The following is a 57671-nucleotide window of genomic DNA, read 5'->3' as shown; positions in this document are numbered from 1 at the left end:
GGTGCAACTGCTCTCATTGAGAGAAATAGCGGGTAGTTAAATGGAGAGATGATGCCCACTACACCAGCAGGCTTATGGAAAACAAGGCTTTCTTTTCCTGGCATGCTTGAAGGGAGAGAGACGGGCATCTCCATGCGTTCGCTATAATTTGCGGCATCTTTAATCATTTCGATGATGCTGATGACTTCACCTGTTGCCTTCAATACAGAACTTCCTGTTTCTTTTGAAATAATCTCGGTGATTTCCTGTTTTCGTTCCCCGAATATTTCTGCTGCACGAAAAAGGATTTCTTTTTTTTCAGCAGAAGGGACCTTTGCCCAGGTTTTCTGTGCTGATCTTGCAGCTTCATAAGCTTCATTAACATCTTCTTTATTTGATAATTTAACAGAAGCAATAACCTCTTTATCAAATGGGTTGACGTTATCATATATTAATTGGCTGCGGCCATTACGCCATTCTCCGTTTATAGATTGCTTAGAATATTTATTTAACATCTATTTGACCTCCTGGGACTTATGCTTATTGGAATCTATCTCCTATTAAGTTAAAGGAGACTTCACTAGTCATTATAGAGGGTTATACCAATAGTGTATAATACATAATTCATTATATAATAATAGTATTAAGTCTATTAGAGAAGGCGGTTAAAAACAATTGGAATTATTACAGCTTAAGTACTTTCAAACCGTGGCACGGCTTGAGCATATGACACATGCAGCTGAGGAGCTGAAGATTGCCCAGCCATCTTTAAGCAAAACCATCTCGCGCCTTGAGGAAGATTTGGGTGTTCCTTTATTTGACCGTATAGGAAGGCAGATTAAACTGAATCAATACGGAAAAACCTTTTTAACAAGAGTAGACCGTATATTCATGGAGCTTGGAGAAGCCAAGAGGGAATTGGAGTATTTATCAGGACTTCATCTCGGAATGGTGCAGCTGGCTATCTCCATCCCAAGTATCTTGCCAGATTTAATCAGCTCGTTTTTAGCTCAGCATAAAAATATCTTTTTTCAGCAGCTGGTAGCAGGAAAATGAATCCATGGTCCATTTGCTGGAAAAAGGGGAAATAGATATGTGCATTTCATCTACACCAATTGAAGGCCCAGACATTGAATGGATTCCGCTGTTAACGGAGGAAATCTATTTAATGGTTCCTGAAAACCATCATTTAGCAGGAAGAGAAAGCATTGATCTTGAGGAAGTTAAAAATGAGGCATTCATCAGTTCAAATACCGGATTGGGAGTGAGAAGCATTACGGATTATTATTGCAGGGAAGCTGGCTTTGTTCCTAGAGTATCCTTTGAGGGAGATGAAACAATGGTGATAGCAAAGCTGGTTCAGCAAGGGCTTGGAGTTGCCTTTGTTCCTGCCTTGATTTGGCATATAGCACCTCATAAGTCCGTATCCTTGCTGCGTATTAAAAAACCTGTTTGCGAGCGGACCATTGGTGCCGGAAGATCCAAACGAAGGCATCCTTCTATTGCTGCTTCAAACTTCTTTGAGCATGTGATTGATTATTTTGCTGATATCTCTTCCAGAATTACAAAAAACATTTAGAGAAAGCAAGAAAGAAGACATTAAGCTGTCTTCTTTCCTGTTTCTTACTATCCTTTACCACCTGTGAGCCTTTGCATTGCTTCTTAGTATAATGTTTGTCTGCGACATTGCAGTATGTCCATTTACTTGAGAGTTCGAACGCTTAGGTCTTGTCCAATTATGGTGAAACTGCTGTGAATGCGGATCTAGATGTTCTCTATAACTCATTCTAAGATCACCTCATCATTAGGATTGGATAGCAGGAAACCTTTGATATTGCATGAATATCATTTAAGAGTATGTGATAAATGCCTGAAAAAAATACATAGCTATTCTTGTGGATTAAATCCTGTTTAGTGCAGTACCTTTAAGCTTCTCTTTTGATATTATGAAGATCCTTGAAGACAATGCCAGTCAAAATGTATTGAAGATACATACAGTCATTTAAGTTTTTTTTGCTGATATACTGCAGGTTAACAAGCAGATCGTTAAGCTGTTCTTTGCTTAAATGTGTTAATAGCAAATTAATGGCCTTTGTTTTGCTGATTTTTATATACTCTTTTCGATTAGCCTTTATAGCCATTTCTTTAAACGGGGAAATATAGAGTGTAAGCAAGTCCTTCATCTCATTTGTGGTCAGCCTGTCGAATGTCCATTTCTCCATTTGCCGTCTCCTTCTTTCAGGGCATATTTTTAAAATATTTAATTTTCTTTATATTTCCATACCCCGTATCAACAGATTCATTCAAATTTCGCCACAGAATTATTGTGAAATAAAAAAATGGTAGTAAAGACTTGCGCAGATGGTAAGTGGAAATTCATAAAAATACCACAAAAAGGATATTTTAACCATCTTATTACATGTGCCGTCAACTGTGAAAAAACCTGTAACCCGATAAACTTGAACAGATTTCCGTTTAATATTTGAAAGCTGTCTGGAGATTAAGCCGGAGATAACTGCCTTAAAATCAGGCTGGCCAGAAAGACACGGGCTGATAAAAGCTGTATTTTAAATCATTAATGAAAAACAGATAATTAAATAACGCATGATTCCCCTCGTTTCTGCTGCTTGTTCTCCTTTTTGACAAATTTCAGTCCTTATCGTCGGTTTTTGTTTATATCATCTTGGCAGCTGCGGTGTTAATATTAAGAAAAATCTAAATATTATTACGGGTTACTTTTATCGAATGGAGTCCCTCCTAATAATAGAAAGGGGGATTTAATGAAAGAGCTGATAACTGGCATGGTATTGGAGCTATCCAAAAGACCCTTGTCCGGGAGCGAAGTTGTCCATACTTTTAAACTTAATCAAGAAGATATTGTGTCTGTGTCATATGACAATAACATTTCGATATATCATTTAAATCTTATAAAGAAGCAGCAAGTGGTCTATTGTTTTGACGAACATGAAGCGGCCGATTTGATTATGCTGCAGCTTGCAAAATGCCATAAAAACTGACCATTCATGAGCCATCATAAATGTGCGGTTTTTTTTTGCTGTTTTTGTAAACTTTGCTGTTTTGAAACAATGTTTTTCTTTTCAGTGGAGCGGGTGTAGATCCCCCTCACTGCACCTGCAGAGGGAGCCTATATTCATCATCGGTTTAGAATAGGCTCCCTGTGGGCTTTGCACAGCGTCCGACTGCAGAAATGCATGCCCGGACTCTTTAGGTTAATATCCCTGTAAATGAAAAATGAGATGTTGTCATTCACCGATATAAGAGGAGCCGGCTGGGATAAGCAGCCGGCTTTGTTCTGGCTTATTAATTTTTTTAACAATGGGGAAAGTGCATATCACCCGAGCCTGCCTGTTTAATGAATAGGCAAACAGATTTGTACTTCTGTGCCTTTTCCGATTTCGCTTTGAAAGGTCATCTTACCTTTATGGGCCTCTATGATCCTGTAGCTGACAGTCAATCCAAGGCCAGTGCCTTTTTCTTTGGAAGAGTAAAAAGGCTCGCCTAAATGCCTGACCCTGTCTTCTTCAATGCCGCAGCCATCATCCTTAATGGTCATGATTACCCAGTCGGCTTTGGTGTTGAAGTCGATCCAGATATGCCGGGAAGAAGCTTCAATGGAATTTTTAATAATATTAATGAAAACCTGCTTCAAACCATTCGCTTCACAGGAAATGGGCGGGACGCTTTTTTTTGCATTTATTAATAGCTCAGAACTGTAATAGGCGGCTTCCGGCTCAAGAAGAGTATTCACATCGCGAAGCAGCTGGATAAGATTGTGTTTCTTGAAATGGGATTCCTGCGGTTTGGCGAGAACAAGCAGTTCACTGACAATCTGGTTGATTCGATCAAGCTCGCTTAACATAATTGAGTAATAGTTTTGATATTGTGTTTCGTTATCCTTCAATAGCTGAACAAAGCCTTTCAGGGAAGTTAACGGGTTCCGTACCTCATGGGCTACACTCGCAGCAAGCTCACCGACAACCGATAGCTTTTCTGTTTTCCTTAGGATGGCTTCAGTTTCCCTTATTGCTGTTACATCCTTGGCATAACCGATAATCCCGGCCATTTCACCATCAATCAGGATAGGGACGAATGTGCAGGATAAAAGGAAGACCTCGTTACTTACAGAATTGAAACGGAAGTCCCCGCTTGTAATGCCGGCTTTGCTTTCTTTTACTTGATCAATTGAGCGCTTCAGTTTAATTCTATCCTCGGTATCTGCAATAAAATCGCTGATGCAGGCTCCGGAAAGCTGATTATGGAAAGGTCCTATGATGTTTCTGAATTTGGGATTGACGTTGGTTATATTTCCATACAAATCCATCATGAAAACAGGATCAGGATTATAATCAAATAGGGATTTATACTGCTGCTGGCTGTCGGATAGTTTTTTTTCAGTGTTTACCCGCTCAGTAATATCTCTTCCAATGACCACTAGAGCCCTTCTGGAACCATCTTCATGGAAAAGGGGAACCTTAATGGTGTCGAAGGTTTTAATCTCTCCATCAGGCAGGGGGATCTTTTCTTCGCAGCGTGTTATATGGCCCTTTTTCCAGGTTTCTTCATCAGAAACCTCGCAATATAGCAATGCTTCATTATAAAAGCTAGTATAATTGGCTAACTCAGAATCCTTTTTCCCTTTATAATCAACATGCTCTAGCTCAAATAGCCTTCTGCCAAAATCATTTGCTTCTATCCATCTGCCATTTCCATCTTTGAAATTGACAAAATCCACCATTGAGTTGATTAAGGTCTGCAATCGCTGCTGGTCTTCATCAAGTCCGTCTGACTTTTTCCTGGCAGCAATAAAAAAATGCAGCATAATTCCAGAGAATGCTATGAATATAGCACTGAGGATAAATTGAATGATTGCTATCCCATTCAACTGTTGAACAAAGAAGAGGAGACAGAAGTCAAAGAGCAGGAAAACGGCAATACCCAATAAGATATAGATAAGCAAATTGTTATGTTTAATCATGATTGTTTCCCTCGATTTCCCAAACACTTGTACTAATAATAATTATTTCAAATATATATTTTAACAGAAAAAAGATGGAAAAGATATACATCGGGCCAAAGGAACGCTGCTTGATCCGCGACTTTTCCTTTGAAGGTTTAACGGGGCTTTGAAAAAGATAAGTAAAAAGCGGGCAGAATGGCTCTGCCCGCTTTGATCATGAAGAAGCTTTACTGTATTGAGGAGGGGGATCTTCTGCTAAACGATTCTGCCCATTCCACGATTGAAGCCAGTTTTTCACTGCCGCTATCATGATAACCACACCCAGTACGAGCATGATGATGGAAAGTACGGCATTGAGCACGCTGTAACCTGCTGCTTCTGTGTTTAAGTAAACATTTTTCACCATCCAGTAACCTGCATAGTTCACGGTTATATACAAATATGCCAGCGGAATCAGGCATGTCAGCATATATCTTCGCTTATCAGCCACTTTGAGGATAACGGTAGCCCCGATAATCAGGCCAATGGATGCCATCAGCTGATTGGAAACACCAAATAATGCCCAAACAGATCCGATATCTCCGGAAAATAACAGGTAGCCCCATAATAAGCATGCTAAGGCACTAGCGAATATGTTCCCCGGAAGCCAGTCTGTGTTTTTCATAGGTTTATAAAATGCCCCTGCAAAGTCCTGGATAATATAACGGGCAACCCTTGTACCGGAATCGATGGCAGTAAGGATGAATAGTGCTTCGAACATAATGACGAATTGAAAGAAGAAGGATGCAAGCTTTGAAAACCACGGAATATCCGTGAAAATATATGTCATTCCTACAGCAAGTGTTACAGCTCCGCCTGTGCGCCCTTCGAGATTTAGGCCGATTTCTTTGCTTAACGTTCCGAGGCTGACAGTGTTCATTCCGAGTGTCTTGAAAACTTCCGGTGCAGAGTTAATGGCGAAATAGTCACCTGGATGCAGCGCTGTGGCAGCAACCAGTGCCATGATTCCGACGAGGCACTCTACGAGCATCGCTCCAAAGCCGATTGGTTTAATATCGCTCCAGCGGTCAAGCATTTTTGGTGTCGTTCCTGAACCTACAAAGGCATGAAACCCCGAGATTGCCCCGCAGGCAATGGTAATGGAGATGAAAGGCCAGACAGGACCATTCATAACTGGGCCGCCGCCTTTTATGAACTCCGTGAATGCTGGCATGTGCAGACTTGGATTTACAATAAAGACACCAGCGATAAGTGCAATAAAGACACCAATTTTCATGAAGCTGCTTAAATAATCACGAGGTGCCAAAAGAAGCCAGACAGGAAGCGCAGCCGCAAAAAATGCGTAAATTGGCAGGATGATGGATAGTGAGGTAATATCCAGCGTCAGAAAATCACCAAGAGCAGAATGCTGTATGTATGGCCCGGAAAAAACAGCGGCCAAAATCAGGACAAAACCAACAATGGAAGCTCCTTTTAAGTTTCCTGTTTTCTTATGATAGATTCCGACTCCCATTGCGATAGGAATCGTGATACCGACGGAAAAAGTACCCCAAGGGTTATTTTCCAGTGCATGAAGTACGACCATGGAAAGCCCTGCCATCGTAATGGTTATGATGAAGAGCATGGCAAGTCCTGTACAGAAGCCGGCTACAGGTCCCAATTCTTTTTTTGCCACTTCGGCAAGTGATTGGCCATTCTGCCGCATCGATGCAAATAATACAACGGCATCGTGAACGGCACCGCCGATGACCGCGCCAATCAGCAGCCAAAGCAAGCCGGGGAGATAGCCGAATTGGGCGGCAAGGATGGGCCCGACTAGAGGGCCGGCGGCAGCAATAGCTGCAAAGTGATGTCCGAATGTTACCCAGCGGTTTGTCGGTACATAATCCTTTCCGTCTTCCAAGGCGTGTGCAGGTGTCTGCTTGGAATCATCCAGTTTTAATACTTTAGCAGCCATAAATGTGCCGTATAAACGATAAGCAATCATTAATATACAAATCGACCCGATAACCATAGTAATTGCATTCATTTCTATGCCTCCCGTAACGTTGTTATACGGTAACTATACCCCATGAAATAGAGTGTGACAGCGTTTTCAAAGTGACATGCCGGAAATTAAGGCTGAAATGCAGAATGATTCTGCTGAGTTACATATCCTATCTAAAATCCAAGCAGACTTTTTAATTCCTTTACATAGGTGCGGCTCACAGGAATTCTGGACTTGTCTGACATGATGAGGTTATAGGTGGAGTTGAACCATGGCTCTATTTCTTTAATATGATTCATATTCACCAGGTAACTGCGGTGAACTCTTACAAAGTATGGCTGGCTGAGTTTTTTCTCAAGAATGATCAGCGGTTCGGACACCTTATATTCCATGTTTAGAGTCTTAATGATCGTTCCATTATCAGTCCCTAAATAGATAATGGAATCGATATCTGCCATGACAATTTTTTCAGCAGTCATGATGGCAAGCTTTCCGGCCTTTTCAGCAGTTAACTTTGGCTTGTTTGTTTCGGTGAAACTGCCTATTGTCTTTATGCCCAGTATTTTATTTATCGTTTTCTTTATTCTATTTTCATCGAAAGGCTTTAACAGATAATCAGCTGCATCTAAGTCAAAAGCCTGAAGTGCATATTCATCATAAGCTGTAGCAAAAACAACAGCAGGTGCCGGATCCATCTTCTTGAGCTTTTCAGCCAGTGTGATGCCGCTTTCCCCCGAAAGCTCGATATCGATGAAAACAAGATCGGGTGTCAGTGCTTCCGCCTTTTTTAATGCTTCATCTATCGTGCCTGCCTCTCCGATTACTTCTACTTGTTTTGTCTGAAGCAGGAGGTATTTCAGTTCATCTCTTGCCAGCGGTTCGTCATCCGTGATGAGGGCTTTCAGCATAACGTTCATTTCCACCTTTCTGCAAAATCTCAAGCGGTATATTAAGTGTGACCGAGGTTCCCGTTCCTTCAAGGCTTTTTATTTCAAAGCTGGCGTCATAGTTGTACATTCCTTCCAGGCGTTCCCTTATATTAACCAGTGCTGTACCTGAACCCTGCTCGGAATGTACCTCCTTTTTTCCGAGAGCCTCAAGCTTGGCAGGGGATATTCCTTGCCCATTGTCCGTTACATCTATATGCAGCCGGTTTTCCTTTGCACAGGCAGTGATCTGGACTTCACCTGGGGCATTGGAATGCAAAAAGCCATAGCGAATTGCATTTTCAACAAGAGGCTGAAGGGTGAAGGGCGGAAGCAGGCACTTTTCCAGACCGGGTTCAATGTCAATAGCAACATGGTACTTATCCGGAAATCTGGCTTGCTCCAATGATAAATATGCCCTTACATGCTCCAGCTCCTTATCAAGCGGGATAAACATCTGTCTGGCACCCTGCAGGTTGCTTCTGAAAAACTGGCTGAGTTCCAAGAGCAGCTTTCTTGCCTTCTCCGCATCTGTTCTGCATAAAACAGAGATGGTATTAATGGCATTAAAGAGAAAATGAGGGTGTACCTGTGATTGCAAGGCCTTGATTTCTGCGTTTTTCAGCAATTTGCTCTGCCGTTCTGCTTCCGCAAGCTCCAGCTGTGCAGAAAATAATTTAGCCAGTCCTTCAGCCAGCTCATGTTCGACTTTCCCTAAGGAATTCGGGTTTTTAAAATACAGCTTGAGTGTGCCTGCTGTTTTATCATGAACTTTCAAAGGAAGGACAACTGCTGCCCTCAGAGGGCATTCATTATGAAGACAGAGAATCTCCTCACGGCTTTTGGCCGTCAAGATGTTGCCTTGCATAAGTACTTGTTTTGTCAGTTCGGTAGAAAACCCTTTTGTGGGAACATGATGATCTGAGCCTGCACCGGCATGAGCAAGCACACCGCTTGAATCTGTAATTGCAATAGCATCTGCATCTGTAAGGTCCAGCATAATTTTGGCCACTTCTTTACATGAAACAGAATTGAGGCCTTGCCGGAAATATGGAAGGGTCTTGTCAGCAATATCAAAGGCTTTATTTGTCTGAAGTGCCTTTGTACGCACTTCTTCCCGCAGGATGGATTGAATGATCAGCATGAACAGCAGTGTCCCAAAGCCATTAATGGCTACCATAGGGATTCCGATCATTTGAACAAGATCCCAGGCACGTTCAAAGGGCCTGGTCACCAAAATGATAATTGCCATTTGGACAATTTCCATTAAACAGCCTGCAGCTGCCGCATACCATGGCTGTATTGAGGAATTTTCTTTATTTTTTTTTCCAAGGTATCCTGCGGTCACACCGGCTAAAATAGCTGAGACAGCACATGCTTCCGCTGTGAATCCCCCCAGCATAAGTCTGTGGATTCCTGCAATAAGGCCAATGCCAAGCCCGACAAGCGGCCCGCCAAGCAGGGAACCAATGGCAATGCCCATAATTCTCGTATTGGCAATCGCACTATCAGGCTCCAGATTATAAAGCCAATTTCCTTTGCCAACTAAACTATGATGTATTTCTATGCCTGTATAATTACTAATGACGGCAAAAGCGCCAAATACAAGAACGAGAAATCCTTTTTCCTTTAGTCCTTGTTCATTGTGGATGATACGCCGGAATGGCTTGAATTGTGAAAGAAGGAATACTGCAATTAATATAATGCCTACTCTTTCTATCATTAGCGGGAGCAAATTGATCATGGCCTGCTCCTTTCATTTCCCGAAAATTTGAGTCCTTTGACTGATGAATATATTGAAGTGTTCATCCAGCCATCAGATAGGGGTTTCACCTTTATTTTACAATAGTAATGAAATAGTTGTCGAATATTGAAAAAATTCGGGTGGCCATTATGTAGGGATATTAGGGGCAGCCTTAGCGGTGGCATGGACCGTAGGGGACGGTCCAAATTGGAGGGTGAAGATTTTCAGCACTCTGCACTTTACCAGTTAGCAGGGATACGAAAATGAGAAAAGCCGGCATTGTAAGAACATAATCCGCAAATAACTGGCTGCTGTATCATTTATTCAATTTCCAGACGGAATAGTTTAGCCCAAGGGCGAAAGTAACCCAGGCGGCGTACGGCATCATGGCAAGCCCTGCAATTTTGTCATGCTGATAAAATTCATATACGGTCAATGTCAGAACGCTGAGAAAAAGGGCAATTTCCACAAAGGCTGTACCTCTAAGCCCCCACTTAAAGAATAAGAAAGACCATAAAAAATTAAGCCCAAGCTGAACATTATACAAGTTTTGAGCAGGCTTTCGGTCTTTTTCGGCTGTTTCATCTGCAGAAATTCTATAGTCTGCTATTCCCATGATGGTATACAATCCTGTCCACACAGCCGGAAACACCCAAGATGGAGGAGAAAAAGAGGGCTTTTTCAGATGGCGGTAAATTTCCTGGGCATTTTTTGCAGCAAGGATTCCTGCCAGTTAGCCTCCTACAACTGGAATTAAAATATGTGCTGCCAATTTCCCGGTTTTTACCCGGCCATTCACCTTGAAAATATTCATTTATATTCATCGCTCCTTTTAAAATATCTGCCTTTTGCATGAAGTAATTAGAGTTTGTGCATAATCAGCGAAATTAGTGCATCAAAAAAAGAATTCAACAAGGAAGATTGAATTCTTTTTGATGATGGAGCAGTTAGTTGTTTAGTTCATTATCCAATTCAGCAGGAGCATAATTTTGAGATTGATTGAATAAGTGTGTCAGGTATGTAGTTAATTCAAATCCCTCTGCGTTGATAAATTCAGTAAACCTCACTTCATTCTTTTCGTTCATCATGATTACCTCCTATTATTTAATGATTTATAATAAGAGTATTCCCAATCTATGAACCTTTTAAAACCTGAAAAAAATTGGAAGTTTGTTCAGAGGTCAAGAAGCCGATAGAGGCAGCGAAGCACCGCGTTTTTGGGAAAAAAACTGGCCGGGGGGCAATGAAATTGACGATTGATAGTGTTAAATCTCATTTTAGGAAAATTGGGAGGGAAGGGGATATCCTGGAGTTTGACCAGTCTAGTGCTACAGTGGAATTGGCAGCTGCAGCTCTTGTAGTGGAACCCGCAAGAATTGCGAAAACCCTATCCTTCAGGGGTGAGGGGGAAAGGGCACTTCTGATTGTGTCTGCAGGAAATACAAAAATTGATAATAAAAAGTTTAAGAAGACGTTTGGATTTAAAGCACGGTTCCTTTCTCCTGCAGAAGTGCTGGAACAAACAGGGCATGAGGTAGGCGGTGTTTGCCCGTTTGGGCTTAAAAATGATTGTGACGTTTTTATTGATATTTCCGTTAAGGAGTTTGATACCCTGTTTCCGGCATGCGGAAGCTCTCACTCAGCCATTGAGCTCACAAAGGAAGAACTTTTTCAAATATCCGGAGCAAAAGAGTGGGTGGATGTATGTAAGCTGCAGGAGCTGAATCCTGCTAACTGATATCCCGTATTCATTCACAGCAAAAAAAGGACCAGTCTGGTCCTTTCCTTTAAAAAGCATTAGCTAAAAATACTGCTGATTTTATCAACTTCCTGCGGAGTCAAGTGCACATCCAGCGTCCTAAGGTTTCTGACAACCTGCTCAGGCACTTTGGCGCCAGGTATTAAGGCGTCAATCGAATCCTGGTGAAGATACCAGGCAAGCACAACATTTGCTACTTCAGCATGCTTGGCGTCGGCGATCTTGCGGACCTCCTCGACTTTTGCCAAATTCCGTTCAAATGCTTCTCCCTGGAACATTGGGTTCTTCGCACGGCCATCGTCAAATTTGGTATCTTTAGTATATTTTCCTCCTAAAAGGCCTGCAGCAAGCGGGAAATAAGGAACAAAGGAAATGTTATTCTTTGAAGTGTAAGGCAGAATATCCTTTTCTGCACCGCGTTTAAACAGGTTATATTCTGATTGAAGAACATCTACATATCCATCTTTATTTGCCTGTTTTAACTGCTCTAAAGAAAAATTGGATACTCCGATCGCACGGATTTTTCCAGCATCCTTCAACTCCTTTAAGGCGCCTACTGCTTCATCCTTAGGAGTGTTTTCGTCTGGGAAATGAATATAAAATAAGTCGATGTAGTCAGTCTGAAGCCTTTTTAAACTGCTTTCGACAGAGTCCTTTAAGAATGCAGGAGAGTTATCTATGACGATTTTGCCATCTGCAAATTTATGAGCGCCTTTTGTTGCGATTACAGCCTCATCACGGCTTCCCCTTTCTTTAAGAACCTCGCCGATCAGTTCCTCTGAACGTTCCGGTCCGTATATAAAGGCTGTATCCAGAAAGTTGATTCCATGGTCCAATGCATTGCGGACAACTTCTTTGCCCGTTTCTTCATTTAGATTCGGATATATATTATGTCCGCCCACTGCATTTGTTCCTAATCCAATCGGATTTACATACAAGTCAGTCTTTCCAATACGTGTTTTTTGATCAGTCATGATTTACTTCATCTCCTTTTATTAGACATATAAGTATCATAACAAGTTAAGCCATAAAACAAAAACGATCGAATTCGGAAAAGTGTGTTTCTTTGTTGGGATTTTTCTATAGTGCTTATTCTATAACAATATGATATTCCTTGAGCCAGGCATTAATTTGCAGGAGATAATCCAGAAGCCCTCTTGCCGCCGTACCGGTTATGTGTTCGCTTTTTCCTTCTGCAGCGAGCCTGACTTCTGCTCTATCAATCAATGGAAGGATTGGCGACTCTGGATCATCTAACACATGAAGCATCAGGTCGGATATGCCATTTAAATAGGCCTGGTCCTTGGTGCTTGGATAAGCACTTTTTCTCCTGTTTCGCACATCATCCGGCAATATGCCCGCGAAGGCACGGCGGAGTATCCCTTTTTCAATGTTATCAATGCTTTTTACTTCATAAGGCACATTCCATAAATATTCGACGAGCCTGTAATCACAAAAGGGAACACGCACTTCAAATCCAGTCATCATGCTGGCCCGGTCCTTACGGTCAAGCATAAATGGCAGGAAGCGGGTAATGAACATATAGGACATCTGACGCTGTTTACTTTGCATGCCAGTTTCTCCTTCGAGGAATGGCACTTCATCCAGCGCCTCTCGGAAACGCTTTCTACGGTATTCTTCCGGCTGTATTTTTTGCTTCATTTCAGGTGAAAGGATATTTGTTAAATAGCCAAGATTCAAAAGCCAAGGGAAAACATCAGCATCCAGGAATTTCTCCTGATGAAACCATGGATAACCAGAAAAAACTTCATCAGCAGACTCACCCGAAAGAGCGACCGTCGCTTCTTTTTTCATCTCAGTAAATAAAAGGTAAAGGGATGTTTCGAGTTCTCCGACGCCAGGCAGGTCACGCGCACGCATGGGAACCAGCAAATTCTCTATTAATTTATCTGCGCCAAAAACAATGGAATGATGATCGGTTCCGACATATTCAGCAACCTTTTTTACCCAAGGCTCATCCAGGTCGCGCCTCAGGAAGTCTTCTTCAAAGTCTTTATCATTATTTACGAAATCAATAGAGTAGGTATGGAGCGTTTTTCCTTCTTTTTTATATTCCGTACCAGCAAGAGCTGTTAATCCCGATGAATCCAGTCCGCCGGATAGCATGGAAACAAGAGGGACATCTGAAACAAGCTGCTTATGAACAGTATCTTTCAGAAGGCTCCTTATTTTTTCTTCTGTTTGTTTTACATCATCATCATGAAGCTTGCTTTCAAGCTGCCAGTAGCGCTGATTTTTGGAACCGGCCGAGTTAAAAGTAATGTAGTGTCCGGCACGAACCTCTTTAATGTTTTTGAAGACCCCGTTGCCTGGGGTGCGCATTGGGCCGAGTGCGAAAATCTCTGCAAGCCCTTCAGCATTCACTTTCGTCTCTACTTGAGGATGAGAAAGAAGGACCTTTATTTCAGACCCAAAAATGATAGAGTCGCCAACTTGTGTATAAAACAGCGGTTTCACACCCAGATGATCACGTCCAAGCAGCAGCAGGTCCTTTTCTTCATCCCAAATCCCAAAGGCAAAGATTCCATTCAGGCGGCTTAGGCAGTCTTCCTGCCATTCAAGATAAGAGTGAAGCAGTACTTCTGTATCGGATGCCGTGCTGAATATATGTCCTTTCTCTTCAAGCTCTTTCCGCAGTTCCTGATAATTATAGAGTTCTCCATTATATGTCAAGGCAATCGTATAACTGCTTTTCTGATATAACATAGGCTGCTGCCCGCCATCTGGATCAATGACTATCAGCCTGCGGTGTCCCAAAGCAGCCTTTTCTGACATGAAATATCCGTCTGCATCTGGACCTCTGTGAATGATTGAATCTGTCATCTTTTTAAGGATTTTTTGCTGTTCTGAAAGATCTTCCCGCCAATTTACCCATCCTGCTATTCCGCACATGCTTATTCCCTCTTTCTGTGAGTGTGATAAGTAAAATATAACATTTACGTTAACGTTACATTTTGATGATGCAAACTTGAAGTGATTTTATCCTCACGGCGTATCAGCCATTATGGAAAAACCAGATTCATGTTTTATCGTATGGGTATTATTGGGGGAATTCAAACTTTTCAGCTTTATATTCGAAAAAATCCTAAGATAGTCCCATTCACTTAATGAGGAAAGAGAGTTCACTCTGATCGGCAGCTTGGATTAGTTTGTATATTGATCTGAGAACTAAAAAAGAAGAGCAGCCCCTTTACTATGTTTCCGATGTATATGGAATAATAAATCATCCCGAAGAAACCCCGGGGAAAGCTGAATCTGAAAGTTTCGGGTGACTTATCCATGGCCTTCAGTATTCTTTTGTTCACCAAATAGGATCAGTGCTTCTTTCGCCCGGTCTCTTAATGTGATCAGTTCTTCCTCGACTGCCAGCATGTTTTTCTTCTTTTGTTCAATCAGCTCCAGTTTTTCTTCAACGGTCTGCAGTACCATTCTCAATTTTTCTGTTTGTTCAGCAGTGCCCTTCACTTGCCGGTAATTTAATTTTTGAAGCTCAAGTGTATCGCTTAGTGCGATGAATTGCTGCAGCTCTTGAAGGGAAAAGCCCATAACTTCTTTTGCATTCGTGATTTTTTCCAGGAAGTCAATATGATCCTGAGTATATAACCGTGTACCGCCTTCTGTTCTTGGAGGGGAGGGAAGAAGCCCTATTTGCTCGTAATACCGGATTGTCCGCTTGGTCAGGCCGCTTCTTTTTGCCACATCGTCAATCTTCATTCCATCCATAAGTGTACGCTCCTATATACATCCTCTGTGCAGGATGTTAATTATTCATCTCCTTTCATCATACCATAAACAGATAATCACTTAAATGTAACGTTGACGTTAAGGTTAAAGAGGAATATAATTGGATTATTATTGGATTTTACATTTTTTGTTTGTGCACTTTTAAAAAACTGAATAAGGGAGTCAGATAAACGATATGAGCAAACAGGAAGAATTACTCACTGCCCAAAATCAGCAGGTTAAACAGCCGCTTGTTGTTTGGGTAATTTTTGCAGCTACGATTATTTCTTTTATGGGACTTGGCCTGGTCGATCCTATTTTGCCGGCGATTGCTGAGAAGCTTCATGCATCACCAAGCCAGGTGTCATTATTGTTCTCCAGCTATAACTTGATTACCGGTGTAGCCATGCTGATTACCGGTGTGGTCTCAAGCAGAATCGGAATCAAATGGACCTTGCTGACAGGCATTTTGTTTACAATTTGCTTTTCTGCTTTAGCGGGGTCATCACATGGTATTTGGCAGATTGTAGGGTTCCGCGGAGGCTGGGGCCTGGGAAATTCCTTATTTATTGCTACCGCACTATCAGCCATAGTAGGTCTTACACTGGGCGGAACCGCTAAGGCAATCATTCTGTACGAAGCTGCCATTGGTCTTGGCATATCAGTAGGACCGTTATTAGGAGGGGAACTTGGCTCAATATCATGGAGGGGTCCTTTCTATGGAGTCAGCGTTTTAATGGTGGTTGCCTTTTTGGCCTTGCTGCTGAAAATGCCTCAGGTTGAGAAGCCAAAGGTTAAAGGCTCCATCCTGGATCCTATTAAAGCTTTAAAATATCCTGGACTATTAAGACTTGGTTTAACCGCTTTTCTTTATAATATCGGATTTTTCACTTTGATGGCATTCGCTCCATTTGTCATGCATTTAGATGAACATGGCTTAGGTTATGTATTCCTTGGATGGGGATTATGCCTTGCCATCACTTCCGTTTTTGTAGCACCAAAGCTTCAGGCGAAATTCGGTACCATCAAGTCCATGTGTATGATGCTGATATTATTCGCGTTAACACTTTTATCTATGGGCATTTGGACGAATTCTTCATCAACCGTCATTATATGTGTTATTGTGGCAGGTCTTTTCCTGGGCACAAACAATACGCTTATCACAACAGCAGTCATGCAGGTTGCACCTGTAGAGAGAGCGACTGCATCGGCAGCATATAGCTTTGTCCGCTTCATCGGCGGAGCCATTGGTCCATGGCTGGCAAATAAGCTTGCTGAATCCTATAACCCGCATGTTCCATTTATTACAGGAGCAGTATTTGTCTTTCTTGGGATGCTTGTTGTAGCATTTGGGCGTAAACATATCCAGCACGTGGATAAGATAAGCGGCCATTAATTTGGGCATATACTGAACGAATGAAATGGCCTGCTCCCATAAAGGGAGCAGGCTATTTTTTGGTTAGAGAAGGGGACGAACCGCCCGGCTTATGAGAGAGGAGTAATTTCATGTTTTCCGAGTGTTACGGCTGGTTTAGAGAATTTCCCATTCATTGTTTTTTTTTCGGGTGTCCAGTTCTGATTTTTTCTTTTAGCTTTAATTTGTGGTCATTCACCTTCTGATTGTCTTGCTCTTGGACTGGACTTTTGCTCATCATACCTGTTCCACCTTCTCCGAAGTTTTCTTGTATCTTGATGAAACGGCTTTTCGTTGGATAATGGGCAAGTTTGCATGTTAACATCTATTTTCGGTTTTTTTACCCAGGTCTATTATTCTATAAACAAGATAATTCTTCCTTATCCGACAAAATGCCTGACATTGTGAAAGGCGACAAGCTGGAGCGTACATGTGCCTGGAATATCTGAATTAAGAAAAATCCGCACAAAATAGAATGTCGGGTACGGGAAATGGGGCCTAGTGAAATTTGAGGAATATTTACTATCGACATAATTCGACAAATTTCCTATAATGGGATAGGAAGCAATCATATTGCGGTGATTGTTTTCTTTTTATTCATTGAGATGCAGCCGGCCTCCCTTCAAAAGCCGGCTGCATTTTTTTGTATTTTCTCTCCAATTTCTTCCGCTGAATAGGATGCACTTCAGTCATATCAGAGGGCTGCCTCTCATAGCTAATGTGAATCACCCCTGGAATTATCCTCTATTAATACTTCAGAACCAATAAATAGCTAATAATTCGTGAAGCAAGTTTCATGCTTAATTAGAGTGCAGTGCCGATTTTGTCCCCATGTGGAAGAAACTAAAAAAACAGAAAGATTGATAGTACAAAACAAGTATTGTGATTTGGTTAAATTTTCTGATAACATTTAGTTGAGAAGTCACTAAGTTTTTATTGGAGGAGACAATGATGGAAAAAACAATGGAAAAACGGCTTTTCCGTTCTGAAGTACCTGTGGAGCAGACCTGGAATCTTGAGGATTTATTTTCTTCCAGAGAAGACTGGAAAGCACAATTAGAGAATATTAATCAGGAAATTCCTGCGCTATGTGAATTTCAGGGGCAGCTAAGTAACAGGGATAAGCTTGTGCAATGCTTGGAGCTTCGGGAGCAGCTTCATATGAAATTGACCAGGGCAGGAACATATGCATCATTGAGAAGATCGGCAGATGGAACAGATTCTGTCAATCAGGCAGATTATGCACAATTTTCTGCGCTGATGACTAAGGTGAATGCTGCCCTTTCATTTATTGATTCTGAAATTCTTGAATTGCCAGAGTCAGACTTAAAAGAATACATAGCCTCAGAACCAAACCTTATGGTATTTGAGAAGAATTTATTAGAACTGCTGGAGACGAAAAAACATAAGCTTTCTCCAGAAACAGAAAAGGCTCTTGCTGCATTAGGAGATGTGCACAGCTCACCTTATAAAGTATATGAAATGGGCAAATTGGCCGATATGCAGTTTCAGCCAATACATGATGAAGAGGGAAATGAATATCCGGTTTCTTTTTCTTTATTTGAAGACCGTTATGAATTCTCACCAGATACGGCTCTTCGCAGGAAAGCATACGGATCATTCGTGAATACATTAAAACAATATAAAAATACCTTTGCCCAAGCATATTCGGCAGAGGTTTCGAAGCAGGTCGCACTTTCACGGCTGCGCAGCTATGAATCTGTCACGGAAATGCTGCTTGAGCCCCAGCAGGTAACAGCTGGCATGTATAATAATCAGCTCGATATCATCCAGAGTGAGCTTGCTCCTCATATGCGCCGCTACGCCCAGCTGAAAAAAAAGGTGATGGGGCTTGATAAGATGCTTTTCTGTGATTTGAAAGCGCCGCTTGATCCTGAATTTAATCCAGCGACAACGTATGAAGATGCGTGCACTGTCATTCTTGAAGCCCTTAAGGTAATGGGACCCGAGTATAGTGAAATCATGAAAAAAGGGCTGACAGAAAGGTGGGTTGACCGTACCGACAATGTCGGAAAAGGAACTGGGGCTTTCTGTTCAAGCCCGTATGGAGTTCATCCATATATTTTAATTACCTGGCAGGATACTATGCGCGGCGCATTTGTATTAGCACATGAGCTGGGACATGCCGGACATTTTTACCTGGCTAACAAAAATCAGCGGCTATTCAATACAAGGCCATCAACCTATTTCGTTGAAGCCCCGTCCACACTAAATGAGCTTCTTTTGGCGAAGCATCTCCTTGCTAATACGGAAGATAAGCAGATGAGGCGCTGGATCATCCTGCAGCTGCTTGGAACCTATTACCATAATTTTGTGACACATTTGCTCGAGGGGGAATATCAGCGAAGAGTATACATGCATGCTGAAAATGGCCATCCCCTAACTGCAAAAACTTTGTCTGAAATAAAAGGGAACGTTCTTGCCGGCTTTTGGGGAGATGCTGTAGAAATAGATGAAGATGCAAGCTTAACCTGGATGCGCCAGCCGCATTATTATATGGGTTTATATCCGTATACCTACTCTGCAGGATTGACCGCATCCACAGCAGCTGCCCAAATGATCCAGGAGGAGGGCCAGCCGGCTGTTGACAGGTGGCTGGAAGTCCTGCGCGCAGGCGGAACAAAAAAACCGCTGGAACTTCTGAAGCATGCTGGAGTAGATATGTCGAAGCCGGAGTGCATCAAACAGGCAGTATCCTATGTTGGCTCCCTTGTTGATGAATTAATTGCTTTATATGAATGATGTGTAGAATTTTGATTTTAATTTATTGACAATAAAGATTTTTCTAAAAACTATTGCATTAAGAATCGGATGATGGTATATTCACCACAGGAAAAAAATTGAATAATGTTTTGCTTTAAAACTCTTATCCAGAGTAGGCGGAGGGATTTGGCCCGATGATGCCCAGCAACCGACTGTAATACCGTTGTGAGACGGGGCGCTTGATAAAATGCGCCGGTATTTATACCAGAGGGCACGGTGCTAATTCCAGCAGAAAGTTCATTCTTTCTGAGAGATAAGAGGTTAGAAGATCTATTTTTGTATTCTTCAAGCCTCTTTCTTTTACAGGAAGGGGCTTTTATTTTTTAGCTCTGTTTTATCTTGCCTGTCAGACTTCCGTATTCAGGTGCGCAGTTTCCGGAAGCCGTTATGCGTTCGCCTCACAGAACTCATAAAAAACAAAAATCTTAAAAAAGCCTTTAAAAATGGAAAACAGGAGGGTATACGGCTGAAAGAGAAATTCCAGGAGTCAAAAAAACTCAAATATAACGAGGGAGAGAAATCAATGAAGAAAAATATATGGAAATCATCAATGGCCTTAATTTTTATTTTAATGCTGCTGGCAGGCTGCCAGCCGCATGTAGGAAAGCAAGCAGCTGCTGATACAAAAGCAAGTGATAAAAATCCGCTTACAAATAAGAAAGTGGCACTTATTATGCAGCAGAATCTTGGTACATTTTCTGCACAATATATCGATGGTGTGAAGGAACAGGCTGCAAAATTTGGAGGGAAGGTTACAGTATTCACCTCTGATGGAGACCTTGCAAAAATGTCCTCTAATGTTGATGCAGCGATTAACCAGGGCTTTGATGCCATTTTGATTGACCATGGCACAAAAGAAGCACTAACAGCCGGCGTGAAAAAGGCCATTGATAAAAAAATTCCCGTTATCGCATTCGATGCTGAAGTCAGTGTACCGGGTGTAACAGTTCTTGAGCAAGGGGATCAGCAGATGGCGGAGGCTACGCTTGAAAAACTGGCAAAGGATTCGGGAGGCAAAGCCAATATCGTGAAAATTTGGGTTGCGGGATTTGCACCGATGGAAAGAAGGCAAATTGCCTATAAAGACTTTTTAGCCAAAAATACAGGAATCAAAGAGGTTTCTGCTTTTGGGGCAGCAACTCAAAATACGGCTCTTGACACCCAATCGCAAATGGAAGCTATTTTAAAACAGTACCCTAAAAAAGGCCAAATCACAGCAGTATGGGCTTCTTGGGATGAATTTGCCAAAGGGGCGGTGCGGGCCATTAAACAGGCGGGCAGAACAGATATCAAAGTTTATGGAATCGACATGAGCGATGAGGATCTTCAAATGATCCAGGATAAAAACAGCCCTTGGGTGGCTTCAGCTGCAGTTGATCCAAAGGATATCGGAAGAATTCAGGTTCGTTATGCTTATCAAAAACTCAGCTCCGGATCCGCGCCTGATACAGTAAAGTTAAATCCGGTGTTCGTCACCAAGGAAGAATTGCCGGCAGAACAAATTACGACAGCAGAGCTCAATAAATATGTGAAAGGCTGGGGACACAGCGAGCAGGGATACACAGAAAAACTCAAAGACCTGGAAAATGGGAAGTAATGAAGTGTAAAGCCCAGTCCCAGGCTTATGGAAGGGGGAGAATAAATTGAGTGCTAAATTGCTGGAGATGAAAAGCATTTCGAAATCATTCGGCCAAGTGAAGGCCTTGAAAAAGGCAAAATTAGAGCTGAGAGCAGGAGAAGTGCATGCGCTGCTCGGAGCAAATGGTGCCGGTAAAAGCACACTGATTAAAATTCTTTCAGGGGTGTTCACTGAGGACAGCGGTGAAATTATATTGGACGGCAGAACCGTCAGCTTCCGCTCTCCCAAGGAAGCCAAAGACTGTGGAATTCATTGCGTGTACCAGGAGGTGGATACAGCCATTGTTCCGCAATTGTCAGTTGCTGAAAATATTTTGCTGGATTCATTTTCCACGGAAAGAAAATGGTTTGTATCAAGGAAAAAGATGCTCAAGCAGGCACATGACGCTTTGATTCAGCTTCATGCAGGGGGGATTTCACCTGATAAGCCGGCGTCTGCTCTCACCCTGGCAGAAAAACAAATGGTACTGATAGCACGTGCCCTTGTCAGGGAGGCAAAAATCATTATTTTTGATGAGCCAACAGCCCCTCTTTCGCTTGAAGAAACACGGCATTTATTTGAAATTATCCAGAAGCTGAAAAAGAGGGGGGTAGCAAGCATTTTTATCTCTCACAGGCTTCCGGAGGTTTTTGAAATTTGTGACCGCATTACGGTAATGAGAGACGGAGAAGCAGTAGGAACGTTCCTTGCCCCGGAAATCACCCAGCAGCAAGTGGTAGACAAGATGCTTGGCAGCCAGCTGAGCATGGAGCTATTAAGACCCGGGAGCAAAATAGGAGATGTGCTGCTTGAGGTCAGGCATTTGGACGATGATGAGATGCTTAGGGATATTTCTTTCTCTGTTTCTAAAGGAGAAGTTGTCGGTGTGGTGGGCCTTGTCGGAGCAGGGAAGACAGAACTGGCCAAAGCTCTGTTTGGACTGACTCCCTGGAAGAGCGGAGAGGTCCTTGTAAACGGGGAACATTTTAGATTTAAGCATCCCTCTCAGGCAATTAAGGCTGGCCTTGCCCTTGTTCCGGAAGAAAGGCGGAAAGAGGGGCTGTTTATCGGGGAATCTGTCCAGGCAAATATCACTTTCCCTCATCTGAGGAGATTCTCCAGCTATTCATTTTTAAAGAAACAGGCGGAACAAAAATATACAGAAGAAATGATTGAAGCACTTGGAATAAAAACGCATAGCAGCCAAACTCCCGTAATTAACTTAAGCGGCGGAAATCAGCAAAAGGTAGCTATCGGAAAGTGGATGTCCGGACAAGCAGAAATTTATCTGTTTGATGAGCCCGCCAAGGGAGTGGATATAGGAGCGAAGAAGGAGATTTTTCAGCTCATACACCGCCTGACCGGCAGCGGAAAGGGAGTTCTTTACTTTTCATGTGATATTACTGAAATTCTTGCGATATCCGATCGGCTTCTGGTTATGTATGATGGAGCCGTTGTGAAGGAACTGACAGCGGCTGAGGCGACACAGGAGGAAATCCTGCTGTATGCAAGCGGAGGAAAGGAAGATGGAAATGAACGGGAAGTTCATCGGGTTTTTATTTAAATATGGAGCCATCCTTTTAATGGTGCTGATCTTAATTTATTTTAGCTTGGTTAATGGCGCATTTCTTTCTTATGGAAATATATCGGACATTCTGAGGTCTATATCCATCGTTACACTGCTTGCTTTAGGAGTCACATTTACGCTGATTGTGGATGGCTTTGATTTATCTGTCGGTTCGACGATGAGCTTGTCTACAGTTTTGACATCATCGCTCATGGTATGGTTTCAGCTTCCCCTTTGGCTCGTTATCATCCTTCCAATCATTACAGGTGTGCTCGTAGGGTTATTTAATGCCTTGCTGATAGTGAAAATCAGGATTCCGGATCTTCTTGCAACACTTGGAGTCATGTATATTGTTTCAGGCTTTCACCGGACATATACAGAGGGGTACTCTATTTATAGCCATATGGAAATGACAACAGGAGGAAAAGCCCCAGGCGAATTTTACAAAAGCTTTCTGTGGGTAGGACAGGGGGAACTGGGAGGAGTGCCTGTTCCTGTTATTATCATGCTGGTGTTTGTGGCTGCTGTGTTCATTATTCTGGCCCATACCAGATGGGGCAGAATTTTGTATATGACAGGCGGTAATGCTGAAGCGGCACGCCTGTCTGGCATAAATGTCAATAAAGTGAAGCTGCTGTCTTACATTGTTTCTGGAATATTTGCTTCATTAGCAGGGATTCTTTTTGCCGCACGTGTTGGATCAGGGCAGATCGATGCAGGTTCATCCATGCTTATGGAAGCCGTTGCAGCTGTATTCGTCGGTTTTTCCGTTCTTGGTGCAGGCAAGCCGAATGCGCTCGGCACCTTTTTCGGAGCTGCTTTGATAGGTGTTTTGTTAAACGGTTTAACCATGCTGAATCTTCCATATTACGCATTTGAAATTGTGAAAGGCACAGTTCTTGTGCTTGCTCTGGCCGTAACCTATATCCATGTAGGAAAAAGGAGCAGAAGCCTTAGGAAAAAACGGCTTCAGCAGCCCGTGAAAAAGGCGGGCTGACTATACAGAAAGACCAGGATGAGGCGATGCCGCTTTCGGCATCGTCTTTTAATTTGGAGAAAATGACTTAAGCGATTGTATTCCCGGGTACTGCACTTACACCTGCAAATCACCTCTGATCAATAAGAACGTTCTTATCAAGGGTGATATGAAGCGCAAGTTAAAACAGAATAAAAAAAGCGAAAAGTTTACTAATATAAAATATTGACGAAACCGTGTTAAATTATGGTATATTGAAGGATGGCAGGAATTTTTCTGAAAATTATTAGTAAATGATTGTTTTTATAACATATGGGTGGTGCAAGCTGTGGAAACACGTACAGGCAGAAAGCAGCAAAAAAAGAAAAAGAAATCTGTTTTAAAGGGCATATTAACTTTTGTTTTCCTTATTTTCTTAGCAGCAGGAGGATATGCAGGTTTTCAATATTATGAGGGCTTAAAACAGGCCAGACCTGCAGCTCAGCTGGAAAAGCACTATGATGATTTTCAGGCTGCCGATAAAATTGAGGGTATACAAAATGTGCTTCTGCTGGGTATTGATGCCCGCAAAAAGGGTGAAGTATCACGTACGGACAGCATCATGGTCGGGCAATATGATACAGATACCGAACAGCTAAAACTTGTTTCGATTATGAGAGATAATTACGTTGACATTCCGGGACACGGCAAGAATAAAATCAATGCAGCTTTTTCATTTGGCGGACCTGAACTGCTTCGTAAAACAATTGAAGAAAACTTTGGCATTGATGTAAATTATTATGCATTGGTTGATTTTAAAGGCTTTGAAAAAATTGTAGATGCACTATCACCTGAAGGCATCCAGATTGATGTGGAGAAAGCTATGTCCAAGAACATCGGTGTTAACCTGAAACAGGGAGTCCAAAAACTTCATGGGAAAGAACTGCTTGGATATGCAAGATTCCGCCACGATGCAAGAGGGGACTTTGGGCGTGTAGAACGCCAGCAGAAGGTTATTGGAGCTCTTAAGGAAAAATTTCTGAGCGTAAGCGGAGTGGTCAAGCTTCCTAAAATGGTCGGAACCATCCAGCCTTACATTGATACAAATATGAAGACTTTGACAGCAATTGGTATTGCAAAGGATATTATTATCAATAAAAGTGATATTCAAACGATGGTCATTCCGGTTAAAGATGGCTTTAAAGAAAGCAGATATCCTAATGCTGGACAGGTTTTAGAGCCTGATTTAGCCAAAAATAAAGAAGCACTGCAGGAATTCCTTGTCAATGGAAATCAAGAAACAGAATACGGTCTATCCAGCTCAAATTGAGCAGGACAATAATGAAACAGTTACTTATAGAAAGAAAAAAGCAGTCTCATACCAATGAGCTGCTTTTTCTTATGCTGAAATTTATTTCTTCACTATGATTTTTGCTGGTTTGCTCATGTTTCCTGCTTTATCTCTGGCATAGAGGTATATAGTGCCTGTTGCTTTCTTGCTCACGGAAATGGTGAATTGCCCCTTTTTCCCAGCCCTGGCTGTGCCGGCAGCTTTTCCTTTATTGACTGCTTTCACAGTAGAAAAAGATTCGGCTCTTCCGGTGATTTTATTGCCATGGAAGCTTGCTTTTGGTGCAGAAGGAGCCGTTTTATCTTTTACAATGACTTTGACGGATTTGCTGTTCCTTTTCGCCAGGTCAGTAGTGTGTATATACAAAGCAGAATATGCCTTTTGCCTTGCTATCTTAATCTTGTAGGACCCTCTGCTGTCACTGACAGCCTCGCCAATAAGTCTTTTAGATGTATTGAGAGCCTTGACAGCCAGTCCAGGCTGCGCTTTTCCTGTGATATAGCTGCTTTTGTCGGTAACAGAAGAAACTGTTGGGGCAGAAGGAGCAGCTCCTTTTTGTACGTAAACTTTAAGTGTTGTTTTCGCAGCGTGATCCTTAGAAGAGATCGTGACAAAAAGCTGCTGATTTGCTTTTTGGACTGGTATATTTACCGTGAAGCTTCCGTTAGCAGATGCCGCTGATTTTCCAAGCAGTTTCATGCCATTTCTTACTTCAATCAGGGAATACTTGGCGGCCGTTCCTGTAAGGTGATTTTCATTATCTTTTATAATTTTGATTTTTGCATGCAGATCGAGATCACTGAGCGCACTAAATGCATTTAGCCTTCCGTAGCCTGAAACAAAATCCCAGCCGGCTGGATTAGGCTTAGCCGGAGGTTCTTCGCCGTCTTCTGAATAATCCATCGAGTCCTGGTTATCTTTTTCAATAAATGCAACATGATCTGATGTTTCATGCAGTATTTTTTCGATTTCACTTATTTTTAGAGACGGATTCTCCGCTAATAGCAAACCGACGGCTGCTGTTACATGCGGAGCGGCCATGGAGGTTCCGTCCATATAGGTAACATTTCCATCAGGAAGCAGACTAGGTATTCCGGAACCTGGTGCAACCAGGTCCAGCCGGTCTCCGTAATTTGAGTAATCCGATACAAGGTCGAGTCTATTGGTAGCACCCACCGAAATAACATATCTGGACGATGCAGGATAGGATAATTGCGGAAGCCCGTCATTTCCGCTGGCAACGATAACGGGGACATTCTTAGAGTAGGCATATTTAAGCGCATATTCAAGAACTCTGCTATATTTGCCGCCTAAACTTAGATTAATAGCTTTTGCTCCATGATCAACGGCGTAAATTATTCCATAAGCGACGCTTTCTGTGTCGCCCTGTCCAGAGGCATCCAGGACTTTGACTGGCATAATTTGCGCTTTAGGATTAATCCCGCTCATGGAAAAGCCATTATCCTGTGAAGCAGCGATAATTCCTGATACATGGGTGCCGTGTCCGTTGTCATCCATGGTGTTTGTACTTTGATCGATCATGTTTTTCCCTAGATCTGTCCTCACATGTTCTCTAAGATCAGCCAAAGAAGAATCTGTACCGGAATCCACAATGGCGATTACCGTGTTTTTAAGTGTGCGGTGGTGAATCAGATTTTGCAGATCATCATAGTGAATATCTGCATGGGCTTTTCCTTCATTTAATCCCTTGTTTTGAAGAGACCATTGATAAGGAAATTGCACATCTGCAGACAGGGCGCGGAACTTTTGGACGGGCTCGACGAATTCGACTTCCGGCAGCTTTTCGAGCTGTGATGCAGTCAGGGCTGAAGCTGAACTAGCCTGAAATCCATTTTGAGCAGCTGTGTCTTTTATATTTAGCTCATACATGTTGCCGAATAGCTTATCGCTGCTGGTAATGGAAGACACAGCAGATTGAGCAGCATACCCGCTTGCACGCTGGATATCGCCCAGCTTTTTCCCATCCTTTAGCTTAATGATGTATTTTCCGCTGATAGCCGTTTCAGGAAGGGATATATCCCCGTCTTTCATAACATCTGTAACACCTTCACCAGCAAGACCTGAAATATCCACCTTTTGTGCAGCTTCATCCATTTGTTTTTTCAATGATGACGGTGCTGCCTCATAAGTACTGTCATACAAATTCTGTATGGCTTTTTGTTCGTTTTTAGAAATAACGTGTGTGCTGTCAGCACCATTCTTATTAAGATCATCAATGATTGGCTTTAGTATAATCAGATTTTCATAAACTTCATTTCTTTTATCTTTGCTTACGATTAGCTTTGCCGCCAAAAATGGGGAAGCTTTGTAATAAAGAGAAGATAGCTTTCTGCCTTCCTCTGTCTTTGCAAGAGTACCGTCACGGAACAAACGAATGGCAGCAAGCAGGCTGCCCCCTGACTTTTTCTGTGAGCTGCTGAGTTCAACTGGGCATTCGGGTTGTGCAGCCTGCTCGGAAGGCGCCAAATTTTCAGGTTTGTATGAAATGGAAAATTCCGCTGTGCCGTTTTCTTCATTATTCGAAGAATCAGGAGCAGGCACTTCTGATTCTTCTGCTCCCAAATATTCCACTTTTACATAATAGGGATTAGCCCAGGCATATGGGAAGTGAATCTCTGCAGGAGCTTCCTTCCCAGCACCACTTCTATACATGTCAAATGTGCTGTCCTGTGCGGCTTTTTCGAGATTTGGATAAACCGAAACATTCAGCATCTTTTCGCTTTTTACTAAAATCTTTGCATGAGAGAACTTTTCACTGTCATCTTTTGACGGCGATATTTTGTACCATTTCACTGCCGGTTTTTCAAATAACCCCGATACATCAGCACCTTCTCCGAGAAGAATGGACTGATTTTCAATGGAAGCATTCGGCATTGTTTCAGCCAGACTACTTACAGGCAGAGTGAAGCCAAAAAACATAATGAATATAATTAAGATTGCTAAGATGCAGCTTGCCTTTTTGTACAGCAAAAGATTTCCTCCTAGTCACGCAGATGCTAAATAAACACCTGGAAAATTCCAATACTATACTAAGCTACCATATATAAGATTATATTCAATTGCTATCTGCCATTTTTATAATAAACAATACGAACTTCCTAGTATGTAAAAGTATCTTGTGTAAGGGGCGGATTCGTAATAAGATAAATATAATTCTTTCAATTGGAATTTATTTCAAAATTATTCAGAGGCTTCACTAGCGGAGCATGGAAATTGACCCGTAATTACTCTACATATGCTCAGGCTTAGTAGTGGAAAAGGCGAAGATTAGCCAAATGCAGAGGGAGGTGAACATTGTGATTTCTGGAGACGGTATTTTCGGTTTATTTACAATTATCCCCATTTTATTGTATCTGGCCATAGTGGTATTCAGTATTTACTTCATCATAAAAGTATTGGAGTTTATGAATGAGAAAACACGGCTGGATCGTGACAGAAATGATAAACTGGATCAATTAATCAAAGCGATCAGTAAGGAAAATAGTCTGTAATACTGGGCGATCCATATCATGTGAATCGCTTTTCTTATTGGAGGGGGAAATTTGACTACTGTTTATGCAAATTGGGGAGAATCCAGAGTTAAATTGACTTGGGAAGAAAACAGCTTGCTTCCTATGAATCATTTAATCACAAGTGTACACGGCTTTTGTTTCCATGAAGATGAATTATTATTGGTGGATTTAAACCATAGAGGATGGGATTTTCCAGGCGGACATATCGAACCTGGTGAAACTCCGGAGGATTGCTTTAAACGGGAAGCTATGGAAGAGGCATATGTAGAAGGAGAATGTAAACTGTTAGGGCATATAATCGTTAACCACAGTGAAAACCCTTTATGGACGGAAAACAGCCCATATCCTAAAATTGGTTATCAGGTGTTTTATAAAATGGCTATCACAAATATCCGGCTATTCGAAGGTGAATATGAATCCGCTCAGCGGATGTTTATAAGTCCTCACGATGTTTCTGCTTATTACGATGATTGGCACATGGTATACCAGGAAATATTGGATTGTGCTTTAAAATAACAGCCGGAAAAAACACAGCAGCAGTAGATACTGCTGCTGTTAAAATGTTATTTAGATGCTTTTAAATTTACATGTGATACGGTATGGTCCTTGCCGACTACAAAATGGATTTCATAGCCGCCGGTTTTGTATATATAATCTTTTTCCTTTGTTTTAGAGATGGTCAGAATTCGGTCGGCCCTGCCAAGCTTTTTAGCTAATGTCTTATTTGTGATCCCTCCAAGGTTCTGCTGTCTTTCCACGTTAGTGCCAAAATAGCGGATTTCAGCTATCTTGCCGTTTGCATGGTAAGAAAATGCATATCCTCCCTGGCCCATGGTCGCAGTGTATGTGTCAAAAAGATTTTTTTTGCTTGCTGGAATTTCAGGCTTCTCGATTTTTTTATAAACCTCTGCTCTAGTAGTGACATTGATTTTAAAATTGTGGACAAGAACAGGCATTTTCCCTGTATGTGCTGATTTATAAAGCTTCATCAATACATCTTCAGCCTTTTTCTGATCAGCGGAAGCAGCAGAAGGAGACTTCACTGTTTGTGCGTGTGCCATTTTATTAAATGCAGGGATGGCGGCTCCGCTTGTTCCCAGAACAGACCCAGTCAAGACGGCGGCAGCTAATAAATTTTTTTTAAGCATAACTATATCCCTCCTTGATCGTTATTATTTATTTTCCACAAGGTGAACCGCACTAAACACAGTGGCTCCTTTCATTTATATATATATTATTTTACAGGATATTACAATGTTATCATTTGAAATATAACGCAAACTCGAAATTTTTATTTCAAAAGGATATTAAAGGAGAAGGTACTGTTGATGCCGAATACAGACAGTGGTTCTGCAGATATGGCAAAATGGCAGAACGAAACAAAGAAAAAGGCGGGAAAGTATGTACTGCAAAGATCATGAATTAATCATTCGGCCTATTGCTGAAGAAGATATACCGGTATTATGGCAAATGATTTATAGTGAAGAATCTCCAGAATGGAAGAAATGGGATGCCCCTTATTTTGAACACAAAAAAGTTTCTTTTGAAGACTATGAAGCTAATAAGGGGAATATCATCAATAGTGACCGTATTTGGGCCATTGAAGTTAATGGGGGAATTGTAGGAACAGTCAGCTATTATTGGGAACACGAGCCTTCCAGATGGCTGGAAATGGGAATAGTCCTGTATAACCCATTATCCTGGGGCGGCGGTTATGGTACAAGGGTACTCCGCCTTTGGATCAATCATTTATTCACTGCCCTGCCGCTTGTTCGGGTCGGTTATACGACTTGGTCGGGTAATGAACGGATGGTTAAGGTGGGGGAGAAACTTGGCATGACTTTAGAAGCAAGGCTAAGAAAGTGCCGGTATTATAATGGAGAATATTATGATTCAATTAGGATGGGTCTTCTGCGTGAGGAATGGGAAGAAAACCCTCTATTTCGTTAACTAGGGTTATGTAAAACATGCCTTGAAGGATTCCTCAAGGCATGTTTTACATTAGGCTGTTGCTGCAGTGCATCGCTGATTTTCTGCATGGATCTTTCGTCCGTATCCTAAATCAGCAGGCACGCACATTGATTACCTTGCATTAAAATATTAGTGCATCAATAGAATATGCGCCTGCACCGGATATAGCGACAGCAATTGCTGTAACTAGGATGGAAAGATTATACTCATAGCCATTTTGTGTAGACCAATAACCGTTTGTTCCATGGACTTTAACGATGGCAATCACCATAGTGAGAGCAATCAAAATGCCTGCTAGAGGTGTAAGGAAACCCGCGGCAAAGAATAATCCTCCTGCAAATTCTGCAAGGCCTGCAAAAAGAGCCATTGTTACACCTGGTTTCATACCGATGGAGTCAAACCATCCACCTGTTCCTTTTAACCCATGACCGCCGAACCATCCAAATAATTTTTGTGCGCCATGTCCGATAAATGATAAACCAATCACTAAACGAATCAGCAATAATCCTAAACTTATCATGATATTTTCCTCCAATATTATTTTTAGTTAAATAATCTTTAATTCGAGATAAATGGATAAAAAAGATATCCTAACAAAAAAATAGAGCTAGGTAAAATATATCTCGAATTTAATTATCTCGAATATAGTGTAATTATATGCGGGGATCTTAAATGTGTCAATCCTTTTTTATTATCAGGTCAGAAAATAATATTTAGCCAATTGGAATTAAAGAAGAAACGGTGAAGCTAAGCTTCTGTGTGAACGCTTAAAAGAAAGTAAAAAGTTAATAAAGCCAGTCTCTAAAACTTTATTTAGCATAGGTATTAAATTTGAGATATTTCCGCAAAGGGAATTATAATAATAATTGAAATATTTTTTCAATAAGGAGGCTTTCCTGGATGCCTGTTAACGCGAAAATAAAGTATTTCTTAGATAAAATGAAAGAAATTCCGCAAATGCCATTGGATAAAGTATCTCCCGAAGATTACCGGAAAAGGGAGAACCGGGGGCTGGATTTTCAGCAGCCTAAAGAACAGGTCCATGATGTGGAAGATAAATTATTGTCCCTTGATGGGCGTGATCTTCCGATAAGGATATATACACCAGAAGGACTGGCGCCGTATCCTGCATTAGTATTTTTTCACGGAGGAGGATGGGTAATCGGCAGTTTGGAGAGCCATGATTCTATCTGCCGGACACTGGCTAACACATCAGGGTGCAAGGTTATTTCTGTCGGCTATCGATTAGCTCCAGAAAATAAATTTCCGGCTGCAGTAAATGATGCGTATGATTCGCTCGTAAGGATTGCTTCTGAACATAAAGAATATGAAATTGATCCTGCACGTATTGCTGTAGGCGGAGACAGTGCCGGCGGAAATTTGGCCGCTGTAGCTTGCATTATGTCAAAAGAACGCAGGGGACCAAGCATCATACATCAGCTGCTTATTTATCCTTCTACAGGATATGAAGAAGAGCCGCCTTCCATGCAGGAAAACGGAGAAGGCTATTTATTGACAGGAGAAATAATGCAGTGGTTCAGAAGCCATTATTTCAATCGCGATGAAGAAATCAATGATCCTTATGCTTCACCAATTTTATATCATGATTTGAGCGGATTGCCGCCTGCCTCCATATTCACTGCAGAGTATGATCCGCTTCGTGATGTCGGCAAAGCATATGCAGAAAAACTCAGGGCTAGCGGAGTCCCTGTATTTTATAAAAATTACAGTGGCCTGATTCATGGATATGCAAACTTTGCCCCGGTGGTGCCTGAAGCGAAAATGGCGCTGGAGGAGGCTGCATTAGAACTGCATCATGCTGTCACAAATATAAAGTGATTTGCGGCTTGTGCATCCAAAGATGCACAAGCTTTCTCTCGGAGCAAGAAACCTCGAATTAGCTTCCGCCAGTGCTGATCTGCGGGCTGCCGGTGATGCCGTGTATCCGCTCTGGGCAGGATTGTTTTCAATGGTCTGCATGAGCCTACCATTGGGCTACTTGCTAGTTTTTCAATTTCATCTAGGACTTCCAGAACTTTGGCTCGCCATAGCAGCAGACGAATGGACCCGGGCGGTGGTCATGTATTTCCGCTGGAGAAGCAGGAATTGGGAAAAATATGCCCTTGTTAAACATGAAGAAATGCCTGCTCATACGTAAACAAAACGCCAAGATCTCTGCACACCTCATTTGTTAGCTTTGGCCTAACAGGGTAGGTGCCGTTCAGGTCTCCTGGCGTTTTTTTGCGTCAGATTTTAAGATTCTTTATTGTTTCAATTTAATGGCTGTGCGCCATCCTGCATATATTGCAATTATCAGACCGCCGATTGTATCCGCAATCAAATCTGTCATTGTATCTGTATTTCCGCCGCCCTGCAGGGACATCCCGAAAAACTGATCAGAGCTAAATTCATATATTTCCCATACAACCCCGCCGAGTGCAGCAAAGGATACAGTATATAAAAAGACGAACCAGGCTGAGATGCTTTCTCCTGCTCCTCTGTGCAGAAGCCTCTCGTATAGAGCGATTCCTGCAAAAGAGAGAATTCCCCCGCTGATAAAGTGCAAGAAGGTGTCCCACCATCCCAGACCATACCATCCTGAAATAGATCCTAAAAATTGGGATCCGAATAAGAAAATCAGGTAGGAGATTGTAATGGGCAAATTGAACTTTAGTTTTGTGAACAATGATAAAAGGAGAGGAATGGCCCCGCAGACTACTCCTCCAATTGCAACTAGATATTTAAATGATTCTCCGCTTTGATAGTAATGAAAAAATAAAATGGCCATGAACAGAACATATAATAAACTTAGTGCCAATACGAGCTTTCGATTCATTCTTTTCACCCCGGTTTTTTGGTTTTTATGCTGAAATAAATAGCTGTCAGAAGGCCTCCTGCCATACCGCAAAGCAAATCATACATCGTATCCCGATTACCGCCTAATTGCATGGTATGGGTGAAAAAACGGTCTCCTGCAAATTCATAAATCTCCCAAATGACGCTTGCTGTCACTGCCAATGAAAAAATGAATATAAACGGAATCCATTTAGACACATATCTCTGACTCCGCACGGGAACAAGGAGTGTGTAAAGGGATATTGCAATAAACCCTATAAGCAGTCCTTTATAAAAATGAAGGGTGGAGTCCCACCACTTATATTTCATATAAAAGGATAAAATTGAGCCAAGGCAGGTAGTGCAGAAAAGAAAAATATAATAACTGATGTAAATGAGAATAGAAAAGGGGTTTTTTTTTACGAAAAACATGAAGAGCGGAAGGGCGCTGACTGCAATCCCTCCAAGAGCTACCTGCCACCTTGAAGAATCGTCCTTTATAAGATAAACGATAAACAAAATGAGCATAAATAAGCTGAAAACCAAACTTAAAATAAGGATCAATTTATTCTTCACTCTTTCACCCCATCATCCTGACTTCTTTTTCATTATCTCCAAATCTGCAAAAACCATGCTTTTGCAAACTTACTTCATGCTGTATGAACAAAATGGAGGAGAAAATTCATCATCAAGACGCTGGTTACATAAGGTTAATAAAAATAAAGCGCTTTCATGTTTGCATTCAGCACCAATATTGTTTAATTGCATGATATGCTGTACCAGGAAAAATGGGACCATTTTTCATTTTTTTAGTGTGATGTGGGGAATGATAGTTTTTGGAGGTGCAGAAATTGACGCTTATACGATTAGGATACGTAGCCATGAGCATGCATGTTAAAAATTGTTCCCCTTCACAGACCATGACTTTTTCACAGTTTTCAAAAATCAAAAATAAAGAGGCAGCTGTAAAAAAGCTTGAGAGGATCGCCAATTCTAATCTCCGCAATTGCCTGAGATTATTAAGGCATAACCAAGTACATGATATTTCTTTTTTTCGATTAAGCTCTAAGCTCATACCGCTTGTAAACCACCCGGAAATACCTGAGTGGAATTATATTAATCCTCTGATGGATGAGTTAAGAGAAATCCGGAGCTTTCTTGAAGAGCATCCTGAAACTAGAGTGGATTTTCATCCTGATCATTTTGTTTTATTGAATTCTGAGGATAAAAATGTGCTTATGTCAGCTGTAAAAACACTGAGGATGCACCGACTATTGCTAAAAGGTATGGGGATAGACCCTGAGCATCGCTGTGTCCTGCATGTGGGGGGCGGATATAACAATCATGAAAAGGCACTTGAACAGTTTATTCATAATTGGGGACTCATATCAGAGAGACTGCAGGAGATGGTCATACTTGAAAATGATGATACAACCTTCAGCCTTTCAGAAACCCTTTATCTTTGTGAAAAGCTGGGCATACCCATGGCATTTGATTATCATCATTTCCTGGCACATCACAATGTGAATGAAAGCTGGGAGGATCAATGGGAAAGGGTTATAGGCACGTGGAGCCATTCCAGACTGCCTCCAAAGATGCATATATCAAGTCCGCGTTCACCCAGTCAATTCCGTGCGCATGCAGAATATGTAGACAGCGGCATGTTCATGGATTTTCTGAGAAAAATAAAAGGGAGCGTCCCCCAGCTTGACTGTATGATTGAGGCAAAACAAAAGGACGGCGCACTTTTTCATTTAATGAAGGATCTGGGGAATTACGAAGAGGTTGAAATTGTGGATGGCGGAAGCTTTTTAATAAAATAAGAGAGGAAGGCCCGAAAAGCCATTCTTCTCTTTAAAGGAATTTAAAAGTGGCGGGCAATGACCGGTTCCATGCATAGCAGAACACACAGGACATACGAAATAAGAGTCGTTTTTTTTGATAGCTTACTGCGGCTGTATCCTGATGTCCATCCTGTAAATTGCAGTTTGTTTCTGTATAAAACGAATAAGAAAATCAAAACTGCAGCCCATATAAACCAAACATCATAGGGCTTTTCTGTCCCTAACGAAGAATAGAAAGAGTTCAGCAAGGCGTACAGGAGGCCTCCACCCAATAAAAATATAATGATAATCCTTAAAATCTCAAGCAGGACTTTCATGATATTCCTCCCCGTGTAAAAGAATACTATAACGTTAACATAATTTTACAGTTGATTAAAGCCTTATTCCAAACGGGGAGATTATAATCTTAAAGATTTATATGTTTATTTTTTCCTTTTGATATCTGAAATATGCCATAAAGTGCAAAGCCTATAGAAACAATTCCGAGCATCCAAGGGCCGTAGCTTTGCTGCAGAATTTTCTCAAGCGCTCCATCTAAATTGGTAGGATTATGCGGATTGCTTGTGATGGCCATCCTGATTACGAAGTAACCCAGGAAACCAAATACTGCTCCTCTTGAAACCATGCCGATTTGTCCGGATTTTCTCGTTGCCTGAATTTCCTCTTTACTCATTTCCTCAAGCTTGAATTGCTTCATAAAATTTCCCTTTATTCCTGAGAAAATCGAGTATATTCCGTAAATAATAATGCCTGCCCCAATCAAGCCGATCAGCCAGGGGCCATAATCCTGTGCCAGAATTCTCGCCGTCCAGGCCTTTTGTGCGCTGCTGGATTGACCAGCGTGAATGGCAAGCTTAATAGCTTTTGCTGCCAAGCCGATGTAGATGATACAGGAAATTACATTGCCAGCTTTGCTGAGGCTGCCTTTCATTGGGTCCTCTTTAATCGTTTGAAGTTCGAAAATTTGGATGAGAAGCCAAAGGATGTATCCGGCTAACCCAATGCCGATTAGCCAAAGAAGAACTTCTCCATATGGCTTCGCGGCAACAGCAGCCATTGCCCCATTCGTTCCTTTAGCTTTTGATCCAGCCCCGCATGCTGCCAGAAGAGATAATGCTCCGACTAAGATAAAATTAGTGCCCTTTGCCATAAAACCTGCTCTGGCGGCTTTTCTCGCCCAGGGTTTCATGTGATGAGCGGTTTTTTTAGCATGATATTTTGCATTAGCTTTTGAATGGATGCCTATCATAATCATTCTCCTCCCGCAGATTTGACTGCTACTTCTTTTCTTTCCCGCCTGGCTGATTTAAAAACGCATTGGACCCTTCCTATTAATGGAGAATCAAAAAATGACTCAATCACACATAAAAGTAATAATTTGGGTTTTAAGGAAAATTAAATAGGGTATTTGAGATTTGTCCGGTTCTTAAACTGGAATTCCAGCTGCGGTATACATATCTATGAATATTCAATGCTGCCCTGGCTGGAATTGAAAACTTAGTCTTAGGGAGGAAATCTTGTGTTAAAAAAGTGGAGTATTACTATGTTATTCATGGCATTGCTGCTATCGCTTGCAGCATGCAGCGGGAGCGGTGAAAAAGCAGAGGCAGACGGGAAAAGTGATGTAATAGAAGCGGATATTGAAGGTGCTTCTTACATATTGCCGGGAAAAGAAGATGGAGTTTCTGAAGGTGACAAAAAAAGCGGCATTCTAGAAGTGAATTTGAAAATAAAGAATGTTTCCAAATCATCCATTACGCTTTCTGCATTTGATGGCGGTGTTAAATTTTACGATGGAGATGAGCAATTAAAACCTAAGGATCATATAGTCAACTCTACTTTGGACTTGACACCTGATATTCCAAGCGGAGATATTGGCCCTGGGAAGGTTCAGAAAATGATTTTTTTCTTTGATGTAGAAAAGGACAAGGAATATAAAATCGGCCTGAAGCCCAGCTTTAATGATTCATCAAAGAAAACAAATGAAGTCCTGCTGAATCTTGATACAAAGAAATACGCCGACAGCTTTAATGCTCTCAAGGATCCTGAAAAAGCATTAATTGCTTATATCGATACCATTTATCTTGACAAAGATAATGCAGATTATGAAAAATATGTGACTGCAGATAAAGCAGCTCTGCAGGAAGAAGCACAAAAAGCTTTTAGGCATGAAGTCAAGGATGTTGTAGGTGATACTATTTCAGATATCGAAATAGATAAACATTATCCGACCTTCAAATCAATATTGTCTCAAAAGGCTAAACTGAAGGCAACAACAAGCGGCTTTGCAAACGGAAAAGCTATCGTAAAATTAGACTACTCATCCGTTTCCCTGGAAAATCTCTATGACAAAGTTTATAAATACAAGAGGGATTACCGTGACAAAACAGGAAACTATGACTTTGACAAAAGTGACCAGTATGCACTTTCTAAGCTGGATCTTGTGCTTAATTCACTCGAGATTGACTCAAACAAAAACCCTGTCGATGTCAAAATGGTACAAAAAGATGGAAAATGGACAGTCGATAGAACAGATGACTTTTCCGATTCATTGGTAAGGACATTTGCAAAAGGATATATTTATTAAGGAGCAGTGAACATGCCGGGGAAAAAGCGTGGAATTGCAGCTATAGCAGCTGCGGCGGTTATTATCATTATTGCAGTTGCAGTCGTTTTTATACAGCAATCCAGCAAGCCGGGAAAGATTGTTGAGCAGTTTGAGTCTGCAGTGGAGCAGAATAAGCCTGATCATCTTAAAGGCATTATTATAGCGGACAAAAACAGCGCTAAATTAGACAATAGATCCCTTAAGGCGATGACGGATTATCTGAAGAAGAACAATGATAGCTACGAAACTATCAAAGATAATCTGAACAAGCAAGCAGAGGATAAGGATTTTACAGATGCAAGCCAGCAAATCAGCCTTGTGAAGCAAGGGAAAACATGGGGCATTTTTGATGATTACAAATTGAAGGCTAAAACCGTCCGCATCAAGGTGACCGGACAGAATGAAGAAGATAAGATCAGCATGGCTGTAGATAAAGGAAGCATGACACTTGAAAAGAAGAAAGACAGCCTTTATGGTCCGGTTCTTCCTGGTAATTATCCGCTTGTAATAACCGTAAATAATAAGCTGGGCACATTTATAGAAAAGAAAAAGACGGATGCCTGGGGCACTTCAGAGGTTAGTGTTATTCTTGATGAAGATAAGCTGGTTCAGAACGATAAAAGAGTCCAAAAAGATATCCTGGGAGCATTGGACCAGTTTAATAGGGATTTGACCATTTATGAAACATCAAACTTTGATACTTCCAAACTGACTAATGTGACGAATACGATTAAAGAGGGTAGCGCCTATTTAAAGAATAATTTCGAACTGGTAAAGAATTATGTGGACGAAATACACTCTCAATATTTAGGGGCTGTTGTTAATTTAGATGATTTGGATATCTCATTTTTTGACAATAAGTGGAGCGCTAGTGCGAAAGCCTTGGTTTCCTATAATAGCGGCATGAAATACAATAATGCCAGGGTTCAGGATTTGTCTTATAAATCAATTCGCAGCTATTCTCTGCAATATGACGCTGAAAACAAAAAATGGCTTATTGATGACCTAGAGGACAAAGAACCCTTTGGTGCCGAAGAAACGGACTGGGAGCATAAGCAGGAGATGAAGATTGATGACCCCCCTGTTATGAAATGGAGCCGCAAAAGCAAGGATAGTAAATTGTAAAGGAACAGCCAGCCATTTCCGATGGCTGGCTTTTTCAATCAGACTTTTATGTGCAGTCCGCCTCCTATTGCCAATGTGTTTTATTATTTTGCGATCTCCTCGTTTTGTCTTGTTGATTGGAGCGGGTATCCTTGAACGGAAATCAGCCTGTCTTTTTTCATAGCACGTTATATTTTGAAGCAGTTACAAGTATAAGAAGGCTGGCGTATTCCGGGTTGCCTGTCTGGCAAAGCAATGCAATTGGCTAAAATGCAAACACTTTGGATACTAATAGAGCATGGTATGTGAGAGTGGTGAGCCTCATTTTGTTCTTTTCTAAAGACTTATTGTTAAAATAGAAGGAACCAAACTATATAATAAGGAGTTTTAAATTCATGGGGAAGAATAGTAAAAAGAAAAAGCAAAAAAACATTGTCAGGTACAGCCATGTAAAGGATCACGAAATTATAAAGATGGGTGGCTTTAATATTGCAATTGACACAAAAGAAGAAGCGGGAAAAACAGTCCCCATTCATGGAGAAGAAACCACCATTTGCATAGCGCAGATAGCCGGAACGAAAAAATGGTCACTATGGGAAGAAGCGGCTGGCCGCCAATTCCTGTCCACTGAGCGATATGAATCTAAAGAGGCGGCACAAAAAGCTGCTGAAACTATGGTTAATCAATCAAGGGAAATTTACGAGCATATCATTAAGTCCGTTGAAGGGTGATTAAGGGTCGCTTCTATAAGGTACAGAAGATTAGCCCTGCTTTTGCTTTGGCATCTAATTTTGCTGCCCATTCTCCTGAAGAGGGTTCCTGCGCTGTAGTAATATTATTACTCGAATAACTTATTGTTTTTCTTTTTACGTGTAAAAATCATTTGGTGTATTTCCATTACAGGAAAACATTGACGCTAAATTGTAAGGTAAATGAAATCTATAGAGCTGTTTATTTTGCTAAAATAATATGTTAGGAGTTTATCTTCTTAATTCATATAATTGGTGTTTATCTTACAGTTAAAGAAGGTAATGGATTGGTAAGTACAGTTCACTGCAGTATATGGCGGGGAGCTGCGAAAATATATTACATTAACATGGCGGGGGACAGAGATGATTTCAGAAAATTTATTAATAAATAAGAAATTTTATGAAACATTGATTGGGGAAAACGAAACAGCACATCCCATTCAGATTTTGGGAGAGGCGTATCTCGAACGGCAAAAAAGTGATGTGCCGGAGCTTGCTTCCATACGGTTTGCACAGGGGGAGGTTTATTTTCATTCTAAGGACTATGAAACGGCAGTTTTTAAATGGGAGAACATTGACTCTGAATTAAGTTCATGGGCAAACAAAAATATAGCTGATGCTTATTATGAGCTTGAAATGCTTTCCATGGCTGAAGAAAAGTATAAGTCCATTACAACAGACGATCTTGTGCTAAGGGCAGAAGTCGCTCTTCAGCTTTTTTCACTATACATAGAAGAAAAAAGATTCGACCTGGCTTCAAAAACAATTAAAGATGTTGTCTCGTTTTATCCGGATTATCCAAATGTCTCTGAAGTGGCGCGTGCCTTTTTTGAGGAGCAGCAGGATTGGAACAGCGGCATCGAGCTTGCGATGAGCGAAAGTATGCGTACAGGATATCTTCATTGGTTCGATGTGCTTCTAGGGTATATCGACAGCGGATATACGGAAGATCTGCCTCCTGATTATTTCATCCCTATGCTGAAATCGCTTTATGATGCAGACAGGAACCGATTTGAAAAAGTTGTGCTCTCACTATGGAGTATATACAGGAAACAGGATACGTACTTTGCATGGCTTGAATCTATTAACTCTCTTATATCTGAAGCTGAAATCAATCAATTTGATTCATGGACAGATTTATCACAAGTGTATCAAAGAACATACCTGGAGCTGATTGACGGAAGCTACTTGATTAAAGACATACAGTTTACAGTTCCTCAGGTATTAATGAATTGGCTGAAGCTTTCAGAAGACCAAAACGCCTTATTCGCAGCTGCTGCTGTTCTCTCATGGAGCGAGAATTTTCAAGGCAGCATCCAAGACAGCGTGGCCCATGACGCCGAAACGGTATTGATGAAGTCAAGAAAACACCCGGATTCGCTTCGCGAGAGTAAGGCTCTCTTTGAAAGCATCCTCCATTGGGCGAGCAGGCATGAACTGCAAATCGGGGAGAAAACCAAGTGGATGGCAGATCTCCTATCGAATATTCAAATCCAACAGATTCTTGTTGCAGGAACTGGAGAGTCAAATAAATCGCTGTTTGTTAATTTTTTGAGCGGCGAAGAAATTACAAAACCAGACACATCTGTTTTCACTTCAATAAGTGATAGCGACTTAGCACAAATCACCGAGATATCTCCAAGCGGCATTATTCCGCTGGATGAATTAGAAGCGATCTCTCTCAGCCGGCGGCAGCGGGATTCTGTATTTGAAGTGAAATTCCCTTCTGAATTTCTGCAGAGCCAATCTATTGGGCTGATTGATACACCCGTATTAAACGGGCAGGCAGGCATAAGGGAAGAATTGCTGGAAAGCACACATGCCGCAGATGGAATACTTTATGTTCTTGATGCAAGTGCTCCGTTTACGGAAAGAGAACGGACGATTTTGCTTGATATTAAGAAAGAGTCCCCTTATCAGCACATCCACTTTATCCTAAACAGGATGGAGAAGATTTATAACGAACAAGATGCAATTCGAGTACTGGAAGAAACCACAGCCCGAATTCGCGAGTATTTTCCTGCAGCTTCTGTTTTTGCGTGGTCCGCAAATTACCAGGGTCAAAAACAGCTGAATGATCTTGCAGAGTTCCTTGCCTATGGATTCCCTAAGGGAAATCTGGCAGAGGAGCGGACAGAACGGATTTTATACTTTACCAGAAAAACATTATCTGACCTGCTGGAAAGACGAAGAGACATGGAGAATGGCTATATAGATTCTATCCAATGGAATGAAGAAATGGCCGTAAAGCTTAATGGTGCCATTAATCAGCTTCATGATAATGAAAAAGAAAAAATGAGAATACTTAAATCATCCTACAGGGCAATTAAAGAAGAAGTGAAAAATGACCTGACAACTGAAATTCCGAAAATACTGCGCAAGTGTGCGAATCTTTTAAATGAAGATAGTGATTTCCGCCGTGTGCATATTGATTTGAATGATGCCATGAACTCTAAAATCCAGGAATTTATTAATCAGACGGTATCTCCTAAATTTTATCGCAGTCTGCAGGATTGGATTGCTGTTTCGCAGGAAGAGTTTTCTCAAAGCCAGTTTTATCTTGAGGAAATGTCAGATGGCTTTAACACCTTGTATGGAGATGACCGGATTCAGCTGGAGTGTGATTTCAAAGTTCTGGATGACTGGAGACGCGATGCAGACCGGATGACAAGCGGGGTCTATAGCGATGAAGTCAATATTTTAATGCGTCATACTCCTTCACAGCTTCTTCTTAAAGGAGCAGGCAAGCTGTTAGGGGCCATTGCCCAAAATAAGGCTGCGCTGTATACAAGGTATAAGAAATTCCTTGAAACGATGGATTATGATGATGTAGCAGAGAGCATTGCTAAAAAATACTTATCACAGTTTGATTTGTTTGAAAAATCGTTAGACCGTGATATTTCCCTTTTCTTCAGATATCCTTTGAATGTTCTAAACCAAGCGGTTACCGCCTCTCATAAAGAAATCAAGGAAAGCCAGGAAGCACTTGATAAAATGAGAGAAAACCCTGAAGTATATCTGGATCCCATTACATTATTTGAGGTTAAGCTGCGTCAATATGAATGGATGATGAATGCAGGCAAATAGAAAAAAACGTTTCCGCAAATTGCGGAAACGTTTTTTTGTTGATGACCGTATTGTCTCCGACTATTAATCAGCAAGCCTTCTCCAGTAGTCACTGGTACTCAGGAACGGGCTTGCTTCAAAAAATACTATTGTTTAAAGCGCTGTATATCCTTTCTTTCCTGATAATTGTCATCTTCGAGTATTCCCATTTCTTCAATGAACCTCCGTGATTGCTCATTTCCTAATTTATAAATCATGGCGTAGATATTCTGAATCGTCCGGTCATATTTCCCGTTTTGAGAATCCTTGTGATATTCCTCATAAGGAATATGTGAACGGACATATGTTTTCATGTCAGCCGTATGATTTTTTTCAAGATAGCTTTTTAGTTCATTTACTTCACTGTCGTTTGCTTCAATGACAAAACTCGGATTTTCTTCTCTGACAGACTCAAGAAGCACATCACCGCCAACAAGATCCACATAATACGTTCTTTTTTCAGAATCCATTGCATCCATCTCCTTTTTCCTTTTCTTACCTGTTCTCTACCACAAATTAAATCAAAATAACCCTAAATTAGCCAAAGGCAAAAGATTATAAAATAATGGATAAAATAGGCTTAATTTACATGATATAATTTATTTAGGCTGTTTTCGTAAACTTTGTTGCTATGAAACAAGGTGGTTGATTTCCGCTCCAGGATGCTCGCTTTCCGCGGGCAGCCGTTGAGCCTCCTCGGCTGCGCCTGCTTAGGTCTCACCTGTTCTGCTAATCCGCAGGAGTCTCGCACCTTACGCTCTAATCAACCTGACTTGACAATGGGAACGCCCCACATAACAAATTAAAAAAACAACAATCTTTAAGGAAAGAGCCTTTATTTATTAAGAATCCCGACACTAGCAGATTTTAAATCGAGGAGCGGGACACATAATCGGGAGGACATCGCATGAAAAAAGCAGGTTTATTATTGGTTTCACTGGCTCTATTGACAGGCTGCACATCAAAAGTATACAGCAGCAATATGGAGCTTGGGAAAGACCAGCTGAAGGATGGGCATTATCAGGAAGCTTCTGAAGCCTTCAGCAAAGCATTTAAGGATAATCGGACAAATGAGGCAAAAGAGCTTATGAAGGCTTCAAAATATATGGAAGAAGGCACAAAGGCTTTTAATGAAGGGGACTTTAAGGTCTCGGTTTCTTTCTTTAAAAAGGTTCTGGATATGAAGGCAGAGCAGCAGGAAGACAAGGACCTTAAGAAGGAAGCAAAAGACTGGATGGAAAAAGGTGTACTTGCAGACAAACAAAGCACTGAACTGAAAGCCAAATTAAGTGATGGGCTAACAGCCCTGAATCAAAAAAAATTCGATGAAGCAAGCAAACAGTTTCAGGAGGTTGCTGAAAAATCAGCGGATCCTGCTCTTAAAGAAGAAGCCAATGCTCTGATCAAACAGGCCGCTGACCAAAAACAGGCTTACAGTAAAACAGCATCCATCAAGCCTTCAGAAGAAAAGAATGACTCGGTAAAGGAACAGGCCGGTTCAAAAGAAAAGAATGACTCACAGGATGGTTCTAAAGAAGAAGAACAAAAGGAGCCGGCAGCGGAGGTCCCTAAGGAAAAGGAAGATCCAGCGCCAAAACCGAATGAGCCTGAACCCTCCGCAGGCAAGAAAAACGATGATAAGCATGGGCAAACGGCTAAAAGCCTGACACACAGCGAAGCAGAGAAGCTTGTGAAAAGCTTTTTGCACATGGAGAATTCTTCAAATATCAAAGCACAGTATGATCATGACGCAGACAATGGGGATTACATCATCCATGTATTTGAAGTAGTAATAGATAATCCTAAAACCAAGGAAGGGCATACAGCCACATGGGGATGGTATGGAGTCGACCCTAAGACTAAAAAGGTTTATGAGGCCATTTAAATGTCTTAAATAATCCCTGATAGCCTGACACACAATTTTTGTTAAACGATCAGCTAATACACAAATTTTAAGAAAACAGCCCTCTGCTAATATAAATACCAATTGCCCCTGCACAGATGAGTTTTGCAGGAAATAAAGGGCAGATCAGCGAACTTCTATTATGATTGCAACTTTAATCAGAAAGGAGACAGAAATATGGCTGAACAATATCCGATCCTAAAAGGAGCGGAGCCATTTTATTTTGAAGGAAACAGGACGGGCATTCTCATATCCCATGGTTTTACAGGTACGGCGCAAAGTATGCGGCCAATTGCGGAGGCTTATGCTGACAAGGGGTATACGGTTTGCTTGCCAAGGCTTAAAGGACATGGCACCCATTATGAAGAACTGGAATCAACTGTACGCGGCGACTGGATGGCTTCGGTGGAAGAAGGGTATCAATGGCTGAAAAAGCGCTGTGACAGGATCGCAGTCACTGGTCTTTCCATGGGAGGCACATTGATTCTTTATCTTGCAGAAAAACACCCTGAAATTGAGGCTGTGATACCAATCAATGCAGCAATAGATCTGGAAAAAATGGGTGAAGGAAAGGATTTAAGCAATACAAGATATATGGATGCTATTGGTTCAGATATTAAGAATCCGGCTGTTTCAGAGCTTGCTTATGAGAAAACACCTGTAAAATCACTGATGGAGCTGGTTTCTTTAACAGATGAAGTGAGAGCTGAACTTAGCCGTATATCATGTCCCGCACTTATTTTTGTTTCCGAGGAAGACCATGTAGTGCCACCGGATAATGCTGAAGTGATTTATGAACGCATTTCTTCTGAGGAGAAGAAGATTGTGACTCTTCAAAACAGCTATCATGTGGCAACACTGGACTTTGACCAGACCCTGATTATTGAAGAGTCGCTGGCCTTTATAGACAAAGTCTGCAGTCAGACATTACATGAATAATGCCGGCAATTTGAAAGAGACATTCCTGTCTCTTTTTTTTCATGCGCTGCAAAGAATAAATTATTTGCTAATCTTCGATGATAGTCTTAATTTAAAATAAAGAACTACAATGCTAAAGGAGAATGCAAGATGGATATCCTTGTAATAGAAGATAATGAAAGTGTCAGTTCCATGCTGGAAATGTTTTTTGCCAAAGAGGGGCTGAACGGGGAATTTATTACAAACGGAAATGATGGATATGAGCGTTATAAATCCGGATCGTGGGATTTGCTTATCCTTGACTGGATGCTGCCTGGAATGGATGGGGTCACCATTTGCCGCAAAATCAGAGAGGAAGGCAGCAGGATTCCTATTATTATGCTGACCGCTAAAGACAGTGAATCAGACCAGGTGCTGGGGCTTGAGCTTGGGGCAGATGATTATGTTACCAAACCCTTCAGCCCGCTTGCCTTAATGGCAAGAATCAAGGCTGTTTCAAGAAGATATGAAAAGGAAAGCAATGAGGGGGACAAGGAGGGCCATTATATAAAGACCCGCCATTTTAAAATAAGCAAAGAAACAAGAGAAGTCTTTTTAGACGGAGGCCCTGTTTCGAACCTCACCCCCAAGGAATTCGATCTCTTGTATTATCTGATTACCAACCCGCGGCAGGTTTTTTCAAGAGAACAGCTGCTGGAACGGGTTTGGGGCTACCAGTTTTATGGAGATGAAAGAACAGTGGATGTACATATAAAGAGGCTTCGCAATAAAATTGGGTCCCAACGAAAGCCTATGCTTCATACGGTGTGGGGAGTGGGATATAAATTCGATGAAGCGGCGGATGCTCATGAAGAATAGAATGATCTTGCTGCTTCAGAAACTAAGGGTTAATTATATCTATCAAATGCTTGGAAGCCATATCAGTGTATTGCTCGTAGCGTTTATTGTGCTGAGTCTTCTTTTTGCAAATTATGTAGAAAGACTGGTTTATCAGAATAAGACGGATGAATTGATCACCTATGGAAGGAGCATTCTTGATAAATTCGAGAAAAATCCACAAGGTCCTGTAGCGACGCTTGAGCAATTTTATACCGTGCTGAATGCCCGCAATATTAACTTCAGCATCTTCGACGAAAATCAAAACATTGTGTACCCTTTTACTGGAAGGCTATCTAAATTTGTTCCGACCCGCGATGAGTGGAAACAGATTTCTGAAGGAAAGACCGTTGTCATTAAACGGGAAAGCCAGCGCTTCGGACAGGAGGTTTCAATGGTTGTGCTTCCCTATATAAGGAATGGCAGCCTCCTGGGAGGAATCCTGCTAATTTCCCCTATCAGCGGTTCTGCGGAAATGATCAGCGAAATCAACCATTATCTGCTTTATACCGTGCTGATAGCGCTCGCCATTTCCTTTTTGTTCAGCTGGGTTCTGTCTAAAATTCATGTTTCCCGGATCAAAAGAATCAGGGAGGCGACTTCAATGATTTCTTCGGGTAAGTATGATGTTCATGTACCTTCATCAGCGCTGGATGAGATTGGCGACCTTGGAAATGACTTTAACAAAATGGCTGAAAGACTGAAGGCTTCGTATGAAGAAATCGAGGTGCTGGAAAACAGGAGAAGGCAGTTTATGGCGGATGTTTCTCATGAACTTAGGACACCTCTTGCTACAATCAGGGGAATGATCGAGGGTTTACAGGATGGCATCATTCCCGAGGAAGACAGGGAAAACGGAATTAAGCTCGCAAGCAAGGAAACAAAGAGGCTGATTCGGCTGGTGAATGAAAATTTGGATTATGAAAAAATCCGTTCTAACCAAATCAAGCTGAACAAGGAGCATATTGAGCTTTTCGAAATGCTTGAAATCATCAAGGAACAGCTGTTGTTTCAGGCTGAAGAAAAAAATAACGTGCTTATAGCAGAAGCAGACAGTAATGCGAAGGTTTATGCCGATTATGACCGTTTAACGCAGATTTTAATCAATATTACGAAAAACAGCATCCAGTTTACTGAAAATGGAACCATTTGGCTCAGAGGAAAATCAGAAATGAAGCAGACAGTTATTGAAATTGAAGATACTGGAAAGGGAATTGATCCGAAAGAAATCGAATCTATCTGGAGGCGTTTCTATAAAGCAGACCTTTCAAGAAGCAGCACCCCCTATGGAGAATTCGGGCTCGGCCTATCCATTGTCAAACAGCTGGTCCAGCTCCATAACGGCGAAATTGATGTGACAAGCGAAAAAGGAAAAGGCACAAAGTTTGTTATTCGTCTGCCGGTACAATCTGAATAAATACCACCCCGGCGTCCGGATATATTCCGGCGCTTTTGTTTTGCCTGGAGAGCATAAAGAAGGCAGGCGTTCTGAATAATAATGAAATGATAATAAATATTTTTTTATTTAACCAGGATTATTCACCTTTTTCAAGGGGAAGTTGTATAATGAACTAAAAGTTGGGTATAGGAAAGAAATATAGTACAGGTTAAATACAAGCTTTGGGATGAGGTGAACAAACATGAATACGCAGCAAAAGGCCATGTCTAATACGAAAACTTACTCTGCCGCAGATGACTCCATTTCAGGAAATCGAAAAGGGCTGTTTGCATTATTGCCTTTTATCGGGCCTGCCTTTGTAGCGTCGATTGCTTATCTCGATCCGGGCAACTACGCGACGAACATTTCAGGTGGTGCCCAATTTGGATTTAAATTATTATGGGTCATAGTCATTGCCAATATCATGGGGATTTTATTTCAGAATATGTCAGCAAAGCTTGGCATTGCCACCGGAAAAAACCTGCCAGAGCTTTGCAGGGAAACCTTTCCGAAAAAGTCGGCTATCATCATGTGGATATTGTCGGAGCTTGCCTCCATGGCAACAGAATTAGCTGAGTTTCTTGGTGCGACCCTTGCATTGAATCTGCTGTTTGATATTCCGATGATTATCGCCGTTATTATTAACGGAATTATAACGTACGTTATTGTGGCCATGGAGCGCTATGGTTTCCGGCCGCTGGAAAAGATTATTACGGCATTCGCCCTCCTAATCGGCTTATGCTATATTGTAGAAATGTTTTATGCCAAGCCCCCGATAGACCAGGTGGCGTACCATAGCGTTGTACCATGGATTGGAAACAGCCAAAGCATCATGCTTGCAGTTGGAATCATCGGGGCCACGATTATGCCTCATGCGGTATTCCTTCATTCCAGCTTAACGCAAAAACGTGTTGTACCTAAAAATGATGCACAAAAATTAAAACTTCAAAAATACAGCACAATTGAAATATTCCTGGCAATGGGCCTTGCTGGTGTGGTGAATCTGGCGATGATGGTCATGGCAGCATCCGTTTTCTACGAATCAGGCCATACTGCTGTAGGAAGCATTGAAACGGCCTATGTAACCTTAATTCCTCTGCTTGGGCATGCTGCCGCCTCTGTATTTATTGTTTCCTTGCTCGTTTCCGGGGTTTCGAGCTCAGTGGTTGGAACGATGGCAGGCCAGGTGATCATGCAGGGATTCGTTAATTTCACCATTCCTGTCTGGCTCCGCAGGGTCATTACAATGGTTCCGGCTGCCATAGTTGTTACGCTTGGACTTGATCCTACACAAACGCTGGTTGTGAGCCAGGTTATACTAAGCATAGTGCTTCCGCTTCCCTTGATTCTGCTAATTCACTTTACAAGGAAAAAGGAATTGATGGGCAATCTTGTCAACAAAAAAACGACTACGGTTTTTGCCTGCATTTTTGCGGCTGTCATTCTAACGCTTAATATTGTCTTGATCGTCGATGTTATTTCTTCTATTCTTTCATAAATGTAAAGGCAGGCTGCTATGTATACGCAGCCTGCTTTTTTTGTCTGGAACATGGATGCCTTTCATTATGCGCGATCTCCTGATTATTAATAATCGTTTCATTCTTTGTTAATAATTTGGTCATAATTACTGGTTATGATAAAAATATAATCGGTAATCAGGGGAGGAATAATCATGGAAAACAATTTGCACGAAGAAGAAAATTATACTCAGCAGCAAAGGCAGAAGCCGAAAAACGGGCGGTCAATATGGTTTTACTCAGGCGTTTCAAGTATTGTCGGATCGCTTGTTACAAGTACGGTTTTCTTGGCTGGAGGTAACTATTTTCATGATACGCAACGAGCCTCCAATGCTGCACAGCCGAAAACGGCAGTGCAAAGCAGCAGCCAAAATTCAAAGCTGAATGTCCAAAATACCTCATATAATAAAGGATCATCAAATATAGCAGATATGGTAGAGAAATCTTCAAAGGCAGTAGTCGGCGTTGTTAACTTGCAGGCTGGGAATAATGGAGACCTTTTTTCACAGGATACAACAAGCCAAAACGTTGAAGCTGGTTCAGGTTCGGGTGTCATTTATAAAAAAGAAAATGGAAGTGCATATATTGTTACCAATAACCATGTAATTGAGGATGCCAAGGAAGTGCAGGTTGCTCTCTCCAATGGTGTAAAAACAAAAGCGGAGATTGTTGGTGCAGATCCTTTATCCGATTTGGCTGTATTGAAAATTGACGGAAGCAAGGCTCCTGATGCACTCAGCTTTGGGGACTCTGATTCCCTGCGTGCCGGGGACCAAGTGATTGCAATCGGCAATCCTCTTGGACTTGATTTATCTCGTACGGTTACAGAAGGTATTGTAAGCGCCGTAGGAAGGACAGTACCGGTTTCCACCTCGCAGGGTGAATGGGAATTGAACGTTATACAGACAGATGCAGCCATTAACCCTGGAAATAGCGGTGGAGCCTTAATTAATTCAAATGGTGAGGTAATTGGCATCAACAGCATGAAAATCTCAGAAAGCGGCGTGGAGGGCTTAGGATTTGCACTGCCGAGCAACGATGTGCTTCCAATTGTTAATCAATTGATTAAAGAAGGAAAGGTGAAGCGTCCATATATCGGTGTGAGCTTGTCAAACTTGGATGAACTGCCGCAGTATTATCTCCAGAATGCACCTAAGAACTTGAAAAACGGTGTAATGGTTACAGGAGTCGATCCTAAATCAGCTGCTGCGAGAAGCGGTATCCTTGAACAGGATATCATTGTTTCAATCAATGGAAAGAAAGTCGCTAATTCGTCGGAGCTAAGAAAATATCTGTATACGAAGGTTGGTTCAAATGATAAAGTAACCCTTGGTGTTTACCGGGGGGATATTAAAAAAAATGTAACTGTGCAGCTTGGTAACTAACTGAACCTAAACAAAGAGAGCAGAAGTGTCTTGCTCTCTTTTTGTTGTTATTTAGATACCAGGGTATTAATAAAGCTTTGAGAGCCGCATAGGGGCGGCTGCAAGCTTATTATAGTACATTGCCGATTGGAATGGAAACCAGCAATGTAACGTTTGGCAGAGCCGGTAAAAAAATTTTTTTCATGGTGATTAAGGAAAAATTCATTCCTTTGAAATAGTATTATTCTTATAGTTTGAAATCTGAATTATCTGTAAACAACTACCAGGCACGCTTGTACTCTTTATGTTACATATATGTATAGGGTAATTAATTTTTTTGGAAAAATAAACTGATGCACAATAATAAAATAAATGCAATAGCATATAATGAATTATATATGAAAACTATTTGACAAATTTGTGAACAGAAGTAAAATAGAAAGTATAAAGGAGATGGAAAATATGGATGAAAACAAAATGAAAGCGCTGAATGTTGTGAGAACTGCTGCAATCCTTGGCTGCTTATTAGGTTTTGGTTTATTTGTAATTGGCATGTTTGCAAGCGGTTTCAATTACAACCACATAGTATCCATTACGGGAATCATGATCGCACTTAGCTCTGTTTTTGTCTTTGGGGGTGCTCTTATGATTATGCTAATCAGTGAGGGCGGACCATTTAAGCAAAGAATTAAGTAATGAATAAGGATAAGGAATATGTAAAAAAAAATCCTGAACGGGAACGGCCCGTTCAGGATTTTTTTTTCTTTTAGATCAAGCTGCAGGGGTAAAGCCCTGCAGCTTTTTAGATGGAGTTTAGTACTTGTATCCCCAGATCATGGCGAATAGTGTACCAAGGATCGTTACAATACCTACGAATAAAGCATAAGCGACATTCAAGTAGATATGAGACTTATCACGTGATTCACCAACGTGCATGAACATAAGAAGCTGGACGCTTGCCTGTGCAATAGCAGTGATAAGCAAGATAATCATGCCAGCTGTAAAAGAAAGGTCAAAATAGTAAACAGCCAAGGCAACAATTGATAGGATTAATGAGAAAACAAATCCCATTACATGGTGAGCAGGGAATAATTGTTTCATATTACATCATTCCTTTCAAATAGACGAAGCTGTAGATGAAGATCCAGACAACGTCTAAGAAGTGCCAGTAAAGAGAGAAGATAAACGCTTTGTTGGCAGTACCTGCAGTGAAGCCTTCCCTTTTCACCTGAATCAGAATGGCAAGGCCCCAGAATAGACCCAAAGTAACGTGAAGTCCGTGTGTTCCAAGCAATGTAAACAATGCAGAAAGGAAACCGCTTGTTTGAATTGTTGCACCATCATGGACATATGTGACAAATTCAGTGATCTCAGTGCTTAAGAACCCAAGGCCCAGAAGCAATGTGATAATAAAGAAAGTCATCATGGCTTTCTTAGAACCATGGCGCATGGCATTAATTCCAAGGCCGATGGTGAAACTGCTTGTTAAAAGCAAGGCAGTTTCAATTAGTACACCTTTTATCTCGAATAATTCATGTGCGCTTGGACCATTTCCAAAACGGTTTGAAAGCGTGAAATATACTGAGAAAAGGGTGGAGAAGAGGGCAATCTCAGCCCCTAAAAAGATCCAAAACCCTAATACCTTTAACCTGTTTTCCTCTGTGCTGTACTCTAGAGGAAGTGAGTTATCTATTTTCATGCTCTGTCACCTCGCAGTGCATTTTCTGTTCTTTCAATTTCTTCTACAGAAATATGGTAGCCATGGTCGCGTTCGAATGAACGGTGAATCATAGTACCGAAGATTACAGCTACAGCAACGATTGCTGGAATCCACCAGCTGAATACTGCAAAGAATCCGCCGAAGAAGATTGCTACACCCATGACGAAAGGAACGCCTGTGTTGTTTGGCATATGAATTGGTTCATATTTGCCTTGGAAAATAGGTGTTTCACCTTTTTTAGAGAACCAGAACGCATCCAATTTTTCAATTGTAGGTGTAATGGCAAAGTTGTAAACCGGAATCGGACTGTGAGTAGCCCATTCCAAAGATCTTGCATCCCAAGGGTCGCCGCTTGTTTCTCTCGGGCTCTTGCGGATACTGTAATAGATATTGTAAACAAGGATACAGAAACCGATCGCTAGTCCAAGTGCACCTACGAAAGATAACATATTTAACGGGCCATAGCCTGTGCTTGCTGAGTAAGTGTACATACGGCGTGCCATTCCGTTAAGCCCAAGAATGAATAGCGGGAAGAATGCCACGTTGAAGCTGATTGCGATAAACCAGAAAGCAAGCTTTCCAAGTCGTTCGTTCAATTTGAAACCAAAAACTTTAGGGAACCAGAAGTGGAACCCGGCGATTACCGCAAACACTGCTCCTGGAATTAATACGTAGTGGAAATGCGCTACAAGGAACATTGTGTTGTGATACTGATAATCGGCACTTGCCATTGCTAGCATGACGCCTGTAACACCGCCGATTGTGAAAATCGGAATGAATGCCAATGAATAAAGCATCGGTGTAGTGAAAGTGATTTTCCCTTTGCGCAGGGTGAATAGCCAGTTGAATATTTTAACCCCGGTAGGAACCGCGATAGCCATTGTTGTAATGGAGAAGAATCCATTAACCATTGCTCCGTGACCCATTGTATAGAAATGGTGAGCCCATACTACGAAAGAAAGCAATGAAATGGCAACCATGCTTATTACCATGGATTTGTAGCCATAAAGGTTTTTGCGTGAAAATGCTGAAATGATTTCACTGTAAATACCGAAAGCAGGCAGGATAACGATATAAACCTCAGGATGTCCCCATACCCAGAAAAGGTTGGCCCAAAGCATATCCATACCGCCGTTTTGCATTGTAAAGAACTGTGTGCCAAATTGACGGTCAAACATCATTAGAGCAAGTGCTACAGTCAATACAGGGAAAGCGAAAACGATAATTACGTTTGTAACAAGGATAGACCAAGTAAACATTGGCATTTTCATTAAAGTCATGCCAGGTGCTCTCATTTTCAGAATGGTAACAAGGAAGTTAATACCTGTCAGCAATGTACCGATACCGGCAATCTGAAGTGATAGAGAGTAATAGTTGTTTCCTACTGTCGGGCTGAACTCTTTGCTTGCAAGCGGGAAGTATGCAGACCAGCCTGCGTCAGGAGAACCCCCGATAACAAAGGAAATATTGAATAACATTGCTCCGGCAAAGAAGAACCAGAAGCTTACAGCGTTCAAACGAGGGAATGCAACGTCACGCGCTCCGATTTGAAGCGGAGTAACAACGTTCATTAACCCAATAATAAATGGCATAGCCATGAACAGAATCATGATGACCCCGTGAGTTGTAAAGATTTCATTATAATGCTGTGCATCAAGCAGGCCATTATCTGGCATAGCAGTTTGAGCACGCATCAATAGTGCGTCGACGCCTCCGCGGAAAAGCATAAGCAAGGCGGCTAAAATGTACATGACACCGATACGTTTATGATCGACAGTTGTCAGCCATTCGCGCCAAAGATATCCCCATTTCTTAAAATAGGTTAATCCTGCAAGAATAGCGATTGAAACGACAACGATACTGACCATGGCTCCGTAAATCATCGGTTCACCGGTTACGAAAAATTCGTCCCATTTCATACGTTTGTGACTCCTTTCTTATTGTTGCTAGAATAGTGGTTCATATTAAGCCACATTGTTTATTTGTCGTTGCCCATGTCCATTCCATCCATGTCAGAAGATTTCATATCTGCATCTCCGCCATGATGGTGGCTGGCATTTTTACCCTCAGGTGCCGGGTTGAATTTTAAGTGAGTGGAAGTGAAAGTCTCACGGCCAACGTGCTCAGCCTTAAGAAGCTTGTTAAACTTAGATTCAGTCAGTTTAGGAGCTGAACTTTTCACATCAGCAACCCATTTCTTATAATCTTTCGGTGATAGTGACTGTGCTTCAAAATCCATGTCAGCAAATCCGCGTCCTGAGAAGTTGGAGTTTCTTCCCATGAAAGAGCCTGGTGCGTTAGCAACTAAACGAAGTTTATTCACCATATCGCTCATTGCATATTTTTGTCCGGCAAGCTGTGGAATCCAGAAGCTTGAGATCGGACCATAAGAATAGAGACGGAATTCAATTGGTCGGTTTGTAGGAATGTTAACATAGTTAACTGTCTCGATATTTTCTTCAGGATAGCTGAAGTGCCATTTCCAGTTAGATGATGCAGCATAGATAACAACAGGTTTTTGTGATTCATAACCCTTAGGAGTCGTTTCAACTGCATTCGTCGAACGGACCGTTACAACTGATAGTACAGCAACGATGATAACTGGAATTGCAATCCAGATTGTTTCAAGTACCTTGCTGCCCTCGTCATGCGGAGGCTCATAATCTTTATCCGCTTTAGAAGCGCGATATTTGGTTAACATAATTACAAAAAGTACATACACGACAAGTAAGATGAAAATCATGACTAAGATGGAGAAAATAATCGTGTCAGATTGCGTTTTAGCGACCGGACCCTTTGGATCAAATATTAGTAAAGAATTTTCGCAGCCTGAAAGCACTGTGGCAATAGTGAAAATTATAAACAGGAAAGCCCATTTCATTTTCATAATGTACCCCTTTCTTATATAGTGGTTAAAACAATTTGTTAGTTATTCAGAAAAAGTGTTAAACATTTCACAAACTGACGTATCTATCTTATTCCCATAGGAGAAAAAATACAATCTAAAGTTACGGAGTGTCACAAAAAGTTCATTTATTATTAGTGAACAATTGGAAGCAGAAACTAAATGCTGGATATATTTAAGTAAGTAAAATATGATAGTTGTTTAGTATCTATATGTTCAACAAATTCTTATTCTGATATAGCCAAAATAACTAATTTTTAAAACTGTTCAGAAAACAGAGAATATTAGGTATTCTTATTTCCTAGTGAGCTGAGTTACAAGTAAGCTATCCACCGCAATTAAAAATTTCTCTATAATATGGAAAGAAAATAATTATTTCATGAAACTAAATAGTATATACCAATGAAAAAGCAGGTATCTCTTGGATGCCTGCTTTAAGTTAATTAGCAACTTGTTTCTGTATCTGTTCCAGTGCGGTTTGGTAAATTTCCTCCTGTGCTGTTTCTCTCCGTGCTATTACATTTGTCTGGTAGCACTTTCCCTGATAATCCAGTTTAACTGTTATTTCAATCATTTGTTACACCTCCGTTATAGCGGAATATTTTTTCTATAGTATATATACCAAAAATTGCCCCTATTAAAACACATAATTCATTAATAATGGATTTTTTTAAAATAGAGCTGTTTTCGTAAACTTTGCTGCTATGGAACAAGGGGATGCTCGCTTTCCGCTAATCTAATCAGGAGTTCTTACGCTACAAGCCACCTCTTTAATAATGAGACCGTGTGACAGAACATAGTAAAAAACACGAAACAAAATTTGTTTCGTGTTTTTTGCCGTTTACCGTGCATTTACTTTATTCAGGAATTGAAGGGTGCGTTTATTTCGGGTGTTGACAAGGACTTCTTCAGGAGTGCCTTTTTCCGCTATTACTCCTTGATCCATGAAGACTACGGTATCAGCAACATCGTTTGCAAATTGCATTTCGTGTGTTACGACAACCATAGTCATGCCTTCTTCAGCAAGGTTTTTCATAACCTTAAGAACTTCACCGACAAGTTCTGGATCCAGGGCAGAGGTAGGTTCATCAAACAATAGTACCTCTGGGTCCATAGCCATGGCGCGTGCTATGGAAATCCTTTGCTGCTGGCCGCCGGAGAGCTGATGCGGATACATGTCCGCACGATCAGCGAGGCCAACCTTATCCAGAAGATCCATTGCCTTTTTACGGGCCTCCTGTTTGGAACGCTTCAGGACAATTACTTGGCCCTCCATAATATTCTCGACTGCAGTAAGGTGCGGGAAGAGGTTGTAATTCTGGAATACCATTCCTGTTTGCTGCCGGAAAGCGACAACTTCTTTTTTATTGGTTTTTGATCCTTCATTAAAAGACATATTTTTGTTTCCCAGCACAATCGAGCCTGCGTCCGGAATCTCAAGAAGGTTTAAACAGCGGAGAAGCGTTGTCTTTCCTGAACCGGAAGGTCCGATGATAACTGCTGTTTTGCCTTTTTCAATTGAAAGGTCAATGCCTTTTAAAACTTCCAGATCATTAAATCTTTTTTTTAGGCCATCTAAGATAATCATTTGCTGTTCCTCCATTATTTAGCCACACTTCGCTCAAAGCGGATTTCGAGTTTAGTCTGCAAATAAGAAAGCACGGTGCTGAATATAAGGTAGATAAAAGCTACTTCAATATAAAGCCATAAAGGCTCATAGGTCACAGCGGCAATTTGCTGCCCTTTTTGAAATAATTCTGTAACTGTGATTGTTGCAGCAAGTGATGTATCCTTCACAAGGCTGATAAATGAATTCCCGAGAGGAGGGATGGAAACCCGGACAGCTTGAGGAAGAATAATTCTTCTCATGGCCTGTCCCCTTGTCATTCCGATAGAATAGGCAGCCTCCCATTGGCCTTTTGGAATGGAAAGGATGGCAGCGCGTATGATTTCAGAGCTATATGCGCCTTTATTTAAAGTAAATACAATAATTGCGGCCGGAAGCGGATCTAACGTTATATTTATACTAGGCAAACCATAGAAAATGATGAATAGCTGGACAAGGAGGGGTGTTCCCCTGAAAATCCAAACATAAAATTTCACCAGTGCTACCAGGGGTTTAACCCCGGATATGCGGGCAACTGCTGCAAAAAATGCCAGCAGCAGTCCCAGTATAAATGTAATCAGCGTAAGCGGTATCGTATAATAAAGACCCGCTTTTAAAATAGGAAAAAAGGAATCGCTAAGGATTCCTAATATTCGGGTGACTCGTTCATCAGCAAACATATCTATTCAATTCCTTTACTTCGATACGTCCGTTCCAAACCATTTTTTAGAGATTTTTAAGTACGTACCGTCTTTTTTCATATCTGCCAAGGCTTTATTGATTTCAGTTACAAGCTTGCCGCTGTCTTTACGGAAAAGGAAAGCATTGCTTGTTGCATTGTTTTCTTCATATACCTTCTTAATCGGCAA

The 57671-nt window shown here is 41.4% G+C and carries 53 protein-coding genes, 2 pseudogenes and 1 riboswitch (2 of these 56 only partly in view); of the genes and pseudogenes, 27 read left to right on the top strand and 28 right to left on the bottom strand.

Annotated features, from left to right (window positions below):
- Positions 1–494, bottom strand: the beginning of a protein-coding gene (locus BM126_RS18375; protein WP_090990867.1) for an aldehyde dehydrogenase family protein. Its footprint begins 961 nt before the window's first position; 494 of the gene's 1455 nt are visible here — the first part of the coding sequence; it begins with the start codon at positions 492–494; its stop codon lies off the left edge, out of view.
- 160 nt (positions 495–654) lie between these two features.
- Here BM126_RS18375 and BM126_RS18370 point away from each other — a divergent pair.
- Positions 655–1558, top strand: a pseudogene (locus BM126_RS18370) (LysR family transcriptional regulator).
- Positions 1559–1612: 54 nt separating this feature from the next.
- Here the strand turns inward: BM126_RS18370 and BM126_RS18365 are convergent.
- Positions 1613–1765, bottom strand: a complete 153-nt coding sequence (locus BM126_RS18365; protein ID WP_083392062.1) for a YpzG family protein — start codon at positions 1763–1765, stop codon at positions 1613–1615.
- Between the two features lie 139 nt (positions 1766–1904).
- Complete coding sequence (locus tag BM126_RS18360; protein ID WP_090990866.1) at positions 1905–2201, bottom strand: hypothetical protein; 297 nt, start codon at positions 2199–2201, stop codon at positions 1905–1907.
- A 558-nt stretch (positions 2202–2759) separates the two neighbouring features.
- On the opposite strand from BM126_RS18360, the gene BM126_RS18355 reads away from it, so the two are divergent.
- Positions 2760–2996: a hypothetical protein gene (locus BM126_RS18355; protein WP_090990865.1), complete on the top strand. Its 237-nt coding sequence runs from the start codon at positions 2760–2762 to the stop codon at positions 2994–2996.
- Positions 2997–3349: 353 nt separating this feature from the next.
- On the opposite strand, the gene BM126_RS18350 is transcribed toward BM126_RS18355, so the two are convergent.
- The 6 genes from BM126_RS18350 to BM126_RS22560 form a co-directional block, all read right to left on the bottom strand.
- Positions 3350–4975 (bottom strand): PAS domain S-box protein, encoded by a 1626-nt coding sequence (locus tag BM126_RS18350; RefSeq protein WP_090990864.1) that lies wholly within the window; start codon positions 4973–4975, stop codon positions 3350–3352.
- A gap of 196 nt (positions 4976–5171) precedes the next feature.
- Positions 5172–6986 carry a carbon starvation protein CstA gene (cstA, locus tag BM126_RS18345; RefSeq protein WP_090990863.1) on the bottom strand — a complete coding sequence of 605 codons (1815 nt, stop codon included), beginning with the start codon at positions 6984–6986 and terminating at the stop codon, positions 5172–5174.
- Positions 6987–7117: 131 nt separating this feature from the next.
- On the bottom strand, positions 7118–7852 hold the full coding sequence (locus BM126_RS18340; protein WP_090990862.1) for a LytR/AlgR family response regulator transcription factor: 735 nt from the start codon (positions 7850–7852) through the stop codon (positions 7118–7120).
- The gene (locus BM126_RS18335; RefSeq protein WP_090990861.1) at positions 7827–9614 is read right to left on the bottom strand and encodes a sensor histidine kinase; all 1788 of its coding nucleotides are present in this window, start codon (positions 9612–9614) and stop codon (positions 7827–7829) included. Before BM126_RS18335 ends, BM126_RS18340 begins: the two co-directional genes overlap by 26 nt.
- Before the next feature lie 316 nt (positions 9615–9930).
- Positions 9931–10338 carry a TspO/MBR family protein gene (locus BM126_RS18330; protein WP_256213179.1) on the bottom strand — a complete coding sequence of 136 codons (408 nt, stop codon included), beginning with the start codon at positions 10336–10338 and terminating at the stop codon, positions 9931–9933.
- Between the two features lie 223 nt (positions 10339–10561).
- A complete protein-coding gene (locus BM126_RS22560; protein WP_177201491.1) occupies positions 10562–10699 on the bottom strand; it encodes a hypothetical protein in 138 nt (45 codons plus the stop codon).
- A gap of 164 nt (positions 10700–10863) precedes the next feature.
- Between BM126_RS22560 and BM126_RS18325 the strand changes: the two genes are divergently transcribed.
- Positions 10864–11352: a YbaK/EbsC family protein gene (locus tag BM126_RS18325; RefSeq protein ID WP_090990860.1), complete on the top strand. Its 489-nt coding sequence runs from the start codon at positions 10864–10866 to the stop codon at positions 11350–11352.
- Positions 11353–11411: 59 nt separating this feature from the next.
- Here BM126_RS18325 and BM126_RS18320 read toward each other — a convergent pair whose 3' ends face one another.
- From BM126_RS18320 to BM126_RS18310, 3 genes are all read right to left on the bottom strand, one after another.
- A complete protein-coding gene (locus BM126_RS18320; protein WP_090990859.1) occupies positions 11412–12347 on the bottom strand; it encodes an aldo/keto reductase in 936 nt (311 codons plus the stop codon).
- Positions 12348–12462: 115 nt separating this feature from the next.
- Positions 12463–14286, bottom strand: coding sequence for an asparagine synthase (glutamine-hydrolyzing) (gene asnB / locus BM126_RS18315; protein ID WP_090990858.1), 1824 nt, complete (start codon positions 14284–14286; stop codon positions 12463–12465).
- Between the two features lie 381 nt (positions 14287–14667).
- The gene (locus BM126_RS18310) at positions 14668–15117 is read right to left on the bottom strand and encodes a MerR family transcriptional regulator (RefSeq protein WP_090990857.1); all 450 of its coding nucleotides are present in this window, start codon (positions 15115–15117) and stop codon (positions 14668–14670) included.
- Between the two features lie 196 nt (positions 15118–15313).
- Between BM126_RS18310 and BM126_RS18305 the strand changes: the two genes are divergently transcribed.
- The 6 genes from BM126_RS18305 to BM126_RS18280 all read left to right on the top strand — a co-directional run bounded on the left by BM126_RS18305 (position 15314) and on the right by BM126_RS18280 (position 24785).
- Positions 15314–16513: an MFS transporter gene (locus tag BM126_RS18305; protein WP_090990856.1), complete on the top strand. Its 1200-nt coding sequence runs from the start codon at positions 15314–15316 to the stop codon at positions 16511–16513.
- Positions 16514–17482: 969 nt separating this feature from the next.
- Entirely contained in the window at positions 17483–19294 is a 1812-nt protein-coding gene (pepF, locus tag BM126_RS18300; protein ID WP_090990855.1) for an oligoendopeptidase F, read from the top strand.
- A 121-nt stretch (positions 19295–19415) separates the two neighbouring features.
- A riboswitch (SAM riboswitch) is annotated at positions 19416–19575 on the top strand.
- A 263-nt stretch (positions 19576–19838) separates the two neighbouring features.
- Positions 19839–20912 carry a sugar ABC transporter substrate-binding protein gene (locus BM126_RS18295; RefSeq protein ID WP_090990854.1) on the top strand — a complete coding sequence of 358 codons (1074 nt, stop codon included), beginning with the start codon at positions 19839–19841 and terminating at the stop codon, positions 20910–20912.
- Positions 20913–20958: 46 nt separating this feature from the next.
- Positions 20959–22497: a sugar ABC transporter ATP-binding protein gene (locus tag BM126_RS18290; protein ID WP_090990853.1), complete on the top strand. Its 1539-nt coding sequence runs from the start codon at positions 20959–20961 to the stop codon at positions 22495–22497.
- Positions 22466–23497 carry an ABC transporter permease gene (locus tag BM126_RS18285; RefSeq protein ID WP_090990898.1) on the top strand — a complete coding sequence of 344 codons (1032 nt, stop codon included), beginning with the start codon at positions 22466–22468 and terminating at the stop codon, positions 23495–23497. The genes BM126_RS18290 and BM126_RS18285 overlap by 32 nt, the downstream gene beginning before the upstream one ends.
- Before the next feature lie 307 nt (positions 23498–23804).
- Positions 23805–24785: an LCP family protein gene (locus tag BM126_RS18280; RefSeq protein ID WP_090990852.1), complete on the top strand. Its 981-nt coding sequence runs from the start codon at positions 23805–23807 to the stop codon at positions 24783–24785.
- A gap of 81 nt (positions 24786–24866) precedes the next feature.
- On the opposite strand, the gene BM126_RS18275 is transcribed toward BM126_RS18280, so the two are convergent.
- Positions 24867–27797 carry a S8 family peptidase gene (locus BM126_RS18275; protein ID WP_090990851.1) on the bottom strand — a complete coding sequence of 977 codons (2931 nt, stop codon included), beginning with the start codon at positions 27795–27797 and terminating at the stop codon, positions 24867–24869.
- Between the two features lie 326 nt (positions 27798–28123).
- Between BM126_RS18275 and BM126_RS18270 the strand changes: the two genes are divergently transcribed.
- The gene (locus tag BM126_RS18270) at positions 28124–28318 is read left to right on the top strand and encodes a hypothetical protein (RefSeq protein ID WP_090990850.1); all 195 of its coding nucleotides are present in this window, start codon (positions 28124–28126) and stop codon (positions 28316–28318) included.
- Between the two features lie 51 nt (positions 28319–28369).
- On the top strand, positions 28370–28855 hold the full coding sequence (locus tag BM126_RS18265; protein ID WP_090990849.1) for an NUDIX hydrolase: 486 nt from the start codon (positions 28370–28372) through the stop codon (positions 28853–28855).
- Positions 28856–28902: 47 nt separating this feature from the next.
- Here the strand turns inward: BM126_RS18265 and BM126_RS18260 are convergent, their stop codons facing one another.
- Positions 28903–29487 (bottom strand): YjgB family protein, encoded by a 585-nt coding sequence (locus BM126_RS18260; protein WP_090990848.1) that lies wholly within the window; start codon positions 29485–29487, stop codon positions 28903–28905.
- A gap of 253 nt (positions 29488–29740) precedes the next feature.
- Between BM126_RS18260 and BM126_RS18255 the strand changes: the two genes are divergently transcribed.
- A complete protein-coding gene (locus BM126_RS18255) occupies positions 29741–30289 on the top strand; it encodes a GNAT family N-acetyltransferase (protein ID WP_090990847.1) in 549 nt (182 codons plus the stop codon).
- Positions 30290–30431: 142 nt separating this feature from the next.
- Here the strand turns inward: BM126_RS18255 and BM126_RS18250 are convergent, their stop codons facing one another.
- On the bottom strand, positions 30432–30830 hold the full coding sequence (locus tag BM126_RS18250; RefSeq protein WP_090990846.1) for a DoxX family protein: 399 nt from the start codon (positions 30828–30830) through the stop codon (positions 30432–30434).
- A gap of 380 nt (positions 30831–31210) precedes the next feature.
- On the opposite strand from BM126_RS18250, the gene BM126_RS18245 reads away from it, so the two are divergent.
- Together BM126_RS18245 and BM126_RS18240 are read left to right on the top strand one after the other, a co-directional pair.
- Positions 31211–32149: an alpha/beta hydrolase gene (locus BM126_RS18245; RefSeq protein WP_090990845.1), complete on the top strand. Its 939-nt coding sequence runs from the start codon at positions 31211–31213 to the stop codon at positions 32147–32149.
- Positions 32150–32228: 79 nt separating this feature from the next.
- Positions 32229–32468 (top strand): annotated as a pseudogene (locus BM126_RS18240) (MATE family efflux transporter); the annotation flags it as partial.
- A gap of 105 nt (positions 32469–32573) precedes the next feature.
- Here BM126_RS18240 and BM126_RS18235 read toward each other — a convergent pair.
- Positions 32574–33146: a DUF2238 domain-containing protein gene (locus BM126_RS18235; RefSeq protein ID WP_090990844.1), complete on the bottom strand. Its 573-nt coding sequence runs from the start codon at positions 33144–33146 to the stop codon at positions 32574–32576.
- Positions 33147–33151: 5 nt separating this feature from the next.
- Positions 33152–33364, bottom strand: a complete 213-nt coding sequence (locus BM126_RS23025) for a DUF2238 domain-containing protein (protein WP_256213174.1) — start codon at positions 33362–33364, stop codon at positions 33152–33154.
- A gap of 632 nt (positions 33365–33996) precedes the next feature.
- Here BM126_RS23025 and uvsE point away from each other — a divergent pair.
- Positions 33997–34968, top strand: coding sequence for a UV DNA damage repair endonuclease UvsE (uvsE, locus tag BM126_RS18225; RefSeq protein ID WP_090990842.1), 972 nt, complete (start codon positions 33997–33999; stop codon positions 34966–34968).
- Positions 34969–35009: 41 nt separating this feature from the next.
- Here uvsE and BM126_RS18220 read toward each other — a convergent pair whose 3' ends face one another.
- Entirely contained in the window at positions 35010–35306 is a 297-nt protein-coding gene (locus BM126_RS18220) for a hypothetical protein (RefSeq protein ID WP_090990841.1), read from the bottom strand.
- An 89-nt stretch (positions 35307–35395) separates the two neighbouring features.
- Positions 35396–36238: a DUF1206 domain-containing protein gene (locus BM126_RS18215; RefSeq protein ID WP_177201490.1), complete on the bottom strand. Its 843-nt coding sequence runs from the start codon at positions 36236–36238 to the stop codon at positions 35396–35398.
- On the opposite strand from BM126_RS18215, the gene BM126_RS22555 reads away from it, so the two are divergent.
- The 5 genes from BM126_RS22555 to BM126_RS18195 all read left to right on the top strand — a co-directional run bounded on the left by BM126_RS22555 (position 36224) and on the right by BM126_RS18195 (position 42537).
- Entirely contained in the window at positions 36224–36388 is a 165-nt protein-coding gene (locus BM126_RS22555) for a hypothetical protein (RefSeq protein WP_177201489.1), read from the top strand. The genes BM126_RS18215 and BM126_RS22555 overlap by 15 nt on opposite strands.
- Before the next feature lie 120 nt (positions 36389–36508).
- The gene (locus BM126_RS18210; protein ID WP_141770102.1) at positions 36509–37576 is read left to right on the top strand and encodes a DUF5105 domain-containing protein; all 1068 of its coding nucleotides are present in this window, start codon (positions 36509–36511) and stop codon (positions 37574–37576) included.
- Positions 37577–37588: 12 nt separating this feature from the next.
- A complete protein-coding gene (locus BM126_RS18205; protein ID WP_090990838.1) occupies positions 37589–38722 on the top strand; it encodes a TcaA second domain-containing protein in 1134 nt (377 codons plus the stop codon).
- 374 nt (positions 38723–39096) lie between these two features.
- Positions 39097–39432, top strand: coding sequence for a hypothetical protein (locus BM126_RS18200; protein ID WP_090990837.1), 336 nt, complete (start codon positions 39097–39099; stop codon positions 39430–39432).
- A 381-nt stretch (positions 39433–39813) separates the two neighbouring features.
- Positions 39814–42537 carry a P-loop NTPase family protein gene (locus BM126_RS18195; RefSeq protein ID WP_090990836.1) on the top strand — a complete coding sequence of 908 codons (2724 nt, stop codon included), beginning with the start codon at positions 39814–39816 and terminating at the stop codon, positions 42535–42537.
- Between the two features lie 125 nt (positions 42538–42662).
- On the opposite strand, the gene BM126_RS18190 is transcribed toward BM126_RS18195, so the two are convergent.
- Entirely contained in the window at positions 42663–43025 is a 363-nt protein-coding gene (locus tag BM126_RS18190; RefSeq protein WP_090990835.1) for a hypothetical protein, read from the bottom strand.
- 437 nt (positions 43026–43462) lie between these two features.
- On the opposite strand from BM126_RS18190, the gene BM126_RS18185 reads away from it, so the two are divergent.
- The 7 genes from BM126_RS18185 to BM126_RS18155 all read left to right on the top strand — a co-directional run bounded on the left by BM126_RS18185 (position 43463) and on the right by BM126_RS18155 (position 51267).
- Entirely contained in the window at positions 43463–44440 is a 978-nt protein-coding gene (locus BM126_RS18185) for a tetratricopeptide repeat protein (RefSeq protein ID WP_090990834.1), read from the top strand.
- Positions 44441–44635: 195 nt separating this feature from the next.
- Positions 44636–45397: an alpha/beta hydrolase gene (locus BM126_RS18180; RefSeq protein ID WP_090990833.1), complete on the top strand. Its 762-nt coding sequence runs from the start codon at positions 44636–44638 to the stop codon at positions 45395–45397.
- 129 nt (positions 45398–45526) lie between these two features.
- Positions 45527–46234 carry a response regulator transcription factor gene (locus tag BM126_RS18175; RefSeq protein ID WP_090990832.1) on the top strand — a complete coding sequence of 236 codons (708 nt, stop codon included), beginning with the start codon at positions 45527–45529 and terminating at the stop codon, positions 46232–46234.
- Positions 46224–47669 carry a sensor histidine kinase gene (locus BM126_RS18170; protein WP_256213172.1) on the top strand — a complete coding sequence of 482 codons (1446 nt, stop codon included), beginning with the start codon at positions 46224–46226 and terminating at the stop codon, positions 47667–47669. Before BM126_RS18175 ends, BM126_RS18170 begins: the two co-directional genes overlap by 11 nt.
- Before the next feature lie 223 nt (positions 47670–47892).
- Positions 47893–49188 (top strand): Nramp family divalent metal transporter, encoded by a 1296-nt coding sequence (locus tag BM126_RS18165; RefSeq protein ID WP_090990831.1) that lies wholly within the window; start codon positions 47893–47895, stop codon positions 49186–49188.
- Positions 49189–49362: 174 nt separating this feature from the next.
- Complete coding sequence (locus BM126_RS18160) at positions 49363–50592, top strand: S1C family serine protease (RefSeq protein WP_090990830.1); 1230 nt, start codon at positions 49363–49365, stop codon at positions 50590–50592.
- 441 nt (positions 50593–51033) lie between these two features.
- Positions 51034–51267, top strand: a complete 234-nt coding sequence (locus BM126_RS18155; protein ID WP_090990829.1) for a hypothetical protein — start codon at positions 51034–51036, stop codon at positions 51265–51267.
- 117 nt (positions 51268–51384) lie between these two features.
- Here BM126_RS18155 and qoxD read toward each other — a convergent pair whose 3' ends face one another.
- From qoxD to BM126_RS18120, 8 genes are all read right to left on the bottom strand, one after another.
- Entirely contained in the window at positions 51385–51672 is a 288-nt protein-coding gene (qoxD, locus tag BM126_RS18150) for a cytochrome aa3 quinol oxidase subunit IV (RefSeq protein WP_071350488.1), read from the bottom strand.
- Position 51673: 1 nt separating this feature from the next.
- Positions 51674–52270, bottom strand: coding sequence for a cytochrome aa3 quinol oxidase subunit III (gene qoxC, locus BM126_RS18145; protein ID WP_090990828.1), 597 nt, complete (start codon positions 52268–52270; stop codon positions 51674–51676).
- The gene (qoxB, locus tag BM126_RS18140) at positions 52267–54210 is read right to left on the bottom strand and encodes a cytochrome aa3 quinol oxidase subunit I (protein WP_090990827.1); all 1944 of its coding nucleotides are present in this window, start codon (positions 54208–54210) and stop codon (positions 52267–52269) included. Before qoxB ends, qoxC begins: the two co-directional genes overlap by 4 nt.
- A gap of 59 nt (positions 54211–54269) precedes the next feature.
- A complete protein-coding gene (gene qoxA / locus BM126_RS18135; RefSeq protein WP_090990826.1) occupies positions 54270–55178 on the bottom strand; it encodes a cytochrome aa3 quinol oxidase subunit II in 909 nt (302 codons plus the stop codon).
- A gap of 457 nt (positions 55179–55635) precedes the next feature.
- Complete coding sequence (locus BM126_RS22025; RefSeq protein WP_139194315.1) at positions 55636–55770, bottom strand: BA3454 family stress response protein; 135 nt, start codon at positions 55768–55770, stop codon at positions 55636–55638.
- A gap of 267 nt (positions 55771–56037) precedes the next feature.
- On the bottom strand, positions 56038–56784 hold the full coding sequence (locus BM126_RS18130) for an amino acid ABC transporter ATP-binding protein (protein ID WP_090990825.1): 747 nt from the start codon (positions 56782–56784) through the stop codon (positions 56038–56040).
- 14 nt (positions 56785–56798) lie between these two features.
- The gene (locus BM126_RS18125; protein ID WP_090990824.1) at positions 56799–57482 is read right to left on the bottom strand and encodes an amino acid ABC transporter permease; all 684 of its coding nucleotides are present in this window, start codon (positions 57480–57482) and stop codon (positions 56799–56801) included.
- Between the two features lie 15 nt (positions 57483–57497).
- Positions 57498–57671, bottom strand: the final stretch of a protein-coding gene (locus BM126_RS18120) for an amino acid ABC transporter substrate-binding protein (RefSeq protein ID WP_090990823.1). The gene runs 624 nt beyond the window's last position; the window shows 174 of its 798 coding nt (coding positions 625–798); the start codon falls outside the window, past its right edge; the stop codon is at positions 57498–57500.

Origin of the sequence: Bacillus sp. OV322, assembly GCF_900112495.1 — a bacterium.
GTDB lineage: Bacteria > Bacillota > Bacilli > Bacillales > DSM-1321 > Peribacillus.
This window is presented reverse-complemented; position numbering and strand designations above follow the sequence as displayed.

Coding starts and splice junctions, on each gene's coding strand:
- BM126_RS18365 (WP_083392062.1), bottom strand. CDS start 1,765: ATGAGTTATAGAGAACATCTAGATCCGCATTCACAGCAGTTTCACCAT.
- BM126_RS18360 (WP_090990866.1), bottom strand. CDS start 2,201: ATGGAGAAATGGACATTCGACAGGCTGACCACAAATGAGATGAAGGAC.
- BM126_RS18355 (WP_090990865.1), top strand. CDS start 2,760: ATGAAAGAGCTGATAACTGGCATGGTATTGGAGCTATCCAAAAGACCC.
- BM126_RS18350 (WP_090990864.1), bottom strand. CDS start 4,975: ATGATTAAACATAACAATTTGCTTATCTATATCTTATTGGGTATTGCC.
- cstA (WP_090990863.1), bottom strand. CDS start 6,986: ATGAATGCAATTACTATGGTTATCGGGTCGATTTGTATATTAATGATT.
- BM126_RS18340 (WP_090990862.1), bottom strand. CDS start 7,852: ATGCTGAAAGCCCTCATCACGGATGACGAACCGCTGGCAAGAGATGAA.
- BM126_RS18335 (WP_090990861.1), bottom strand. CDS start 9,614: ATGATCAATTTGCTCCCGCTAATGATAGAAAGAGTAGGCATTATATTA.
- BM126_RS22560 (WP_177201491.1), bottom strand. CDS start 10,699: ATGAACGAAAAGAATGAAGTGAGGTTTACTGAATTTATCAACGCAGAG.
- BM126_RS18320 (WP_090990859.1), bottom strand. CDS start 12,347: ATGACTGATCAAAAAACACGTATTGGAAAGACTGACTTGTATGTAAAT.
- asnB (WP_090990858.1), bottom strand. CDS start 14,286: ATGTGCGGAATAGCAGGATGGGTAAATTGGCGGGAAGATCTTTCAGAA.
- BM126_RS18310 (WP_090990857.1), bottom strand. CDS start 15,117: ATGGATGGAATGAAGATTGACGATGTGGCAAAAAGAAGCGGCCTGACC.
- BM126_RS18305 (WP_090990856.1), top strand. CDS start 15,314: ATGAGCAAACAGGAAGAATTACTCACTGCCCAAAATCAGCAGGTTAAA.
- pepF (WP_090990855.1), top strand. CDS start 17,483: ATGGAAAAAACAATGGAAAAACGGCTTTTCCGTTCTGAAGTACCTGTG.
- BM126_RS18295 (WP_090990854.1), top strand. CDS start 19,839: ATGAAGAAAAATATATGGAAATCATCAATGGCCTTAATTTTTATTTTA.
- BM126_RS18285 (WP_090990898.1), top strand. CDS start 22,466: ATGAACGGGAAGTTCATCGGGTTTTTATTTAAATATGGAGCCATCCTT.
- BM126_RS18260 (WP_090990848.1), bottom strand. CDS start 29,487: ATGCTTAAAAAAAATTTATTAGCTGCCGCCGTCTTGACTGGGTCTGTT.
- BM126_RS18255 (WP_090990847.1), top strand. CDS start 29,741: ATGTACTGCAAAGATCATGAATTAATCATTCGGCCTATTGCTGAAGAA.
- BM126_RS18250 (WP_090990846.1), bottom strand. CDS start 30,830: ATGATAAGTTTAGGATTATTGCTGATTCGTTTAGTGATTGGTTTATCA.
- BM126_RS18245 (WP_090990845.1), top strand. CDS start 31,211: ATGCCTGTTAACGCGAAAATAAAGTATTTCTTAGATAAAATGAAAGAA.
- BM126_RS18235 (WP_090990844.1), bottom strand. CDS start 33,146: ATGAATCGAAAGCTCGTATTGGCACTAAGTTTATTATATGTTCTGTTC.
- BM126_RS18220 (WP_090990841.1), bottom strand. CDS start 35,306: ATGAAAGTCCTGCTTGAGATTTTAAGGATTATCATTATATTTTTATTG.
- BM126_RS22555 (WP_177201489.1), top strand. CDS start 36,224: ATGGATGCCTATCATAATCATTCTCCTCCCGCAGATTTGACTGCTACT.
- BM126_RS18215 (WP_177201490.1), bottom strand. CDS start 36,238: ATGATAGGCATCCATTCAAAAGCTAATGCAAAATATCATGCTAAAAAA.
- BM126_RS18205 (WP_090990838.1), top strand. CDS start 37,589: ATGCCGGGGAAAAAGCGTGGAATTGCAGCTATAGCAGCTGCGGCGGTT.
- BM126_RS18200 (WP_090990837.1), top strand. CDS start 39,097: ATGGGGAAGAATAGTAAAAAGAAAAAGCAAAAAAACATTGTCAGGTAC.
- BM126_RS18195 (WP_090990836.1), top strand. CDS start 39,814: ATGATTTCAGAAAATTTATTAATAAATAAGAAATTTTATGAAACATTG.
- BM126_RS18190 (WP_090990835.1), bottom strand. CDS start 43,025: ATGGATTCTGAAAAAAGAACGTATTATGTGGATCTTGTTGGCGGTGAT.
- BM126_RS18185 (WP_090990834.1), top strand. CDS start 43,463: ATGAAAAAAGCAGGTTTATTATTGGTTTCACTGGCTCTATTGACAGGC.
- BM126_RS18180 (WP_090990833.1), top strand. CDS start 44,636: ATGGCTGAACAATATCCGATCCTAAAAGGAGCGGAGCCATTTTATTTT.
- BM126_RS18175 (WP_090990832.1), top strand. CDS start 45,527: ATGGATATCCTTGTAATAGAAGATAATGAAAGTGTCAGTTCCATGCTG.
- BM126_RS18170 (WP_256213172.1), top strand. CDS start 46,224: ATGAAGAATAGAATGATCTTGCTGCTTCAGAAACTAAGGGTTAATTAT.
- BM126_RS18165 (WP_090990831.1), top strand. CDS start 47,893: ATGAATACGCAGCAAAAGGCCATGTCTAATACGAAAACTTACTCTGCC.
- BM126_RS18160 (WP_090990830.1), top strand. CDS start 49,363: ATGGAAAACAATTTGCACGAAGAAGAAAATTATACTCAGCAGCAAAGG.
- BM126_RS18155 (WP_090990829.1), top strand. CDS start 51,034: ATGGATGAAAACAAAATGAAAGCGCTGAATGTTGTGAGAACTGCTGCA.
- qoxD (WP_071350488.1), bottom strand. CDS start 51,672: ATGAAACAATTATTCCCTGCTCACCATGTAATGGGATTTGTTTTCTCA.
- qoxC (WP_090990828.1), bottom strand. CDS start 52,270: ATGAAAATAGATAACTCACTTCCTCTAGAGTACAGCACAGAGGAAAAC.
- qoxB (WP_090990827.1), bottom strand. CDS start 54,210: ATGAAATGGGACGAATTTTTCGTAACCGGTGAACCGATGATTTACGGA.
- qoxA (WP_090990826.1), bottom strand. CDS start 55,178: ATGAAAATGAAATGGGCTTTCCTGTTTATAATTTTCACTATTGCCACA.
- BM126_RS22025 (WP_139194315.1), bottom strand. CDS start 55,770: ATGATTGAAATAACAGTTAAACTGGATTATCAGGGAAAGTGCTACCAG.
- BM126_RS18130 (WP_090990825.1), bottom strand. CDS start 56,784: ATGATTATCTTAGATGGCCTAAAAAAAAGATTTAATGATCTGGAAGTT.
- BM126_RS18125 (WP_090990824.1), bottom strand. CDS start 57,482: ATGTTTGCTGATGAACGAGTCACCCGAATATTAGGAATCCTTAGCGAT.